Origin of the sequence: Pseudomonas sp. SJZ080, assembly GCF_007828295.1 — a bacterium.
GTDB classification, from domain to species: domain Bacteria; phylum Pseudomonadota; class Gammaproteobacteria; order Pseudomonadales; family Pseudomonadaceae; genus Aquipseudomonas; species Aquipseudomonas migulae_A.
Window position 1 is genome coordinate 109,184 of the sequence record NZ_VIUK01000005.1, and the last position, 57,671, is coordinate 166,854.

Sequence of the window (57,671 nt, forward strand, 5' to 3'; positions counted from 1 at the left end):
CTTCAGGTCATCGGTGGCGACGTAGGCCTGGGTGCCTTCGAACTTCATCTGCTAATCCTCGAACGGTAAACGCCGACCTGACGGGCAGGGCGGGGCGCAATAGTTGTAGTACCCGACTATAACGCGCTGCCCGGTCGACTGTGAACGCAGACGGCTTATTCAGTCTCTGAATGGGGCGTCACATCTTGACTCGGTTTCGGGGCTGACCAGTCTTAACCGGCCTCCGGCTTGGGCCGCTCATACCGGGCATTGAATGCCTGGACAAAACCATTACGCAAAATCTGCAAAAACGCCTGGAACGCGCTGATATCTTGCCGATGTACGTTGCCGCTCAGTTCCACCCGAGTCGCAAACTGGTTCTTGCCCTGGTTTTTCAGCACGGTTTCGGAGCCGCCGACAATGGCCTCCCAAATCGACCGGAACAGCCCTTTGTCCTTGTTCTCTACGTCCTGCTGCCAGTTGAAAACGTCGACATCCTTCAGGAGCGGTTTGATGTAGCCGGTCAATTGGGCTTTTTTCGCTTGCGCTTCAATGACCACATCACCGTGCCCGGCATTGAAATCGAACTTGCCATAGGCCGAGGCGAAGTCGTTCATGCGTTTGAGTTCAATGTCCCTGGCGCGCAGGCGGAACTGGAAATCCTCGAAATTACTCAGCGGATCGAAGGTCGCGGTGGTTTCCAGTGGGGCGTGCCCCAGTAGCAGCGCTTTGCCATCGAAGCGTGCGTCGCGCTTGCCTTCCTTGTCGACGACGTTGGTCAGGTTATAAATGCTGGCGTTGACCTGGGTCGCATTCATGTTGACGGGCGGCTTGGAATTGAAATTTCTGAAACTGATCTTGCCATCGAAGATTCTTACTTCGTCCAGGGTGATCGGTGCCAGTTTGCTCAATTGCGCACGCCAGTCGGTGCCCTGGCCGGTCTGCGAGTTTTGCTTGTTGGCGCCGCCATCGACGAAGTTCACTTCGGGGTTGAAGAACTGCACCTTGGCCACCACCGCGTGGTCGTACAAGAGCGAATGCCAGCTGACAGAAAGGTCGATCAACGGCGCAGTGACGAACGGCACCGGGACCTTGCCATCGACCTTGACGATTTTCAGCCCGTTGATTTTGTAGGCGCCTCGCCACAGAGCCAGGTCTACGTCGGTGATCTGTCCGCGGTAGTCGCCCATGTCGGCGAGCTTGTCGTTCAGGTAGTCACGCACCATGTAGGGCAGGGCAACATGCAACGTAATCAGTAGCACAACGAGGCCGACGAGGATCCACAGGGGCCAGCTGTATCGACGTTTCATGATGGCAAATCTCCAGCGATGTAAAACCATTGACTGCGGTGGTCAGCGGACGTTCGACCTGACTGGACGACCACGGGCAACAGGCATACCGTGAAGGGCTAATTCAACGCTGCATAAGGACCCAGCCATGAGCCGTATTTTTGCTGACAACGCCCATTCCATCGGCAATACACCGCTGGTGCAGATCAATCGCATCGCTCCGCGTGGCGTGACCATCCTGGCCAAGATCGAGGGGCGCAATCCCGGTTATTCGGTCAAGTGCCGGATCGGAGCGAACATGATCTGGGACGCCGAAAGCACCGGCAAACTCAAGCCAGGCATGACCATCGTCGAGCCCACTTCCGGCAATACCGGCATTGGTCTGGCGTTCGTCGCCGCTGCACGAGGCTACAAGCTGATGCTGACCATGCCAGCGTCCATGAGCATTGAGCGTCGCAAAGTGCTCAAGGCGCTGGGCGCCGAACTGGTGCTGACCGAGCCGGCCAAAGGCATGAAGGGCGCGATCGAAAAGGCCGCGGAGATCGTCGCCAGCGACCCGTCCCTCTACTTCATGCCGGCGCAGTTCGAGAACCCCGCCAACCCTGCCATCCACGAGAAAACCACTGGTCCGGAAATCTGGAATGACACCGATGGCGCAGTCGATGTGCTGGTGGCGGGCGTTGGAACGGGCGGAACCATTACCGGTGTTTCGCGGTATATAAAGAATACCCAGGGTAAACCGATTCTTTCCGTGGCGGTTGAACCGGTGGTTTCGCCGGTGATTACACAGAAACTGGCCGGTGAAGAGATCAAACCGAGTCCGCACAAGATCCAGGGAATCGGCGCCGGTTTTGTACCGAAGAACCTGGACCTGTCGATGGTGGACCGTGTCGAACTGGTGACCGACGATGAATCCAAGGCCATGGCCCTGCGCCTGATGCAGGAAGAGGGGATTTTGTGCGGTATCTCGTGTGGTGCTGCCATGGCCGTGGCCGTACGCCTGGCGGAAACCCCGGAAATGCAGGGCAAGACGATCGTGGTGATCCTGCCTGATTCTGGCGAACGCTACCTGTCGAGCATGCTGTTCAGTGACTTGTTTACCGAGCAGGAGAATCAGCAGTAGGAGCGGCCGCAAGCTGCGATCTTTTGACCTTGCGGTAGGGGTTGATTCAGGTCAGCCCCCGTTCAGGAGACTTATGATAAGAAGTGCTTTATTGCACAATCCTTAACAGTGAATGTTGAGTCAGGCGGGTTTTTCCCGAGGCCGGTAGTGTTTATCATGGCCAACTGCAACGTCGGGTAAATGGCGTTGTGCAGAGTTGTTTTTTCTCAAGGAGTTGTTGATGACCTTTTCCTTTGCCGCAAAGGCGTCGCTGTTGCTGCTGTTCTTGGGCAGTACGCTTTATGTGCATTTGCGCGGCAAGGCGCGTTTGCCGGCCCTGCGTCAGTTCGTCAACCACTCCGCGCTGTTCGCGCCTTATAACGCCTTGATGTACCTGTTCTCCAGCGTGCCCTCCAGGCCTTACCTGGACCGCAGCAAATTCCCCGAACTGGACGTGCTGAAGGACAATTGGGAAGTCATTCGCGACGAAGCGATGCACCTGTTCGACGAGGGTTACATTCGCGCCGCCGAGAAAAACAACGACGCCGGATTTGGCTCGTTCTTCAAGAAAGGCTGGAAGCGCTTCTACCTCAAGTGGTACGACAAACCCCTGCCATCCGCCGAAGCGCTGTGCCCGAAAACCGTGGCCCTCGTCAGCAGCATCCCCAACGTCAAAGGCGCCATGTTTGCGCTGTTGCCCGGCGGCAGTCATCTCAACCCGCACCGCGATCCATTTGCCGGTTCCTTGCGCTATCACTTGGGGCTGTCGACCCCGAATTCCGACGATTGCCGCATTTTCGTCGACGGTCAGGTGTACGCCTGGCGTGACGGTGAGGATGTGATGTTCGACGAGACGTATGTGCACTGGGTCAAGAACGAAACCGAGAAGACTCGGGTCATTTTGTTTTGCGACGTCGAACGTCCATTGAGCAACCGCATCATGACCCGGATCAACCGCTCGATCAGCGGCCTGCTCGGTCGCGCCACGGCACCGCAAAACCTCGACGATGAGCGGGTTGGCGGGATCAACAAGGCTTATGCCTGGAGCAAGAGTTCCAGTGACAAGGTCAGTGGTGTGGTCAAGCGGTGGAAGCGTCGCAATCCCAAGGCGTATCGCGTGTTGCGGCCGGTGCTGGCGGTGCTGGTGTTGACGTTGTTGGGGTATTGGTTGTTTGGGTGATTCGATTTTCAAATGAAAAAATCGCTCCTTTCGAGCGGTTTTTTTTGCCCCGAATTTCATCGGCGCCCGGCGAGCACGTCAGGTTCTTCGCCTTCGATCCCCTTCGCAAGTATTTCCAGAAGGCGTCGCTGACTGTCTCTGAGCACCTTTGGCCAAGTCATTGCAATCCATGTCACCCACTGGTTATAGTCGGCGCTCGGTGATTTCCAACTCACCGTCCACCCCATCAGAAAAGATCAGCCCATGCCTGCATCCCACATCAACGCGGTAGTCGATTCAGCGGTCAACGCTGGCGTCGTGCCGTGCGGGAATCAGCAGCCTGCGCAGATCAGTCATTACCCCCCACCTGTCCGTAGCACGCCGGTGTACGCAGTCGTATCACCGCCGGGCGTTGGCGTTTCGGGCTGATCAGCTTCTTTTTGCTGTGCCCCGAGCCTGCCTGAAAAAACTACTGGATTTCAGCCTCGGCTGAGTTGGCTTTTTGCCTGACTACAGGTGGTCTTCATGTTTGTCCTTTCGAAAAAATCCGCGCTCGCGGCGGCGTCCACGAGCCTGTTCGTCCTGCTGTGGAGCAGCGGGGCGATCTTCTCCAAATGGGGGCTGGCCCACGCGTCACCCTTCGCGTTTCTGCTGATTCGCTTTGCCATCGCGCTGTGTGGGTTGGTGCTGCTGGTGCCGTTGCTCAAGCTGAAACTGCCCAAGCGTGGCAAACCGATGCTGTATGCAATGGCCACGGGTGTGGTGTTGTTGGGGGCTTATCAGATTTTCTATCTGCTGGCCCTGGACCTGAAAGTTACGCCGGGGGTAATGGCCACGATCATGGGCGTGCAGCCGATTCTCACGGTAGTGATCATGGAGCGGCAGCGCTCAGCCAGCCGGATGTTCGGTCTGACGCTGGGATTGGCGGGCTTGATCATGGTGGTGTATCAGGGCATCGGTCTGGCGGGCATGTCGCTGGCGGGGATGTTCTTCGGTTTGCTGGCGTTGGCGAGCATGACGTTAGGTTCGATCATGCAAAAGCGCATCACTGATAATCCTCTTGGCACATTGCCTGTGCAGTACCTTGCGGGATTGTTGCTGTGCGGGGTCTTCGTGCCGTTCCAGCCCTTTCACTTCGAGCACAGCAGTGGCTTTGTCGTGCCGGTGTTGTGGATGGGGTTGGTGGTGTCGGTGCTGGCGACGCTGTTGCTTTATCGGCTGATTGCACGGGGTAATCTGGTGAATGTCACCAGTCTGTTCTATTTGGTGCCGGCAGTGACGGCGGTGATGGATTACCTGTTTTTCGGCAATCGGCTGGCGCTGTTGAGCATGCTTGGGATGGTGTTGATCATTGTTGGTCTGGTGTTTGTTTTTCGTAAGACCGGGTGAAGGGGGGGACATATCCATTTTTGGGGGGATGGCGGCTCCGCTCTTAGAGCGGCCCGCCGCCATCGCGAGCCTGCTCGCGATGGCGGCATTTGCATCACCGCACAACTACCGGACTGCCACCTCAACCTTCTTCATCACTGAAGGTTTCAACACCAACCACAACGCCAGCGCAATCAACACCCCGCCATAAACGTGCGCCATCGACAGCGGCTCATCCAGCAACAACGCCCCCCACAACACCCCGAACGGTGGAATCAAGAACGTCGTTGTCATCGATTTCAAAGGCCCGATCGAGCTGAGCAAGCGGAAGTAAACGATGTACGCCAACGCCGTGCAGCCCAGCCCCAACCCCAGCAACGACAACCACACGTCCCAACCGCCCCAGCTCGCCGGTGGCTGGCTGATCACGCTGTAACCGAACAGCGGCAACAGAAACAAGGTCGCCCCAAGCATGCTGCCCAGTGCCGAAAGACGGCTGTCGAGACCACCGGCCTGATCGAGCCAGCGGCGAGCAAGGAAGCCGGCGAAGCCATAACAGGTGGTGGCGAGCAGGCAAGCGAGGGCGCCCATCAGCAGTTGCAGGTCGAACGCCACCGGGCCGGCACGGGTCAGGATGCCCACGCCGAACAGGCCGAGGAATACCCCGCCCAGCTTGGCGGCAGTGAGCCTTTCACTGAAGAACAGCCCGCCGATCAACACGCCCATCAATGGCGTGGTGGCGTTGAAGATTGCCGAATAACCGGCCGGCAGCACCTGGGCCGCCACGGAATAGAGGGTCGCCGGAATCCCGGAGTTGATCACCCCGAGCAGCATCACGGTTTTCAGTTTGCCTTTGAAATCCCAGCTGATGCGCATCAGCCCAAGAATCACCAGCAACCCCACCGCCGCAATCGAGACGCGGAAAAACGCCGTGGGGATGCTGCCAATCACCGGGGCGATGATGCGCATGAACAGAAAGCTCGCACCCCAGATGGCCGCCAGCGACAGTAAACGAATGGTATCGACAGGGCTCACGGCGCACTCCTTCCTTGATGGGGACGAGAGTGTTGCCGAGAGCCTTGCCTATGGCAACCGAAAAACCGGCATCAAATTATGAAGCGCGTTACCAGGCCGTTGAGGTCGACCGCCAGCCGCGACAGTTCCTGGCTGGCGGCGGAAGTCTGAGTGGCACCGGCGGCCGTCTGGGTCGAGAGATCGCGAATGTTGACCAGGTTCTGATCGACTTCGCGTGCCACCAGCGCTTGCTGTTCGGCGGCGCTGGCGATGACCAGGTTGCGTTCGTTGATCTGCGAGATCGATGCGGTGATTTTCTCCAGGGCGCTGCCGGCACTGTTGGCCCGGCGCAAGGTCTGGCCGGCGTGTTCGGCACTGCTTTGCAACGCGCTGACCGTGGCCCCGGTGCCGTGCTGGATGTTGTTGATCATCAGCTCGATTTCTTCGGTGGAGTTCTGGGTGCGTTGCGCCAGCGAGCGCACTTCATCGGCGACCACGGCAAAGCCGCGTCCGGCCTCGCCGGCGCGGGCGGCTTCGATGGCGGCGTTGAGCGCCAGCAGGTTGGTTTGCCCGGCGATCCCGCGAATGACCTCCAGCACCTTGCTGATGTCCTGTGCTTGAGCCGCAAGGCCCTTGGCCTGTTCCGACGCGCCAAGCACTTCGCTGACCAGGCCCTGGATCGAGGTGATGGTTTCGCTGACCTGAACGTGGCCGTGCTTGCTGTCTTCGTTCGACGCCTGGGAGGCTTCGGCGCTGGACACGGCATTCGCGGCGACTTCGTCCACCGCAGTGCTCATTTCGGTGACGGCGGTGGCGGCCATCTCGATCTGATCGTTCTGCTGTTGCAGGCCGCGGGTGCTTTCCTCCATCACCGAACTCATCTCTTCTGCAGCAGACGCCAGTTGCCGCGCCGAGTCGCTGATGCCGCGAATGGTGGTGCGCAGGTTGTCCTGCATGTCGGCCAGAGCCCCGAGTAATTGCGCGGCTTCGTCCTTGCCCTCACTGACAATCTTCCCGCTGAGGTCGCCCGAGGCAATCCGGCGCGCGACGTTCAGCGCTTGATTGATCGGCGCGGTGATGCTGTGCGTCAGCAACCAGGCCAGTAGCAATGTAGCGATCAGCGCCGTCACGATGATGCTGCCGACGATCCATTGCGCACGCTGATACATCAATGCAGCCGCGTCGGCGGCGGCATCGGCGCCTTGCTGATTGAAACTGATCATCGACTCCAGGACTTTATCCAGCACGATGCCCTGCAGACTCAGTTCATGGTTGATTTGATCGTAAGCCTGGCCACTATGGCCGGCGTCGATGTGGGCAAAAATCTGGTCGACGAGCGACAGGTACTTGGCAGCGGCGGCCTTCAGGCTGTCCAGCATGACCCGTTCCTGATCGCTTGACAGCAGGGAAGAGTGATCGTTGAGACGCTTGAGCAACTCCTGGCGTTGAGCGTTGATGATGCCTCTACTCTTTTCCTGTACGGCGCTCTGGCTGCTGGTCCTCAGCCGCAACGATTCCAGGCGGATGGTGGCGATGTTGGACGCGCTGTCATGGATGCTCTCGATGCTCGGCATCCACGATTCCTCGATGACCGATGCACTTTCGCGCAGGGTCGCCATCTGACCCAGGCCGAACAGCCCGACTAGCACCAACAGGCTGGCAAGCACAGCAAAACTCAAGCTCGCGCGCAAACCTATGCGCATGTTCCTTATAGGCATCTTATGTGCTCCTTGGGCATTTTTAGAGGTAGTCCTCGTGGACCGAGGATCTTGTTTTTAGGCGGGTGAACGCGGGCTATATATCAAAATGCCATTACCTTGATAAGACCAGTTCGAGAGCACTTTTCAGGCGGGCAGGTTTTCAGGAAAAAGCAGAAAGCCAGGTGACTGACATCTGCCTGACCGTGGATTGGATCCGTACGCCTGATAATCAGAGGGCTGTAGATGAATCGATTAAGTGGTGGAGGGTGACTTGTGAGATTGCTTGCTGACCGAACGGTCAATTAAAAAAACTTTGAAAAAAACTGCGCCCATGAGCGATTCATTCGTTATCGGACCGAAATTAGACTTCTCCTGCACCCGGTTCACTGGCTAAGCTCAGGCCTTCCGAATTCCCGCAGAGGTCTCACCATGCCGCAGCAATGGCCAGCCGCCGACATCGCCCGAATGATCCTCGATGGCTTTGACGATTACCGCGAGCATTTCCGGCAAATCACCGACGGCGCCCGGGCGCGCTTCGAGCAGGCCAAGTGGCAGGAGGCGCAAGTCGCCTCGGCGGCGCGGATCAACCTCTACGAAGAAAAGGTCAGCGAAACGGTCGACCGGCTGCGCATCGCGTTCGACGCCGATACCCTGGATGTCAGCTGCTGGCCGTTGGTCAAAAGTGCCTACATCAGCCTGATCGACCTGCGCTTCGACGATGAACTGTCCGAGACCTGGTACAACTCGATCTTCTGCGGGCTGTTCAGCCATGACCTGATCAGCGACGGCTGCATGTTCATCCACACCACCCGGCCGAGCCTGCGTCGGGCACGCGCCGCACAGACCCGTACGTACAAGCCTCAGGGCAAGCTGTCCGACATGCTGGCAAGCATTTTTGCCGACTACCGTTTCAGCGAGGATTACGCCGACCTGGCGGGCGATCTTCGCCGTCTCGAAGCTCAACTGCGCGAGAACCTGCCGGATTGGGTCTGCAAAGACCCGGAACTGAACGTCGAGCTGTTTTCCTCGGTGCTCTATCGCAACAAAGGCGCGTACCTGGTGGGCCGAATTTTCACCCGGGAGGAGCAGTGGCCGCTGGTGATTCCGCTGCTGCACCGCGAAGGGCGGGGGATTCAGATCGATGCGTTGATCACCGATGAAGCCGATGTGTCGATCATCTTCTCGTTCACCCGTTCGTACTTCATGGTCGACGTGCCGGTGCCGGCGGAGTTCATCGGGTTCCTGCGGCGCATTCTGCCGGGCAAGCACATCGCCGAGTTGTACACCTCGATCGGTTTCTACAAACACGGTAAATCCGAGTTCTACCGGGCGCTGATCAACCACCTGGCCAACACCGACGACCAGTTCATCATGGCCCCCGGTGTGCGCGGCATGGTCATGAGCGTGTTCACCCTGCCGGGGTTCAACACCGTATTCAAAATCATCAAGGACCGTTTCTCGCCGTCGAAAAACGTCGACCGCGCGACGGTGATCGAAAAGTACCGTCTGGTGAAAAGTGTCGACCGGGTCGGGCGCATGGCCGATACCCAGGAGTTCGCCGACTTCCGTTTCCCGCTGAGCAAGTTCGACCCGGCGTGCCTGGAAGAATTGCTGGAGGTGGCCGCGTCCACGGTTTCGGTGGAGGGCGACACCGTGTTGATCCGACACTGCTGGACCGAGCGGCGGATGACGCCGTTGAACCTGTACCTGGAAAACGCCAACGAGGCGCAGGTGCGCGAGGCGCTGGAAGATTACGGCCTGGCGATCAAGCAACTGGCGGCGGCGAACATCTTTCCGGGCGACATGCTGCTGAAAAACTTCGGCGTCACCCGTCACGGTCGTGTGGTGTTTTATGACTACGACGAGATCTGCTTCCTGACCGAAGCCAACTTCCGCCACATCCCGCAACCGCGCACGCCGGAAGACGAGATGGCGTCCGAACCGTGGTATTCGATCGGGCCGCTGGATGTGTTCCCCGAGGAGTTTCCGCCGTTCCTGTTCGCCGATGCCGGTCAGCGACGCTTGTTCGATCAGCTGCATGGCGAGTTGTACAACGCCGATTACTGGAAAAGCCTTCAGGAAGCCATTCGCGGCGGCAAGGTGATCGATGTGTTCCCTTATCGACGCAAGGGCCTTGATAACGAATAACCCCACACCCCTTGTAGGAGCCGGCTTGCTGGCGATGGCGTCCTGACAGGCGCTCACGATGTGGCTGTCACACTGCCATCGCCAGCAAGCCGGCTCCTACAAGGGATCTCGTTCGTCCCTTAAATCTGCGACAATCCGCCCCCTGCGCCACTAGACGACTTATTGCGTACCTGATGACTGACGAATCGCCTTCCATCGACAAACTGCTGAAAAACCTCGATCACGCCATGCTCGCCGACCGCCACCGGCTGCGGCGGCAGTTGCTTGAGCTGCGCAAGAAACCCGACGAGGCCAAGCTCGCCCAGTGGGTGACGCGCATGCAGGCGTCCTGTGATCAGGTGCTGGCGCGGCGTGCCAGCCTGCCGGTGATTCGTTACGACGACAGCCTGCCGATCGCCGCCAAGCGCGACGAAATCAAGGAAGCGCTGCTCAAGCATCAGGTGCTGATCATCGCTGGCGAAACCGGCTCGGGTAAAACCACCCAGTTGCCGAAAATCTGCCTGGAAATCGGTCGCGGCCAGCATGGCCTGATCGGCCACACCCAACCGCGTCGAATCGCGGCGCGCAGCGTCGCGAGCCGGGTTGCCGAAGAACTGGCGACGCCGCTGGGCGCGCTGGTCGGCTATCAGGTGCGGTTCGAGGATCAGAGCGATTCCAATACCCTGATCAAACTGATGACCGACGGCATCCTGCTGGCGGAAACCCAGAACGACCGCTACCTCGAACGCTACGACACGATCATCGTCGACGAAGCCCACGAACGCAGCCTGAACATCGACTTCCTGCTCGGCTACCTGAAAACCCTGCTGCCACGTCGCCCGGACCTGAAAGTCATCATCACCTCGGCGACCATCGACCTGGAGCGCTTTTCCAAGCACTTCGACGATGCGCCGATCGTTGAGGTCTCCGGCCGCACCTTCCCGGTGGAAACCTGGTATCGCCCGTTGACCCTGGAGCAGGACGAAGAGGGCAACCGTGTCGAGGATGACCTGACCGTAGACCAGGCGATCCTGGCCACGCTCGACGAAATCGCTGCGTTCGAACGCAGCGAACGCAAGAGCCCCGGCGATGTGCTGGTGTTCCTGCCCGGCGAGCGCGAGATTCGCGACGCTGCCGACATGTTGCGCAAGGCCCAGCTCAAACACACCGAAATCCTGCCGCTGTATGCGCGACTATCGCCAGCCGAACAGCAGCGGATTTTCCAGTCGCACCCGGGGCGTCGCGTGGTGCTGGCGACCAACGTCGCGGAAACCTCGTTGACCGTGCCAGGCATTCGTTACGTGATCGACAGCGGTACCGCGCGCATCAGCCGCTACAGCTATCGGGCCAAGGTCCAACGCTTGCCCATCGAGGCCATTTCCCAGGCCAGCGCCAACCAGCGTAAAGGTCGTTGCGGACGGGTCGAACCGGGCATCTGCGTGCGGCTGTTCAGCGAAGAGGATTTCCTCGGTCGCCCGGAATTTACCGATCCGGAGATCCTGCGGACCAACCTCGCGGCGGTAATTTTGCAGATGCTGCATCTGCGCCTTGGCGAGATCACCGATTTCCCGTTTATCGAGCCGCCGGATGGCAAGGCCATCAGCGACGGTTTCAACCTGCTGCAAGAACTCTCCGCGGTGGACCGCAACAGCCAGCTGACCCCGCTCGGTCGCCAATTGGCGCGCCTGCCGGTGGATCCGCGCATGGGCCGCATGCTGCTGGAGGCGGCGAAACTGGGCAGCTTGCAGGAAGTGCTGATCGTCGCCAGCGCCATGTCGATTCAAGACCCGCGTGAACGGCCGCCGGAGCGCCAACAAGCGGCGGATCAGGCCCACGCCCAATGGAAGGACGTGGACTCGGACTTCGCCGGGCTGGTCAATCTGTGGCGTGGTTTTGAAGAACAGCGCCAGGCGCTGACAGCGAGCCCGCTGCGTAACTGGTGCCGCAAGAATTTCCTGAATTACCTGCGTCTGCGCGAGTGGCGCGACTCTCATCGCCAGTTGAGCCTGATCTGCCGCGACATGCAGTTGAGCCTCAACAAAGATCCGGCGGACTACCCGAAACTGCACAAAGCCGTGTTGTCCGGATTATTGAGCCAGATCGGCCAGAAAACCGAAGACGGCGATTACCTCGGCGCCCGTCAGCGGCGGTTCTGGATTCATCCTTCATCGGGCCTCGGCAAGAAGCGTCCGCAATGGTTGATGACCGCCGAACTGGTGGAAACCACCAAGCTCTACGCGCGCATGGTCGCCAAGATAGATGCCGACTGGATCGAGCCGCTCGCCGGGCACCTGATCAAGAAAAACCACTTCGAACCCCATTGGGAGAAGAAGCGCGGACAGGTCGTGGCGTTCGAGCAGATCACCTTGTTCGGGCTGATCGTGGTCGGCCGCCGGCCGGTACATTACGGGCCGGTCGATCCGGTGGTCTCCCGCGAGCTGTTCATTCGTGAAGCGCTGGTGCGTGGCGAGATTCAGTCAAAGGCCAAATGCCTGACAGCCAACAAGCAACTGCTGGAGCAACTCGACGAACTGGAAGCCAAGGCCCGTCGCCGCGACATTCTGGCCGATGAAGAAACGCTGTTCGCCTTCTACGATGCGCGACTGCCGGCGGAGATTCACCAGACCGCGACCTTCGACAGCTGGTACCGGGTCAACAGCCAGAAAGATCCGCAGTTGCTGATCATGCGCGAAGAAGACGTATTGGCCCGTGAGGCCAGTGAAGTCACCGCCGCACATTACCCGGACACCTTGCACATCGGTGATCTGGAACTGGCGCTCAGTTACCACTTCGAACCGAATCATCCGCGCGACGGCGTGACCCTGCGCGTGCCGGCGCCGTTGCTGCCGATGCTGCCACCGGAGCGACTGGAATGGCTGGTGCCGGGCCTCATCGAGGCCAAGTGCATCGCGCTGGTGCGCAACCTGCCCAAGGCGTTGCGCAAGAATTTCGTGCCGGTGCCGGACTTCGTCAAAGCGGCGTTGCAGCGCATGACTTTTGCCGAGGGCTCTTTGCCTCAGGCGCTGGGCCGTGAACTGCTGCGCATGACCGGCGCCCGCGTCAGCGACGAAGCCTGGGCTGAAGCGGCGCAGCAGGTTGAAAGCCATTTGCGGATGAACCTGGAAATCGTCGACGGCCAGGGCAAGTTCCTGGGCGAAGGACGTGATCTGGCGGAACTGACCGCTCGATTTGCTGAAGCGAGCCAGGCTGCTTTGGCGGTGCCGCAGACCGCGAAAAGTCAGCAGCCGGTCGAGGCGAAAGTCTTCGCCGCCGTGGCGGAAAAGACTCAACAGAAGATTGCCGGGCTGTCGATGACGGTCTATCCGGCGCTGGTGGAAGAGGCCGGCACGGTCAAGGAAGGGCGGTTCTCGACGCCGGCTGAAGCCGAGTTCCAGCATCGCCGCGCGTTGCAGCGCTTGCTGATGCAACAACTGGCGGAACCGGCGAAGTTCCTGCGCGGCAAGTTGCCGGGGCTGACCGAACTGGGCCTGATGTACCGCGACATGGGCCGTGTCGACAGTCTGGTGGAAGACATTCTGCTGGCCAGTCTCGACAGCTGCATCCTCGACGGCGAAGACCCGTTGCCGCGTGATGGCGCTGGATTGGCGGCGCTGGCCGAACGCAAGCGCGGCAGCTGGACCGAGCATTCCGAGCGGCTGGCGAAGCTGACCCTGGAAATTCTCAAGCTCTGGCACGGCCTGCAAAAACGCTTCAAGGGCAAGATCGATCTGGCGCAGGCCGTGGCGTTGAATGACATCAAGCAGCAGCTCAGTCATCTGGTGTATCCGGGGTTTGTCCGCGAAACGCCGATGCAGTGGCTCAAGGAGCTGCCGCGATACCTCAAAGCCATCGAACAGCGCTTCGAGAAACTCGGGGCGCAGGTGCAGAAGGATCGGGTCTGGAGCGGTGAGTTGTCCGGTCTCTGGACCCAATACCAGACCCGCGCTGGCAAGCACGCCCAGGAAGGCAAGCGTGATCCGCAGCTTGAGTTGTATCGCTGGTGGCTGGAGGAATACCGGGTTTCGCTGTTCGCCCAGCAACTGGGGACCAAAGTGCCGATTTCCGACAAGCGCCTGAACAAACAATGGACCCAGGTCGAACCATAGGCCTGTAGGAGCCGGCTTGCTGGCGATGGGATCGACGCGGTGTCTCAGATTGACCGCGTTATCGTTCATCGCCAGCAAGCCGGCTCCTACAGGTTTGTCATCTCGCAAGTAGGGCCAAAACCCAACGTTTATGGCAAACTTCGCGCCTATAAACGCCGGTCCCGCGGTTTTGAGCCTTCACTGGCACAAGCGGTTCGGAATAAAGCGATGTCAGGTATGCGTCCCATGACGGGAGCAGACCCTTTATGTGTTGGTACGTCGGTGCCAACGCTTTCTGCCTGAACAGATTAGAGAAACGACCATGCATAACGTCGTCATCAGCGGCACCGGCCTGTACACCCCGGCCAACAGCATTTCCAATGAAGAGCTGGTGCAGTCTTTCAACGCTTACGTCGCGCAGTTCAACGCCGACAACGCCGACGCCATCGCCCGTGGCGAAGTCGAGGCATTGACCGAATCCAGCGCCGCGTTTATCGAAAAAGCCTCCGGCATCAAAAGCCGTTTTGTCATGGACAAGGACGGCATTCTCGACCCGCAACGCATGGCGCCACGCCTGCCGGAGCGCTCGAACGACGAATGGTCGGTCCTGTGCCAGATGGCCATCGGCGCGGCCGAACAAGCCTTGCAGCGCGCCGGCAAAACCGCCGCCGACATCGACGGCGTGATCGTTGCCTGCTCCAACCTGCAACGTGCCTACCCGGCCATCGCCATCGAAGTCCAGGAAGCGCTGGGCATCCAGGGTTTCGGTTTCGACATGAACGTCGCCTGCTCCTCGGCGACTTTCGGTATCCAGGCGGCCGCCAACAGCGTGCAACTGGGCCAGGCCCGGGCAGTGCTGATGGTCAACCCGGAAGTCTGCACCGGTCACCTGAACTTTCGTGACCGCGACAGCCACTTCATCTTCGGCGACGCGGCCACCGCGGTGATCATCGAACGCGCCGACCTGGCGACGTCCAAGTATCAATTCGACGTGGTCAGCACCAAGCTGTTGACCAAGTTCTCCAACAACATCCGCAACAACTTCGGCTTCCTCAACCGCGCGGCGGAAGAGGGCATCGGCACCAAGGACAAACTGTTCGTGCAGGAAGGCCGCAAGGTGTTCAAGGAAGTCTGCCCGATGGTTGCCGAGCTGATCGGTGTGCACCTGGAAGAGAACCAGCTCAATGTCGGCGACGTGAAGCGCTTCTGGCTGCACCAGGCCAACCTCAGCATGAACCACTTGATCGTGAAGAAACTGCTGGGCCGCGAAGCCACCGAAGAAGAAGCGCCGGTGATTCTCGATACGTACGCCAATACCAGCTCTGCAGGTTCGGTGATTGCGTTCCATAAGAATCAGGATGATCTGGCTGCCGGTTCGCTGGCGGTGCTCAGCTCGTTCGGCGCCGGTTACTCGATTGGTAGCGTGATTCTGCGCAAGCGCTGAGTTCGATGTAAAAGATCGCAGCCTGCGGCAGCTCCTACAGGGTTACGTAATCCCAGGTAGGCGCTGCCGCAGGCTGCGATCTTTTTTTTGCACAAAAAAACTCGCGTGGCGATATCGGACGGATGATGGGGACCGATACAGCCACGCGAGTTTGTAAAAGCAGTCCGGGCTTCCTTGCCCGGGCCGTGTCGCAGGGATTAGAACTTGGCTTCGGCATCCAGTTGCAGGGTGTTGATTTTCGAGTCCCGCAGGGTGGCGTTGGTGTAGTCGGAATCAGCCATGAAGTAGGTCGCGCCGAGGGCGAAGTTCTTGTCGATCTCGTAGCTCACTTTCAACTTGCTGCCGCGCGAACCGGTGAAACCGTTGGCGAAGTCGGAGTCGGTGAAGGCGCCGACCACTGCGTTACGCTGTACGTCGCGATAGTTGTAGTCCACGCCGAAGCCGAAGACGTTGGTCTTGACACCGGCCAGCCAGCCCATGTCCTGATCGTTGCTGGCATCGTCGTTGTTGACGACTTGACCGTAGATCGACAACGGCATTGGCAGGCCGCCGATGTCGAGCTGACCAAAGCCTTCGTACAGTTTGAATTGTTCGTTCGCCGTGTTGCCGTTAATGGCCAGTCGGCAGGTGTTCGCGGCACACGTATTGTTGATGTCGTTGTCGTTGTCGTAAGCGTAGAGACTGCCGCCCAGGGTCATTTTCAGGTTGTCGGTGATTGCGAAGCGCGCGCCCAACTGGCCTGCGTACAGACGCAGGTCGTGACGGAACTGCTTGCCTTCGCCGTCGACGTTGTCCTTGAGGGTGTAGTGGCCGGCGCTACCGAACAGCTCGGTGCTGCCGCCCAGCGGGTATTTGTAAGTCAGTGCCAGACCTTCCGGGCTGATGTCGCTATCCCAGATGATGTCGCCCATGCTCACCCATTGCTGTGGCATCTTGCCGCCAACGAGGTGCAGGTTCTTGATGGCATCAGGGTGGTAGTCGACGTAACCCTGGTCCAGCCAGATATCCTTCTTGGTGAAGTTGCCATCCAGGCTCTGGTTGGTGGAACGAGAGTCGTTGTCGCTGCCGGTGGCAATACGGATGCCGGTGTCCACTTGCGGGTTGATTGCGGTGTAGGCACCCAGGCGGACACGAATACGTTGACGATCCTGGTCACCGGTGTTCGATACGCCATCGTTCTTGACCGTTTCCTGACGGAAACGCACGTCACCCTTGAACTGGGTCTTGGCGGCCCACGCCAGCTTCTGGTCGAAGGTGCTCAGTGCTTCGGTTTTCTTTGCGGTAGCCGCGATCTGCTCGTTGGTCTCTTGTTGAGCCTGACGGGCGATTTGCTGTTCTTTCTGATCCCGGGCCAGTTCGGCTTGCAGTTCGCTGTACTGCGCGTTGGTAATGGAACCGTTAGCCTTCAGCATGTCGAGCAGTTTGGCGTCGACTGCGGCGCTGGCTGGAACACTCATGGCCAGCAGCAGGCCACCACACAGGGCCGCCGCAGTTTTCGTGGAAGCAAGACGCATATCAATCTCCGAAGATGAGAGGGGATGACTGAGCCATCCGGGGGCACAACCGGCCGCAAAGGGACGGAAAACAGTGGCCGAGTGCTATAACCCGGCGCTCTAAAAACAGGCGCCAGTATCGCGATGGTTTATGACAATGCAGTGGCAATGTGATGGCGTCTCGATGACGATACAAAACTTGAGTGAACTTTCTATTCCGGGCCCTGTCAGCGGATCGCGGGTGTGGATTGCGCCTCTATAGGCGATACTCGCGAGGCTTTACGCCAAGAAGTGGAGAGGGAAGTGATGCCGTTGCAACGTCTGGAAAGTCTGTCCGAAATCGCGCCGCACACCTGGGATGCCCTGGTGCCGGAAACCCAGCCGTTTCTGCGCCATGCTTTTCTCAGCGCACTGGAAGACAGTGGCAGCGTCGGCCCGCATTCCGGGTGGCAGCCCGAGCATTTACTGCATAGGGAAGGTGATCGGTTGATCGCCGCGCTGCCCAGTTACCGCAAATGGCACTCCTACGGCGAGTACGTGTTCGATCACGCCTGGGCAGATGCGTGCGAGCGTGCCGGCATCGACTATTACCCCAAATTGCTGACTGCCGTGCCCTTCAGCCCGGTCAGCGGACCGCGTTTGCTGGCGGCCACGGTTGAGGACGGTTTCGAACTGCTGAAGAGTCTGCCTGGCTACCTCGAGATCGAAGCACTCTCCAGCGCTCACATCAACTTTACGGACCCGTTCACCGACGCGGCATTGGCCGAACACCCCGGCTGGCTGCAGCGCATCGGTTGTCAGTACCACTGGCAAAATCGCGAGTATCGGGATTTCCAGGACTTCCTCGACGCCCTCAGTTCACGCAAACGCAAGCAGATGCGCAAAGAGCGCGAGCAGGTGGCGGGGCAGGGCTTCGAATTCGAATGGCTGGAAGGCCGGCAGCTGGATCAGGCGCAGTGGGATTTCGTTTACGCCTGTTACGCCAACACCTATGCCGTGCGTCGGCAACGGCCTTATCTGACGCGGGAGTTTTTCTGCCTGTTGGCCGAACGCATGCCGGAATCGATTCGCGTGGTGCTGGCCAAACAAGGCTCACGGCCGGTGGCCATGGCCTTCAGCCTCGTCGGTGGCGACAGTTTTTATGGCCGTTACTGGGGCTGTCTGGCGGAGTTCGATCGGCTGCACTTCGAGACGTGTTTCTATCAAGGCATGGACTACGCGATTGCCAACGGCTTTCAGCGTTTTGACGCCGGTGCCCAGGGTGAGCACAAGCTGATTCGCGGGTTTGAACCGGTGATCACCCATTCCTGGCACTACTTGCGTCATCCCGGGCTGAAAGCGGCGGTAAAAGATTTCCTTCAGCAGGAACGTCTCGGCGTGTTGGCGTATGCCGAGGAAGCGAGGACAGCCTTGCCGTATCGGCAAGACTGATCCCTCGCCCGCAGCAGGTTCAAGTGCCTTCTTTGCCCAGCCATCGATAGGTCACGCCACCGATCACCGCGCCGAGCAGCGGTGCGACCCAGAACATCCACAATTGCGCGATGGCCCAGCCGCCGACCATCAATGCCGGACCGGTGCTGCGGGCCGGGTTGACGGAGGTGTTGGTGACGGGAATCGAGATCAGGTGGATCAGCGTCAGGGCCAGGCCGATGGCGATCGGTGCCAGCCCGGCGGGCGCACGTTTATCGGTGGCGCCGAGGATGATCAGTACGAACATCGCTGTCATCACCAGCTCACAGACGAAGCCTGCGGCCATCGAGTATTTACCGGGGGAGTGTTCGCCGTAGCCGTTGGAAGCGAGGCCGGCGGAGAGGTCGAAACCTTCCTTGCCACTGGCGATGTAGTAGATCAAGCCGGCGGCGATGATTGCGCCGATGACCTGGGCAATGATGTAGGCGGGCAGTTCTTTGGCGGGGAATCGGCCACCGACTGACAAACCGACCGAGACGGCGGGGTTGAGATGGCAACCGGAGATGTGGCCGATGGCGAAGGCCATGGTCAGTACCGTGAGACCAAACGCGATGGCCACACCGAGCACTCCGATCCCAAGCGGAGACGACGCGGCCAGCACCGCACTGCCGCAACCTCCCAACACCAGCCAGAATGTACCTAGCAACTCAGTGATTGAACGTTTGAACAAAGACATGAGATCTTCCTTGATAGGCGAGCTATCGGGACTGAATCAAGTTTTGCATCCTGCGGGTTTACGACAGGTTCATCTTCAGGACCTTGGGTGAGTACAGCAGGGTTTTTCTGGAATTCCAGTGGGTTTGAAACTGCCAGAGCCTTTGGGGGATGGGGTTTGGTGGGTTTTTTGGGGGGGGGCATATCCGTTGCTGCGGTCACGGCTGCCAATGGTTTCGCCCTTACGGCGAGTCACTTGGAAGAGCGCCAAGTAACCAAGCGCTCTTGCCCCTTTCGTTCGGTGCCTCGCTAATGCTCGGCATGCCCTCGCTCCGGTCCTGCTCCGTGGGCCCGCCGCCATCGGCCATCCATGGCCGGGGGCGGCTAACCCGGCATCCATGCCGGGTTGCCCACTGCGCAGAACCTGCGCTCAGCCTCTCGAGGGTGCGACTACCGCCACAGCCGCCGAGGCGGCCTGAAAGCCGACCTGGCTCTTCAGCTGTCCGCGTTCTCCTTCACTGCTGCGAACACTCATTCGGGAGATGTACACCGTTCTCTTGTAGGAGCCGGCTTGCTGGCGATAGCGTCCGTTCAGTTAATAAACAGGTGACTGACCCACCGCTATCGCCAGCAAGCCGGCTCCTACAGTTGATCGTGTACATTCCGAACACATACGTATTACCCGTAGGAGCCAGCTTGCGGGCGCCGAGCCTGGGCGAGGCACCGAATGAAAGGGGCAAGAGCCTTTGGTTGTTTGGGGCTCTTCCAAGTGACTCGCGTAAGGGCGAAACCATTGGCAGCCGTGACCGCAGCAATGGATACGCCCCCAATCCCCAATCAATCGATCCCGACAAACCCTCCAGTCTGATGCTGCCACAACCGCGCATACAACCCGCCATGTGCCAGCAGCTCAGCATGGGTCCCCGTCTCGGCAATCTTGCCTTTCTCAAGCACCACAAGCCGGTCCATCCGGGCGATGGTGGAGAGCCGGTGAGCAATGGCAATCACGGTTTTACCCTGCATCAGGGTTTCCAGGCTTTCCTGAATCGCCGCTTCGACTTCCGAATCCAGCGCCGAAGTCGCTTCGTCCATGATCAGGATCGGCGCGTCCTTGAGCAGCACCCGTGCAATGGCGATCCGCTGACGCTGGCCGCCGGAGAGTTTCACCCCGCGTTCACCCACATGCGCATCAAACCCGGTGCGCCCTTCGGCGTCCGACAGCAACGGAATGAACTCATCGGCACGGGCCTTGTGCACCGCTTCCCAGAGTTCGGCGTCGGTGGCATCGGGTTTGCCGTAAAGCAGGTTGTCGCGGATCGAGCGATGCAGCAGCGACGTGTCCTGGGTGATCATGCCGATGCACTCGCGCAGGCTTTCCTGACCGACGTCAGCGATGTTCTGGCCGTCGATCAGGATTTTCCCGCCCTGCACGTCATAGAGGCGCAACAGCAGGTTGACCAGGGTCGATTTGCCGGCGCCGGACGGGCCGATCAAGCCGATTTTCTCACCGGGTTTGATCGTCAGGTTGAGGTCGCCGATGATCCCGCTCTTCTTGCCGTAGTGAAAATCCACGTGCTCGAAGCGTACTTCACCACGGGCAACGGCCAGCGGTTTCGCTGCTTCACGGTCGGTGACGCTGACTGGTTGCGAGATGGTCTGCAAACCGTCCTGAACCATGCCGATGTTTTCGAAAATGCCGGTGACTACCCACATGATCCAGCCGGACATGTTGACGATCCGGATCACCAGGCCAGTGGCCAGGGCGATGGCACCGACGGTGATCAGCGACTGCGTCCACAGCCACAACGCCAGACCCGTCGTGGTGACGATCAGCACGCCGTTCATGCTGGTGATGACCACGTCCATGCTGGTGACCACGCGGCCAGCCAGTTGGGCTTTTACGGTCTGCTCTTCGATGGCTTCCTTGGCGTATTGCTGTTCGAAATTGGTGTGGGCGAACAGCTTCAGCGTGGTGATGTTGGTGTAGCCGTCAACGATCCGCCCCATGAGTTTGGAACGCGCATCCGAAGACACGACCGAGCGTTCTTTCACCCGTGGCACGAAGTAGCAGAGGGCGCCGATGTAGGCGGCGATCCAGGTCAGCAACGGGATCATCAGGCGCCAGTCGGCTTCGGCGAACAGCACCAGTGAACTGATCGCGTAGATCAGCACATGCCACAGCGCGTCCACCGCTTGCACGGCGGAATCGCGCAGTGAGTTGCCGGTCTGCATGATGCGTTGGGCGATGCGCCCGGCGAAGTCGTTCTGGAAGAAATTCAGGCTCTGCTTGAGCACGTAGCTGTGGTTCTGCCAGCGGATCATGCTGGTCATGCTGGGGCTGAGTGTCTGGTGCACCAGGATGTCATGCAAGGCGAGAAACAGCGGTCGCAGGATCAGCGCAACCACGGCCATCCAGGCCAGTTCCACGCCGTGGATCTTGAAGAAGTCGACGTTGGGTGTGCCTTGAGTCAAATCGATGATGCGACTCAGGTAGCTGAACAGCGCCACTTCGATCAGAGCACCGAACAGGCCGACGATCAGCAACACCGCAAACATCGGCCAGACTTGCTTCAGGTAATAGGTATAGAAGGGGAAAACACGATCGGGCGGAGCCGCCGTCGGAGCGTCACGGAAGATGTCGATCAGTTTTTCAAAACGGCGATAAAGCATTTGTTCTCCGCCCGCGTACGGGCTCTCCTTTAAACGATATGAGCGGCGCCGGAGACCGGCGGCCGCTCAACACTCCCTGTGCATTTTGTTTCAGTCGATGCGCTTGGCCGACTTGATGAACACAGGATCGGCAGGCACATCTTTCATGCCGCCGCGGGTAGTCGTTTGCGAGTTGACGATGACGTCCACGACATCCATGCCTTTCACGACTTTACCGAAGACCGCATAGCCATCGCCCTGGTCCAGGAAGTCGTTGTCCTTGACGTTGATAAAGAACTGGCTGGTGGCCGAATCCGGCACGGAAGTGCGGGCCATGGAGAGCGTGCCACGGACGTTATGCAGGCCGTTTTTGGACTCGTTCTTGATCGGTGCCTTGGTATCTTTCTGCTGCATTTGTTGGGTGAAACCACCGCCCTGGACCATGAATCCAGGAATCACGCGGTGAAAAATCGTGTTGTTGTAGAAGCCGCTGTCGACGTACTCAAGGAAGTTCTTGGTACTGATCGGCGCCTTGACCGGGTCCAGTTCGATTTCGATCTGACCGTTGGTGGTTTCCAGCAGCACGTGCGGCGCCTTGGCGGGCGTGGCGGCCATCAGGTTGGCGGCAAACAGAACGGAGCCAGCGACGAGGGCGATTTTTTTCAGCATGGGTCAGTGATCCTGAGTGTAGTGGTGTCGACTGCGGTGAGAAACTCGAGCAGGGTTTGGTTGAAGCGTTCGGGTTGATCCAGCGGGGTGGCGTGGCGTGAATCGGCGATCACCACCAGCCGCGCATCGGGCAGCAGTTTTACGTAAGTCTCCTTCAGCGCCACCGGTGTGTAGTCACGGTCGGCGCTGACGATGAGGGTTGGACAGGACACTCTGGAAAGTCGTTCCTGAACACCCCAGCCAACGATCGCGTCGAAGCTGGCGAGATAAGCATGTTTGTCGTTTTTTGCCCAGCGCTCGGCCATTTTTTGACGCAATTCGGCCTGTTCCGGTTTCGGGAACAGTTTGGCGCCCAATGCTTTGCCGATGGTGCCCAGACTGAGCGCGCGCATCAGGCTCCAGCGCTTGAACCACTGCCAATAGTCGTCGCGGCTGCGCAGTTTGACCTCGGGCGCGCTGTTGACGATGCACAGGCTTTTGAGCAGTTGCGGCTGATCCACCGCCAGTTGAAAGCCGATCATGCCGCCCATCGAAAGTCCCACATAATGTGTCGGGCCGAGGTTCAAATGCTCGATCAGGGCGACCAGGTCGGCGCTGAACCCGGCGATGCTGTAGCGCTCGCGAGGCTTGTCCGAGCGACCGTGGCCGCGCACATCCGGCACGATTACCCGGTAGCGTGCGGACAGCGCCGGGATCTGCTTTTCCCAGTCCAGCGTGCTGGAACCCAGCCCGTGGACCAGCAGCAACGGCGTGCCGTGGCCATATTCCTCGTAGTGCAGGTTGCAACCTTCGTGTTCGAAATAGGCCATGGGTTACTCCGTGTCAGGCTTGTTCAGGGGCGGCGAAGGGCGCATCCAGCGGCGCGGTATCGAAAGTGCGCAGCAGTTCAATGAGGATTTGCGTCGCCGGGCCCAGCGGTTTGTCCTTGTTCGAATACAGGTAAAAGCTCGGGTTACGGCTGCCGCCCTGGTCCAACGGTAGCAGCTTAAGGGTTCCTTCCTTCAGTTCGCGTTCGATCATGTGCCGGGGCAACCACGCAAAACCCAGCCCGCTGCCGACAAATGTCGCGGCGGTGGCGAGGCTGCCGACGGTCCAGCGCTGCTCGGCGCCGAGCCAGCCGACATCCCGTGGCTGCTGGCGGCCGGAGTCGCGGATCACCACTTGCATCTGGCTTTCCAGGTCCTGGAAATTCAGTTCGCGGTTCAGACGGTGCAGGGCGTGTTCAGGGTGGGCGACGGCGACGAATTCGACGTCGCTCAACTCCGCGCCCAGATAGCCAGGAATACTGAAGCCGGTGATCGCCAGGTCAGCCACGCCTTCGAGCAAGACTTCTTCGACCCCCGACAATACTTCTTCGCGCAGTCGCACCCGGCAGCCGCGGCTTTGCGGCATGAACGCGGTCAAGGCGCGGACGAGGCGGGCGCTTGGGTACGCGGCGTCGACCACCAGCCGCACTTCCGCTTCCCAGCCTTGCTCCATGTGATGCGCCAGATCTTCCAGTTGGCTGGCCTGCTTCACCAGTTGCCGCGAGCGGCGCAGCAACACGCCGCCGGCTTCGGTCAGCACGGCTTTGCGGCCGTCGATGCGCAGCAGGGGCACGCCGAGCTGGTCCTGCATGCGTGCCACGGTGTAGCTGACTGACGATTGCGAGCGGTGCAGCGCTTCGGCGGCCTGGGCGAAACCGCCGTGGTCGACCACGGCCTGCAGCGTTCGCCATTGATCAAGGGTCACGCGGGGCGCTTTCATGTTGAGCTCCTCTTGTCCTAAGCTGGCAGTCCTTATTGGAGACTGTCGAATGAAAAAATTCTGTTGTTTGGTGTTGGCGATGCTGCCGCTGACTGCCTTTGCTTACCCCATCGACGTACAAAAACAGTTGAACGGCTTGAGCATCGACTACAACGCGTATGACACGGATACCGACATCGCCTCCATTCAGGTCAACAACTACGGCAGCACCGATGCCGTCTGTAAGGTGGTTTTCAATAACGGTCCGGAAGCACCGCGCACCCGCAATATCGAAGTGGCTGCCGGCAAGCACAAAAGTGCTACCGCCAAGTTCAACCGGACCATCATCAAGATGCGCATCAACCTGACCTGCACCCCCAAATAGCATCGCGACCCTGTGGGAGCGGCGGCGCGACGATTCGACTTGCTCGTGAAAGCCCGCTCCCACAGGAAGTATGCTCAGCTTATAAACGAATTTATTGATGGGTTATAGCAGTTATTTGCGCTTTTTCATCGATATGACTCTGTTTAACCTTCACTCCATCGACTTACAACATTCTCAGATGGAGCCTACATCCCATGTCCCGCGTTCTGATCATCGAAAGCAGCGCCCGTCAGCAAGACTCGGTTTCCCGTCAACTGACCCAGACCTTCATCAGCCAGTGGAAAGCCGCCCACCCCAACGATCAGATCACCGTGCGTGACCTGGCCGTCAACCCGGTGCCGCACCTGGACATCAACCTGTTGGGCGGCTGGATGAAACCTGCCGAGCAGCGCAGCGAAATCGAACAGGTTTCCCTGGAGCGCTCCAACCAGTTGACCGATGAATTGCTGGCCGCCGACGTGCTGGTCATGGCTGCGCCGATGTACAACTTCGCGATCCCCAGCACGCTGAAAGCCTGGCTCGATCACGTGCTGCGTGCCGGCGTGACCTTCAAGTACACCGACACCGGCCCGCAAGGCCTGCTCAGCGGCAAGCGTGCTTACGTGCTGACCGCTCGCGGCGGGATCTATGCCGGTAGCACCGCGGATCATCAGGAACCTTACCTGCGTCAGGTCATGGGCTTCATCGGCATCCACGACGTGACCTTCATCCATGCCGAAGGCATGAACCTGGGCGGCGACTTCCAGGAGAAGGGCCTGAACCAGGCCAACGCCAGGCTCGCCCAAGTGGCTTGAGGCTTTAATCGCCAGATAATCGCTGGATGGTCTAGTGACCTGGCGCAACCCTTCAAGCCTGTACGCGCATCGACCTCCCTTTGCACTTGTTGCTCCTGAGTGCTGTAGCCCGATTGAACGCTTTAGCGAGATCGGGCTTTTTTTTGCCTGCGATTTTTTGGGGGGGCACGCATCCCTTTTTTTGCCTGCGATTTGGGGGGCACGCATACCTTTGTAGGAGCCGGCTTGCTAGCGATGGCGATGTCACATTCAACATTGATGTTTGCTGATACACCGCCATCGCCAGCAAGCCGGCTCCTACAGGGATCTGCTTGTCTCGCGGTATCAGACAAAACCCGCTATCGTCGCCGCCATTCAAAACGAGGCGAGCATGGGCTATCTACTTTTTGTCACGCTGATCCAGGCGTTTTCCTTCAGTCTGATCGGCGAATACCTGGCCGGTCATGTCGACAGTTACTTCGCCGTGCTGGTGCGGGTGTTGCTGGCGGGGTTGGTGTTTATTCCGCTGACGCGCTGGCGCTCGGTGGAACCGGCGTTCATGCGCGGCATGCTGCTGATCGGCGCATTGCAGTTTGGCGTGACCTACGTCTGCCTGTACCTGAGCTTCCGGGTGCTGACGGTGCCGGAAGTGTTGCTGTTCACCATCCTTACGCCGTTGCATGTGACGCTGATTGAAGATGCGCTGAACCGGCGCTTCAATCCATGGGCGCTGGTCGCCGCGTTGGTGGCGGTGCTCGGCGCGGCGGTGATTCGATTTGACCGGATCAACCCGGATTTCTTCATGGGGTTCCTGCTGCTGCAACTGGCCAACTTCACCTACGCCGCCGGGCAGGTGCTTTATAAGCATCTGGTGGCGCGTCATCCGAGCGATCTGCCGCATTACCGGCGCTTCGGTTACTTCTACCTGGGCGCATTGGCAGTGGCGTTGCCGGCCTTTCTGCTGTTCGGCAAACAGAATTTCCTGCCCGAAGCACCGCTGCAATGGGGCGTGCTGGTGTTCCTCGGCCTGGTCTCGACTGCGCTGGGGTTGTACTGGTGGAACAAGGGTGCGTGCCTGGTGAATGGCGGGACGCTGGCGGTGATGAACAACCTGCATGTGCCGGTGGGGCTGCTGATCAATTTGCTGATCTGGAATCAGCATGAAGAGCTGGGGCGGTTGTTCCTTGGCGGATCGGTGATTCTGATGGCGGTGTGGATCAGCCGGCTGGGTGTGCGAAAGTCGCTGGCTATCACCTGACTCCTGTAGGAGCCGGCTTGCTGGCGATTCTCTCCGACACACCGCGTCGAGGCGATCGCCAGCAAGCCGGCTCCTGCAAAGGGGCGCGTTATTTCTCTGCCAACTGCACCACCAGAAACTCGATGAACGTCCGGGTCTTTTGCGGCACCCGGCGTGCCGATGGGTACACCGCGTTGATCGTGATCGCGGGCGCCTGCCATTCACACATGACCGGCACCAGCCGGCCAGCCGCCAACCCATCCTCGACGATGAAGTTGGGCAATAGCGCGATGCCCATGCCGGCCTCGGCCGCCTGAGCGAGCAGGTCTCCATTGTTGGCATGCAACGGGCCCGTGACGTTGACCCGTTGGGTTTCCTTGCCATTACACAACTGCAAGCTCACGCCGCTTTGCAAATAGCCGTAGTTCAAGCACTGATGGTTGCGCAGATCCTGTGGTGTCTGCGGCGTGCCGGCGCGTTCGAGATACGCCGGCGAGGCGACGATGATTCGCGGGGCCGGCGCCAGTTGCCGGGCAATCATCGTCGAGTCCGGCATGCTGGCGATGCGGATGGTCACGTCGAAACCACCACGCACCGGGTCAACCTGCTGGTCGCTGAGGACCAGTTGCAGCTCTATGTTCGGGTGTTGTTCATGAAACAGCGGAATCAGCGGCCCCAATCGGCGCAATCCGAAGGACATCGGTGCATTGACCCGCAGCACCCCGCGTAACTCGCCAATGCCGTTACGTGCGCGCTGCTCCGCCTCGTCCAGCGAGGCCAGTACTTCCCGCGCCGCGTCGAAGTACTCCGCGCCAGCCTCGGTCAGGTGCAAGCTGCGCGTGGTGCGCTGCAGCAATTGCACGCCGATGGCTTCCTCCAGCGCCTGAATCTGTTTGCTGACTTTTGATCGCGGCACATCCATTGCCCGTGCAGCGGCGGCGAAACCGTTCTCGCCGACTGTGACGACGAAAGCGCGCATGCATTCGATGCGATCCATGATTGTCCCTTTTTTTGAATCAATGATTCTCGATTTTAGGTAATTGTCCCTTTCTTCGCTAGCCCCTAAAGTGACATCCAAGCCGACGACAAAGCTTCTGGAAGCCGCGTCGACTCACCCATTACTGATTTGAATGATCGACATCAAAAGGAACGCGCCATGTCTAACCGTGAATTGCTCAACCCAACCAACTCCGCCCTGATCCTGATCGACCACCAGCCGCAAATGGCGTTCGGCGTGCAGTCGATTGACCGTCAGACCCTGAAGAACAACACCGTGGGCCTGGCCAAGGCCGCCAGGATTTTCAACGTGCCGACGATCTACACCTCGGTCGAAACTGAAAGCTTCAGCGGCTTCATCTGGCCGGAGTTGCTGGCTGTTCACCCAGAGCAGAAGCCTATCGAGCGCACCTCGATGAACTCCTGGGAAGACAAGGCGCTGGTCGATGCGGTGAAAGCTACCGGTCGCAAGAAACTGATCATCGCTGCGCTGTGGACCGAGGTCTGCCTGACCTTCCCGGCACTGGAAGCATTGGCTGAAGGTTACGAGGTTTACATCGTGACTGACGCGTCCGGCGGCACCACCAAAGAAGCCCACGACATGTCGGTGCAACGGATGATTCAGGCCGGTGCGGTGCCGGTGACCTGGCAACAAGTGCTGCTGGAATACCAGCGTGACTGGGCGCACAAAGAGACCTACGAAGCCGTGATGGAATTGGTGCTGGAACACAGCGGCGCGTATGGCATGGGCGTGGATTACGCTTACACCATGGTGCACAAGGCACCGCAGCGGCAGGTCAAATAACCTCAAACGCAATGACTGTGGGAGTGGGCTTGCTCGCGAAAGCGGAATGTCAGTCGACATCAATGTCGAATGACCTGACGGCTTCGCGAGCAAGCCCGCTCCCACAGTTTTTTGTGGTTTACATGATGTGTTTTTCCGGTTCGGGGATGTGGCTCGCGCCTAGCATGGCCGGGAGCAACCCGGCCCGTAAATCTCCGCCACTCGGCTGCTGATACAGACTCAATCCGAACTCCGGCAGCACCGCCAGCAAGTAATCGAAAATATCCCCCTGAATCCGCTCGTAATCCGCCCACGCCGTGGTGCGGGTGAAGCAATAGATTTCCAGTGGGATCCCCTGTGCCGTGGTCTGCATCTGCCGAACCATGCAGGTCATGTTCGGCTGGATCTCCGGATGACTCTTCAAATACGCCAGCGCATAGGCGCGGAAGGTCCCGATGTTGGTCATCCGCCGGCGGTTGGCCGACATCGCTGCCACATTGCCCTGGGCTTCGTTCCACGCCTTGAGTTCTGCCTGTTTGCGGCTGATGTAATCAGTCAGCAGATGTACCTGCGACAGCTTCTGCTCTTCGTCATCACGGATGAAGCGCACACCACTGGCATCGATGAACAGGCTGCGCTTGATCCGTCGCCCGCCAGACTGCTGCATACCGCGCCAGTTCTTGAACGACTCGGACATCAGGCGCCAGGTCGGAATCGAAACGATGGTCTTGTCGAAGTTCTGCACCTTGACCGTGTGCAGCGTGATGTCCACCACATCGCCATCGGCGCCGACTTGCGGCATCTCGATCCAGTCGCCGACCCGCAGCATGTCGTTGCTGGTCAGCTGCACGCTGGCGACGAACGACAACAGGGTGTCCTTGTAGACCAACAGAATCACCGCCGACATGGCGCCCAGACCCGACAGCAGCAACAGTGGCGAGCGGTCGATCAATGTGGCGACGATGATGATCGCGCCAAACACGTACAACACCATTTTCGTCAGTTGCACGTAGCCTTTGATCGAGCGGGTACGGGCGTGTTCGGTGCGGGCGTAGATGTCCAGCAATGCACTGAGCAGGGCACTGACCGCCAGCAGCAGGAACAGGATGGTGAATGCCAGCGCGACATTGCCGAGGAAATTCAGGCTGGTCTTGCTCAACTCCGGCACCAGATGCAGGCCGAACTGGATCACCAGAGAGGGTGTCATCTGCGCCAGGCGATGAAACACTTTGTTGTGTCGAAAATCGTTGACCCAGTGCAACGCCGGCTGGCGACCGAGCATTTTGGTCGCATGCAGAATGAGGTAACGCGCCACTCGTCCGAGGACCAGCGCAATCACCAGCAGCAGGATCAGCGCCAGGCTGGAATGCAGGAGCGGATGCTGGTCGAGAGCACCCCAAAGGTCTTGGACGTTGAGCCAGAGCTGTTTGATATCCATGGGTAAAACCGTTCTTCTATAGGACGCGTAGGGGCGATTAGAGCATTTAAGACGCTTTGGATGACGTTTGAGGACAAAAGAGGCAACAAAAAAGCCACTGTTTACGGTCGTTTGCATAAAGAAACTCGGCCTTCGCGCTCGAAACCGTTACCCTATGCAGCTGTTTTTTTGTATTTCTTCGAGGTAGCACCCGTGTTTTCCCAATTCGCCCTGCACGAACGCCTGCTCAAAGCCGTGGCCGAGCTTAAATTTGTCGAGCCAACGCCTGTGCAAGCAGCGGCTATTCCGCTGGCGCTCCAAGGGCGTGACCTGCGGGTGACAGCGCAAACCGGTAGCGGCAAAACCGCCGCTTTCGTCTTGCCGATCCTCAACCGTCTGATCGGCCCGGCGAAAATCCGCGTCAGCATCAAGACCCTGATCCTGCTGCCGACTCGCGAGCTGGCCCAGCAGACCATCAAGGAAGTCGAGCGTTTCGCTCAGTTCACGTTCATCAAGTCCGGTCTGATCACCGGCGGTGAAGACTTCAAGGTTCAGGCCGCCATGCTGCGCAAGGTGCCGGACATCCTGATCGGTACACCGGGCCGGATGATCGAGCAACTGAACGCCGGTAACCTCGACTTGAAAGAAGTTGAAGTGCTGGTGCTCGACGAAGCCGACCGCATGCTCGACATGGGCTTTGCCGAAGACGTGCAGCGTCTGGTGGAAGAGTGCACCAATCGCCAGCAGACCATGCTGTTCTCCGCCACCACGGGCGGTTCGGGCCTGCGCGAGATGGTCGCCAAGGTCCTGAACAACCCGGAACACCTGCAGCTGAACAACGTCAGCGATCTGAATGCGACCACCCGTCAGCAGATCATCACCGCTGACCACAACCAGCACAAAGAGCAGATCGTGAACTGGCTGCTGGCCAACGAGACCTATCAGAAGGCCATCGTGTTCACCAACACCCGGGCCATGGCCGACCGCATCTACGGCCGCCTGGTGGCGCAGGAATACAAAGCGTTCGTCCTGCACGGTGACAAGGACCAGAAAGACCGCAAGCTGGCGATCGATCGCCTGAAGCAGGGCGGTGTGAAAATCCTGGTTGCCACCGACGTTGCCGCACGTGGCCTCGACGTTGACGGCCTCGACCTGGTGATCAACTTCGACATGCCACGCAGTGGCGACGAGTACGTTCACCGCATCGGTCGCACCGGCCGCGCCGGCAACGATGGCCTGGCCATCTCGCTGATCTGCCACGGCGACTGGAACCTGATGTCGAGCATCGAGCGTTACCTCAAGCAGAGCTTCGAGCGCCGCACCATCAAGGAAGTCAAAGGCACCTACGGCGGGCCGAAAAAGGTCAAGGCTTCGGGCAAAGCCGTTGGCGTGAAGAAGAAAAAGGTCGACGCCAAGGGAGAGAAGAAGAAAACCGGCGCCAAGGCACCGACCAAACGCAAGATCGCCAACCGCCCGAAGACCGACGCCCTGTCGCTGGTCAGCAAGGACGGCATGGCTCCTCTGAAGCGCCGCAAGCCGGAAGCGCCGGCTGCTGAATAAGGCGCCGTAGCGATCCCATAAAAAAACCGGACCCAGGTCCGGTTTTTTTACGCCCCGGAATTGGAACGCGATCCATTGTAGGAGCCGGCTTGATCTGGCGATCCTGGTGAACGCGGTTATATCGGGTTAACCGAATCGCCAGCAAGCCGGCTCCTACAGATCAACTTTCGGCTTTTTTCTCCGCCGATCCCAACTCCTTCAAACGCTGATCGATCAACTGGCACTTGTCCGGCAGATCGGCGCTGGCCGTGCCCAGATCCATCTTCTGCAACTCATCGTTGATCTCTTTGGCTTTCTTCGGATTCTGCTGCGTGAGCTTGGTGACTTCCTTGGCCAGCTGTTCACGTTTGGCGGTGGCTTCCTCGGGCGTGCAGGCCCAGGCGGGGAGGGCGCAAGCGAGGGTGGCGGCGAGGGTGAGTTTGAGCAGGGTTTTCATGGAGTGGGCCTCGGTTCCGGTTAAGGCGGGTTATCCGGTTGAGGGTTGAGGTCAGGAGAAAGTTCAGCGCGCAGGCATCTTTTGTTCACGCAACGGGTTGATAGCGAATCCGTCAATTGACCGTGAAAGGACGCCAATCCAGTAGGGTGGTATCGTTTTGCTATTACTCGAAAATCAAGGATCGACCATGCTGTTCAGAGCCGTCACGGCAAGCCTTCTACTGGCATTGACCGGTTGCACCAACGTCAACGTCGAGCCAGTCGCTCCTCAATACAAAATCTCTCAGCTCTGTATCGAAGAGAACCCGAAAGTGGTGGTGGGCGATTTCGTCGATGGTCTGCAAGCGCTTTTGCGCAAGCACAACATCGAAAGTCGCTTGTACGCCGCCCCTCTCCCGAGCAGTTGCGAATACCGTCTGACTTACACCGCCATCCGTTCCTGGGATTTCTCCCCGTACTTGTCCGATGCCAGTGTCCGGCTCTTCAAGGGCGCTCAACAAATCGGCTTTGGTCAATACCATCTGACCGGTGAGGGGGGCTTCGATCCGTCGAAAGTGGCGCCGGTCGAGGAGAAGATGGGGCCGGTGATCAACCAGTTACTGGGGCAAAACAAATGAGCGCAGTCATGAAAAGTTTCCCGGTTCTGTTGCTCATGCTGTTGTTGACCGGATGCGGTCACACCCGCTCCAGCCAGCCGTATTTCGAGCCTCCGGCGCCACCGCAGGGCAAGGCGCTGGTTTACATGATGCGGACCCAGGTCATTCAAGGCAGTTTTTATGACAGCGTGTTCAGCATCAATGACAGCGCAGTAGTAGGGCTCAATGACAAAACCTATTCCTGGGTTCTGGTGAGCCCGGGCCTGCATAAGGTCTCAGCCGGGCCGCGCCCGCATCCGCGAAACGTGTTCTTGAACCTGCAGGTCGAGCCGGGCAAGGAATACTTCGTTGAATACACGCAGGAGTACGCGGCCGAGATGGTCCGGGTGCGGGATGCCAATGAAGGGAAAGCCATGGTGAAGGGGTATTCGTATATTCCGGTGAAGTAGCTGTGCCGTTGTAATCGACAGCACAAGCTAAAACGGGCGACCTTGAGGTCGCCCGTTTTCATTTCACCGCCCAGCCTGCTGCGCTCGCAAGCGTCTACCAATGATATCTCTCTTGCTCGCGATGCGATCTATCCCCCATGGCAGCAGCTCGAAGAGGCCTTGTCTTCATACCGATCGTGATGCCTTACCCAATCCATTATTTCCTCTTCGTTACGGCCCTTGGGCATGAGGTCCAGGTAGTTATAGGCGCCGACCAGCATGTCCAGGCCGCGGGCATAGGTGGAGTAGGTGTGAAAAATATCGCCAGCTTCGTTGCGATAAAACACGCTAAGGCCTGGGAGTTCTTCCTCGGCACCGTCGGATTTTTCGTAGTTGTAGGTCGCTTTGCCGGCGGCAACATCTTCTGCTCGGGCCGAGACACCAAAGTCGTAGTTGAAATCACAGCCCTGCGAAGACACCCAGTCGAATTTCCAGCCCATGCGCCGTTTGAACGCCTGGAATTCGGCGAACGGTGCGTGGGAAACCGCCACTACGGCCACGTCATGATGTGCCAGGTGCTGGTTGGCGCCGTCGATGTGGTCGGACAGGAACGAGCAACCGGGGCAGCCTTCATCCCAGCCTTTGGCGAACATGAAGTGGTAGATGACCAACTGACTGCGGCCGCCGAACAGGTCGGCCAGTTTCAGCTCGCCGTCGGGGCCCTGGAAGCGATAGTCCTTGTCGATTTTCACCCACGGGAGTGCGCGACGTTCGGCGCTGAGTTTGTCCCGTTCCTTGGTAAAGGCTTTTTCGTGGGCCAGGTGTTGTTTGCGTGCGGCGAGCCATTCTTCTCGCGACACGATTGGATGGTTCTGAACGTTCATCGGGTTTTCTCCTGCGCAATGCGGGGAGGTGACTGACACTACCTTGTCGTTTGACCGGTGCCGAATTCGACATACCGCCGGTCAGCGCCGTTCAAAACCTGCGCTGAACGGCTGCGCGCATCGCCGGTCACAGCCTTTGAAGGCCATCACACTCACAGGCTTTGGAGGTTGAATCAGGATGACAACTTACAACTGGGATTTGATTGAACGCTTGCTGCACGAAGTGCAAAACGCAGCCCCCAGCTTCACGCCACGGCCCTATGCCGAGCAGTATGCGGCGGAGAAAGCCACGGAGGGCGAGCAGACTGAAAACCTGGATCACCTGAAAGCGGTGGCCGGCGAGTATGAAAAGTTACTGCTGGCGCGCGGTTATATTGAATCCAGGCCAGAAGAGCTGGGCGGCACCGGTCCGAACTACATGCTGACGTCGCGGGGCTCGAGTTTGTTGAGCCTGATCGACAGCAGCATTCCGGGCGATGCTCATCCGCGGCAGGTGCTGGATGAGCAGGAAGATGCGCTGGATGTAGTGACGTTCGATGAGGTGGCGTCCAAGGCGCAGATAGCCTGAAGATCGCCGATTACCAATGTGGGAGCGGGCTTGCTCGCGAATGCGGTGTGTCGGGCAACAACGATGTCAACCGACACTCCGTCTTCGCGAGCAAGCCGGCTCCCACATTGTATTTGTGTTGATCCTTAACTCTGTTGCGCGGCTTTAAGGCACTTCAAATCATTGAAGTCCTTGCGCACCCCTTCAATCTTTTTCAACAACCGCTCTCGCTGGGTCGGTGTGCTCCCGGCCATCAAATCCACAAACAGGCTTCGCGCCTGTGCTTCGGTATTGGCGTAGGCCTTACGGTAATCGGCGGTCCATAAACTCTCGCGATTCACCAAAAGTGTCTCGATTCGCTGTGGGAATTCCGGACTCTGGCGTTGCGCAACCGCTGCACTGAACTGCTTCTGCCAGTGGGCTCGGTTGGCGATCCACTGCGTGTTCTGGTCACCCAAGGCATTGGACCAGGCGACGACACGTTGTTGCTGGGTCGGACTGAGAGGGCCGAGCCAGTCATTCAAGCGTTTTTCCATGCGCTCGCTGCGCTCCTTGATCTGCTGGTCGAGGGACGGTTTCAGGTAATTCTGCTGGCGTTTGCGCTGGTCCTTGGCAAAGGCGTCGTTCATCTCTGCGACTTGCTTGTCATCCAACCCCTGCAACAACTCGATGGCCGACGGGGTGATTTCCCGCGCGGTCTGGGCGATGGCTTGTTTGGCTTCCTGGGTGCGGGTTTGCAGTGCGGTGTCGGTTACCTGATTGGTCTCGACCATCGCTTGCAAACGGTCGAGCCAGCCGAGGTAACCCGGCAGTTGCGTAGTGCAGTGCCAGCTCAGGTGTTCTCTGAGGCGCTCGTTGAACCAGCCTTTCTGATCGCCGTTCATGTCCAGGTAATCGCTGAGCGTCCACGGGATGATCACGTCGAGGTTTCGATAGGCCAGGCCTACGCGACTGCACGCGCCGAGGGCGAGACTGAGGGTGAGGACGACGGCGAGACACTTCAACCAGCGCGACATGGGCGAGTCCTTGCGAAAGCGTAGGTTCTCATGTGAACGCAGGATGAGCCTGCCAGTTCAGCCGATCAATAGAACGCGTGTTCGGCCTTGAGGGTGACCAGTCCGTCGCACTGACTGTTACGCCCGGAATAGGCGGAGCAGTCGCTGCCGCTGAGGCTTGAGCCGCTGTAGATCAGGTCCAGGTCTATGCCCATGAACGGCCGGGACAGTGTCAACGACCAGTCAGTGAAACTGCCTACATACCCACCGTCCACCGACACCGGGGTGTTGAGCTGGTGAGTGGTGTATTTCATGCTGATCCCGACGCCGAACGGTTGATTGCCACCGAGATCGGCGAACACGGTGCTGTTCTGTTTGTCCGGGTCGTTGCTGAAGGCTGCGCCGAAACGGCTGCCCAGCAGGGTGAGGCCGCCGAAGAGTTCCTGGCTGTCGAGGGTGTCCACTTTTGGGTAGCTGTAGCGGATCATTCCGACTTCGTAGCCGAGGGTTTGATCGAAGGGCTGTTTAAAACCCACGTAGGAATCGACTTCCAGGTTGTTCCCCGGACTCAATCCCATGCTAGGTGACCATTGGCCGAAGTAGAAGCCGCTGTCGTGGCTCAGGTCGAGGCCGCCGTGAAAGGAACCGGTGGTCGAGGGTTTGACCAGCCCCTGGGCCATGCTGCGACTGGGAGTGGTGCCGAGCTTGAGATCGAAGTCCCCCAGTTCACGTTGGAAGATTTGCGCGTTGGCGACCGAACAGGACAGCAGGCCGACGAATAAAAACAGAAAGGGTTTGAGCATGCGTCACTCCATGACAGCGAGGAGCAGAAACGAAAAACTGCTGAAACGCTTAATCTAGACGTGTGCAAGCATACCGGCGAATGCTCGGCATCGAGGGCCGTTCGTCGATTTTTGAAATATTGATGTGTTTATCGGGGTGTTGCGGGAGGGTTCCAGTCCAAGCGCTTCGAAGCTCAAAGCGCTTACGGACCAGGTGATGCGAGGGGTCTTGTAACGGTGTTACTTTTTGCCGAGCGTGATCTGCTTGGACGGGCCGAACGTCTGGCCGCTGACGCCTTTGGCAATTTGCTGGATCTCGCCACCGGACTTGAGGAACGCAGCAATCTGGTTGTTGATCGATTCGCTGGTTTCAACGGCTGGAGCTGGCTTTGCTTTGCTGTTGGATGCTTTTACACGCATGGCGGCCATTAACCTGTAGAAAATTAACTTGGCCACGCATCGTACAGGAAATACTTGACAATTGCTTGGTAAATATCCCCCTGAAATACACATCACAAAAGCAGGATTCATCGCAAGTTATTATTCGAAATCTTCCCGTAACCCGCTGTTTTAAATAAGAACATTGGTGCAGATAAATGGATTTCTGCCTGACTTGCGGGGGCAAAAATCAGCAGTCTGGCCTGACGAGTGGCCGGATGCGTCCGACAAAACCCAGGAAAATTAAGACCTTCACAGGATTTTTCCAGGGCCGCCTGGCCGGGCGTCGAACGCAGCGTGCAAAAACGGGTAGAATGCCGCCCACGCAATGAGGGTATTGGAAATGGCTTTAGTCGGGCGTTACAACAGTTTGCAAGTGGTTAAACACACTAACTTCGGTTTATATCTGGATGGTGGCGCGGATGGCGAAATTCTTCTGCCTAACCGTTATATTCCCAAAGATATTCCCAGCGAAGATGAAGACTGGCTCAACGTTTTTATTTATCTGGACAGCGATGACAAACTTATCGCAACTACCGAAAAGCCGAAAGTTCAAGTCGGTGAATTCGCCAGTTTGAAAGTCGTTGAAGTCAACAGCATCGGTGTTTTCCTGGATTGGGGTTTGCCGAAGGATCTGTTGCTGCCGTATTCCGAAGAGAAGCGTCAGATGACGGCTGGCGAGTACGTCGTGGTGCACGCCTACCTCGACAAGCACACCCGCCGCATCACCGCGACGGCGCGTCTGGACCGTTATCTGGACAAGACCCCGGCCAACTACACCCCTGGCCAGGAAGTTGATCTGCTGGTTGCCGAAGCCACCGACATGGGCTTCAAGGCAATCATCAACAACAAGCACTGGGGCCTGATCCACAAGAACGAAATCTTCAAGTTCATGCGCGCCGGCAAGGAAGAGAAGGGCTTCATCAAAGAAGTCCGGGCCGACGGCAAGATCAGCCTGAGCCTGCAACCGGTGGGCGAAGAAGCGGCCACCAGCCTCAACTCGAAGATCCTCGCCAAGTTGCGCGAAAACAACGGCACGCTGCCGGTGAGCGACAAGAGCGACCCGACGGTGATCACCAGCATGTTTGGCGTCAGCAAGGGCAACTTCAAGAAGGCCATTGGTGCGCTGTACAAGAATGGTCAGATTGTTATTCATGCCGATCGCATTGAACTGAGCTGATTGCACGCCAGCCTTTGCTTTAACTGTCGAGTCATTGCCATGGATTGTGTTGACGAGGTGTTCCGGTGAGCGCCACTCGGCGTAGCGCCGATGCTTTTGCCCTGCAAGTGATGATGGGGTTGTGCCTGATCTGGGGCGTGCAGCAGGTGATGATCAAATGGGCGGCGCCTGACATTGCGCCGGTCATGCAGGCTGCGGGTCGGTCGGGCATTTCTGCGTTGCTTGTAGGATTGCTGATTTGCTGGAAGGGCGGCTGGGATCAGGTCGGCAAGACGTGGCGCGGTGGACTGCTGGCGGGCGCGCTGTTTGGACTGGAGTTCTTCTTCATTTCCGAAGGCTTGCAATTGACCACGGCCGCGCACATGTCGGTGTTCCTTTACACGGCACCGATCTTCACTGCGCTGGGCGTGCACTGGCTGCTGCCGAGTGAACGTTTGAGGCCCGTCCAGTGGCTGGGCATTTTTCTCGCGTTCATTGGGATTGCCATCGCATTTGCCGGCGGCGTGTCGTGGGACAACCTCGACCGACGCATGTTGATGGGCGATGCGCTTGGCGTGTTGGCCGGCGCCGCTTGGGGCGCGACCACCGTGGTGGTGCGCGCTTCGCGCCTTTCGGAAGCACCGGTGACGCTCACGTTGTTCTACCAGCTGATGGTCGGTTTCGTCGGTTTGCTGCTGATCGCGATGCTCAGTGGCCAGATTACCCACGTCAGCCTGACCACTGTGGCGGTGGCCAGTGTGCTGTTCCAGGGACTGGTGGTGTCGTTCTTCAGTTACCTGACCTGGTTCTGGTTGCTGCGTCGCTATCTGGCGGCGAACCTGGCGGTGTTTTCTTTCATGACGCCGTTGTTCGGCGTCACGTTCGGCGTGGTCTTGCTGGGCGAAGCGCTGAGCCTCAACTTTGTCATCGGTGCCGTGCTGGTGCTGCTCGGCATCACGTTTGTCAGCGCTGAACAGTGGGTGCGCCGTCGTTTGCGCAAAGCCCTCGGCCAGCAATGACCGGACGGAGCAACAGCCCACCCGCGATGAGCAAACCGCTGCCCGCCACGATCAGCGCCGGCTGCAAGCCACCGCTGAAATGACTGCTCAACGCGGCCAGCAACGGTCCGGCGAGCTGACCCACGGCGAAGCATGCGGTCAGCAGTCCGGCATTGCGTTGGGTGGCGTGGGGCGCCAGTTCCCGAGAGCGTTGCATCACCAGCTGCATGCAGGCCAGAAACGGCGTGCCACACAGCATCACCCCCAGCGCCAGGCCTGACCCGCTGCCCAACAGGCAGGCAAACACACCGGCCGCTTGCAGCCACAACGTTGCCATCAGCCAATGACGGGTGGCGTTCGGGTTGTGACGACGAAGACTCACCAGCACCACGCCGATGGCCGATGCCAGACCAAAGAACGGCCAGAACAGATCGGCTTGCCATTGGCCATGGAACTGCGCGTTGGCCATTTGCGAGAGGAACGTGGCCGGGATGATGTAGCCCAGACCGTACAAGCAGTAGATCACCCCCAAACGGCCGATCTCCTGGTTGCCCGAACCGGCAGCGCTGGAGGCGACTGCCACGGTGGCGGACGGTTGCGGCAGGAATGGCAAAATCCCCAGCAGCATCACCAGTGCAACGCCGGCATAGACCAGCCACAAGGTTGCGGAGGTCTGACCCAACAGGTTCGAGCCCAGGGCCAACAATCCCGTCAGAAAAATCCCCAGGCCCGGTCCGGCAAATACCACTGCGCCAAGCCGAGGTCGACCGGCTGCAGCGGCCAGTGGCTGGCTCAATGCAGTGATCATCACCAGCACCCAGGCGCTGGCCACGCCCGTGCCGAAACGCAGCAGTAAATGCGCCCAGAACCCATTGGCCCAGAACGATGCGAGGGTGAGTAATACACACAGCCACAAACCGCCCAGCAGCCGCTGCCGGACTTGCTCGGGTTTGCGGGAGAACATCGCGTCCACGGCGCCAACGAAATACCCAAGGTAGTTGGCTGCGGCAATCAGACCGGCGGCCGTGAGGTCGATCTGACCTTCGCTGAGCAGGTGTGGCAATTGCGGGGTGAGGGCGAACCGTCCGATGCCCATGGCCATCATGAGCGCGATAAAACTGGCGAGTAAGCGAATCAGCGGGGACATAGTCTGAGTTCCGGCAGAGGATCAATGACCGTCAGGCTAGGACTGATTGACTTTCTTTAAAAATGAATAATAGTGAGTAACTTGTTCTGATTTGGAGAATGTCGTGGAGTTCAGCCAATTGCGGATCTTCCATGCCGTGGCGGAAGAGGGCTCGATCACCCGTGCGGCCGAACGTTTGCATCGGGTGCCGTCGAATCTGTCGACACGCCTTAAACAGCTTGAGGAGCAACTGGGCGTAGAACTCTTCCTGCGCGAGCGTCAGCGTTTGCAGTTGTCTCCTGCGGGAAAAGTCCTGCTGGACTACACCGCGAAGCTGTTCAACCTGCGCAACGAAGCGCAAGCGGCCGTGCAGGGTGGGCAACCGGCGGGCGATTTCGTGCTGGGTACGATGTACAGCACCGCGGCCATTTACCTTCCACAACTGTTGGCCCGCTATCACCGCACCTACCCGGCGGTGAACCTGCAGGTGCAGTCCGGGCCCAGTGGTGAGCTGCTGGAAGGCTTGCTCACCGGTCGCCTCGATGCGGCGCTGGTGGATGGCCCGCTGGAGTTGGCCGGGCTCGATGGCGTGCCTTTTCGCGAGGAACGCCTGGTGCTGATCAGCGAAGCCGATCATCCGCCGGTGCGCAGCGCGCTGGATGTGGAGGGGCGCTCGGTGTTCACCTTTCGACACGGTTGTTCTTACCGGACGCGTCTGGAAGCCTGGTTCGCCCACGATCACGCGGCCATGGGGCGGGCGATGGAAATCGAGTCCTATCCCGGAATGCTCGCGTGCGTGATTGCCGGTTCGGGTGTGGCGCTGATGTCGGAGTCGATGCTGGCCAGTCTGCCGGGCCGCGAAAGTGTGGCGGTGCACCCGTTGGCCGAGCCGTTCGCCACCGCGACGACCTGGCTGATGTGGCGCAAGGGCATGGTCGGGGCCAATCTGAATGCGTGGATAGAGCAGCAACAGACGGTCTTTCCATCGGAAGCGATCCCGGCGCAGGCAATAGCCTGAACGAATGGTCAGGTATTTGGATCAATTCAGTAACAGATCATTGCGGATTTTGCCGAGCATTGCGTAGGACTTCGGACTATTATCAGTGCGAAGGGGCTACAGAATTTCAGCCGCTCGGCACTACCCTGAAGGGGGCACCATGAAAGAGAAAATCCAAAACTGGCTGCATGACCTGGGTGTTGCACTCGGTTTGATCGAACCGCCTCTGCAACCTGTGCCTATTCGCACTGACGATGAGCAGCGTCGACGCCAGCAGCGCCGTCGGTAATACGCGTCAAGGTCCAAAAGATCGCAGCTTTCGGCAGCTCCTGCAGGGAGTCGCGCCAATGCTGCGATTTGTTCGCGTACCTGTAGGAGCTGCCGAAGGCTGCGATCTTTGACATTTCCATGATGCTCAATACCGCCCAATCTCCATCAAAAACCGACTCAAGTCATTCGCCGTCCTGGCGGTCTTGATCATCCAGTCTTCCTCCGCCGTAAATGCCGTCAACCCCAACTCATCTTCCAGATGGAAGATCAGGTCTTCGATGTCCGCTTTATCCAACCCTAACTCCGTCAGGCTGGCGTTATCGTCGAAGTCTTGCTCCAGCAGTCGGCTGATGAAACGATGCACAGCGGCATCTATGTCGGCTCTTTCCATGAGAGTTCTTCAAAGGCGTCGGTATTGTTGTTCCCTGCGCTTGAGTACAGCAGGCTTCACGCATGTGAGCGCTGCCACTCGTCAATCATGCTGCGCAAATGTTCCCCGGAAAAACTCCCGAAATGTCCGCCATGCACGGTGCGGATCGGCAACTCACGCAAGCGTTGCAGGCTGCGCGCGTAGTCATCAAGGTTGGAGTGGTAGGCGTCTTCGATCAGCGGCCCGTCGTAGATGATGTCGCCGCTGAACAACGTCTCGGTCGCGGCCTCATACAGGCTGATGCCGCCCGGTGAATGCCCGGGTGTGTGCAGCACTTGCAACACGCGATTGCCCAGATCCAGCACGTCACCTTCTTCAATCAACCCCGTGGCGGGTGCGGCTTTGACCCGGTATTCGGCGTAACACAGCGGGCAGTCGGGGTGAGCCTCGAACATGTCGTCGCCGACGAATGCCCGGCTTAAATCGTTTTCGCCGTCAGGTGCCGCCAGGATGCCGGCCTCGGCGGGATGCACCAGGCGTTCAGCAAATTCGTGATGGCCGGCGATGTGATCGAAATGGCAGTGACTGGCCACGGCCACCAGCGGCCGTTCGGTGATCCACGGCAATTGCTCGCGCAGACTGACCAGCCCGGAGCCGCTGTCCAGCAGCAGGTCCTTGTCGCGGCCCTGAATGTGCCAGAGGTTGCAGCGGTAGAAGGGGCGGATGTAGGGCTCGTGGATCAGGCGGATGCCGTCGCTGAGCTGTTTGACCTCGAACCACTGATCGCGGCTGACGATCTTCATAAACGATTTCTCCAGACGAAAAAAAACGGGTGTGGCAACCGACGCCACACCCGTCGAAGAAAGCATCAAGTCGTTATGTTCAGCTTAGGCGGCGCTGGCCACCAGTGCAGGGCGACGGGACAGCAAGCTGACCACCACGAAACTCACCAGACCTACGCCGAGGCTGTAGTAGATCGGGGTGTTGGCGTCCATGCCGTCCTTGATCATGAACAGCAGCGCGGTGGCGAAGCCCATGCCCATGCTGGCGATAGCGCCGGCGGTCGTTGCGCGTTTCCAGAAGATTGCACCGATCAGCGGGATCAGCATGCCGCCCACCAACAGGTTGTAGGCCAGGGTCAAGGCACTGATCACGTCGTTTACCACCAGAGCGATACCCAGCACCACGAAACCGGTCAGCAGGGTGAACAGGCGGTTGATGCCCAGGCTCGACGCTTTACCGCCGCGCAGTTTCGGCAACAGGTCTTCGGTCAGGGTGGTGGCCGCGGCGAGCAGGCCGGCGCTGGCGGTGGACATCATGGCTGCCAGGGCTGCGGCGATCACCAGGCCACGGATACCGTCCGGCAGGGACAGTTTGACGATGGCTGCGAAGGCGTTGTTGACGTTGTCCAGGTCTGGGATCAGCACATGAGCGGCCATCCCGATCAGGGCGCAGGCCAGTCCGTAAAGGATGCAGTAGAAGCCAGCGAATGTGCCGGCGACCTGAGCCACTTTGGCGCTCTTGACGGTGAACACACGCTGCCAGATGTCCTGGCCGATCAGGATCCCGAAGAAGTAGATCATGAAGTAGGTGATGATGGTGTCCCAGCCAATCGTGGTGAAGCTGAAGGCGGTTGCCGGCAGTTTCAACACCAACTCATCCCAACCACCGACGCGGTACAGGCAGATGGGCAACAGGATGAACATCAGGCCAACGGTCTTGATGATGAACTGGACGATGTCGGTCAGGGTCAGGGACCACATGCCGCCAATTGCCGAATAAATCACCACCACGCCACCGCCGACCAAGACCGACAGCCAGAACGGCAGGTCGAACAGCACTTGCAGCACGGTGCCAATGGCCAGGATCGAAACCACGCCGATCATCAGCGCGTACGCCAGCATGATTACCGCACTCGCGGTGCGGGCCATCGGGTTGTAGCGTTTCTCCAGCACCTGGGTAACGGTGTAGATTTTCAGTTTCAGCAGCGGTTTGGCGAGAAACAGGTTCAGCGCCACGATCCCGCAACCGAGGGCCGCGCAGAGCCAGAAACCGGAAATGCCATGGACGTAGCCCAGGCGCACGGTGCCGACGGTAGAGGCGCCGCCCAGAACGGTAGCGGCCATGGTACCCATGTACAGGCTCGGGCCGAGGTTACGACCGGCGACCAAAAAGTCTTCGTTGGTCTTGGCCTTGCGCATGCCGTAGTAGCCGAGTAGCAGCATCGCGGCGGCGTAGATGAGTACGACGAATAAATCCAATGCCATGTTGGCGTGTCTCCGATTGTCTTTTTTATGGTGAGGCTGAAAAGCAATGTGGCAATCAGGCCGCTCTTTTGTGGCGAGGGAGTTTGCTGTGGCGAGGGGGCTTGCCCCCGTTGGGTCGCGAAGCGGCCCCAAACCTGTAACCGCAGTTCTTTTAGTCAGAACTCGTTACTGCATTGCGACTGCTGTGCAGTCGAACGGGGGCAAGCCCCCTCGCCACAAAGTTCCCTCGCCACAGAGGTTCCGTTAACCACCGTTTGTGTCGAATCAGGCGGCTTGTCGCAACGCCGGTTTACCGAGCGAATCCTTGCCCTTGCTGCGTGGATCATTCGGCCCGAACACCGCAGCCGGTTCAGGGAACAGGCTCAGTAGCGCCAGGTACACCAGCGAGGCCAGGCCGAGGGTCACCGGCAGGCTGATGTCGATGCCATCCGCCAGGTTCCCGAGCACACCCACGAACTGCCCCGGCAGGTTCACAAAGCACAGGCCGACCAAGGCACTCGGGATCCAGGCACCCAGCCCACGCCAGTTCCAGCCATGGGTGAACCAGTAACGACCGCCTTTCTCGCCGCGGGTGAACACTTGCAGGTCATCCGGGCAATAGAAGCCGCGGCGCACCAGCAGACCGATGATCATGATCACCATCCACGGGGTGGTGCAGGTGATGATCAACACGGCGAAGGTCGACACGCTCTGCACCAGGTTCGCCGCGAAGCGTCCGATGAAGATGAAGGCAATCGACATTACACCGATCAACAGGGTGGCCTTGACCCGCGACAGTACACGCGGGAACACGCTGGACATGTCCAGCCCGGTGCCATACAGCGAGGTGGTGCCGGTGGACATGCCGCCGATCACCGCAATCAGGCACACCGGCAGGAAGAACCAGCTCGGCGAAACGGCCAGCAGGCCACCGACGTAGTTGTTCGCCGCGATGTAGTCCGGCGCCTTGATCGCGACGATGGTCGCGGTGGCGAGGCCGAACAGGAACGGGATGAACGTTGCGATCTGCGAGATCACCACGGCCGCCATGATCCGGCGCTTGGAGGTGTCACGCGGGATGTAACGCGACCAGTCGCCGAGGAACGCGCCGAAGGAAATCGGGTTGCTCATCGCCACCAGCGCGGCGCCGATAAAGGCTGCCCAGAAACCCGGCTGACCCATGTTCACGGTACCGGCGTAGTTCACATCGAAAGGACCGGCGAACGCGAAGATGCCCAGCAGGAACAACAGGCTGGCGCTCCACACCGCGATCTTGTTGACCCACAGCAGGAAGCGGAAACCGTAGATGCAAACCGTCAGCACCAGAATCGCGAACAGACCATAGGCCAGGCCCAGGGTCAGGTCGGTTTCCGGCAGGCCGATCAGGCGTTTCGCACCACCGATCAACGCGTCACCCGAGCTCCACACCGAGAGCGAGAAGAAGGCGATGGCGGTCAGCAACGATAGAAACGAACCGACGATCCGCCCGTGCACACCGAAGTGAGCACCGGAAGACACGGCATTGTTGGTGCCGTTGATCGGACCGAACAGGCCCATGGGCGCGAGGATCAGTGAGCCCAGCAACACGCCCAGCACAATCGCCCAGGCGCCGGCCTGGAAAGACAGGCCAAACAGAACCGGGAAACTGCCGAGCACGGCGGTGGCAAAGGTGTTGGAACCACCGAAGATCATTCGGAACAAGTCCGTCGGGCCTGCGGTGCGTTCGTTGTCCGGGATCTGTTCGACCCCGTAGGTTTCAATGTGCGTAAGGCTTTGGTCGTTGTTGTTGTTATTCATGATCAGCTCCGATCATAAAGGCGCGCTCATCGTGTGTGAGCGTCACCTGTTTGGCTAAGGGGTTGGCAGCCCTTCCGGCATCGCGGACAAATGTTCGTGGCAGGCCAGCCATAGGCCTTGTTGTTCTTGGCCAGACGCTTGTTTCTTGAAAACAATCGTCTCGCGTTCCTGGCTGAAGTGTTGCTCCCCTTGCATGCGCAGCTCGGTGGCCACGTCATGGATGAATATCGCTACATCGCCCTGCAGGCTGACGAAAGCGTTGCTCGAGGTGCACGACAGCACCTCGAAGCCATCCTCCGAGCGCCAGGTGTCCCACAACGCCTGATAGGCATCGCGCGACAGCAGGGGCTGTTCGAGGGTGTAGAACACGAAGCTCGCGTCGGTGCTGAACGCACCGAAGTAGGCTTCGCGATCATTACGGGCGAAGGCGGCTACCAGATTGGCAGCGGCCTTGAGTACCTGATCACGTTCGCTCACGGCCAATCCTCAGCGGTGGACCACGCCAGGCAGTACGCAGAGCATTTCGTACAGCAGGTTGGCGGCCAGCAGCGAGGTGTTGCCGGTGGTGTCGTAAGCGGGTGAGACTTCTACCAGATCGCAACCGACCAGGTCGAGGCCTTGGCAGCCGCGAACGATCTCGATCGCCTGAATGGTCGTCAGACCACCGATTTCCGGGGTGCCGGTGCCAGGCGCCCAGGCCGGGTCGATGCCATCGATGTCAAAACTCAGGTACACCGGACCGCCGCCGACTTTCTCGCGAACTTCGGCCATCAGCGGTGCCAGGGATTTGTGCCAGCACTCTTCGGCCTGAACCACACGGAAGCCCTGGTTACGGCTCCAGTTGAAGTCGTCAGCGGTGTAGCCCTGGGCGCGCAGGCCGATTTGCACGACACGGTCCGGGTCCAGAAGGCCTTCTTCGACGGCGCGGCGGAAGGTGGTGCCATGGGCGATCTTCTCGCCGAACATGTGATCGTTTACATCGGCGTGGGCGTCGATGTGCACCAGGCCGACCTTGCCATGCTTCTTGTGGATGGCACGCAGGATCGGCAGGGTGATGGTGTGGTCGCCGCCGAGGGTCAGGGGGATCACATCGTGTTCGAGGATTTTGTGGTAGGACTCTTCGATGATCCGTACGGCATCCAGCAGGTTGAAGGTGTTGATTGCCACGTCGCCGATGTCGGCAACCGACAGCGAGTCGAACGGCGCTGCACCGGTGGCCATGTTGTACGGACGGATCATCACGGATTCGGCGCGGATATCACGCGGTCCGAAACGGGTGCCTGGACGCAGCGAAGTACCGATGTCCAGCGGCACGCCAACGAAGGCAGCGTCCAGACCGGCAGCGGTCGGTACATGGGGGAGTCGGAGCATGGTGGCGATGCCGCCGAAGCGCGGCATTTCGTTGCCGCCCAGTGGTTGGTGAAGAATCTTGTCCACGGGTAGGGCCTCATCGTCGTTGTTTTATTTATGTCGGCTGCGCCGGTCCGGGGAGGATAGGGCACCGTTAGGGGACGATTCTGCGAAATGTAGTGTCGGGGAAGAATCGCTACGGGCAAATACTTAGTTCAGATTTTTCTAAACTAATGGTGAGCAGGGAGATAGACTTCCCGGCTTGAGAGATACGTTGTCTGGGCGGGCCGATCGCCAGCAAGCCGGCTCCTACCCGGCCCGGCGCAACAAATACCTGTAGGAGCCGGCTTGCTGGCGATCGGTTGCGCAGCAACCGCCCATCAGACAACGCGGACTCACTGAACACGCTACGGAGCCCCCTCATGGCCAACGCTTTACCCGACCTGAAACTGTTACGCATCTTCGTCAGCGTGGTCCGTCATCAGGGGTTCGCCAACGCGCAGCAAGAACTCAACCTCTCGACCTCGGCGATCAGCACCTACATGAGCCAGCTCGAAGCGGCCCTTGGCCTGGTGCTGTGCCATCGAGGTCGTGGCGGTTTCAGCCTGACCAGCAAAGGCGAATTGTTCCATCAGGAAACCCTGCGCCTGCTCGGCGAACTCGAAGGTTTCGAGCAATACGCGGCGGCCCTGAAGGGCGAGTTGCGCGGCACGCTGAACCTCGGCGTCATCGACTCCACCGTCAGCGACAAGGCCTTGCCTTTCGCCGAGGCCATCGGCGCCTACAGTCAGGAACACCCGGCGGTGCATTTGCACCTCTCGGTGATGAGCCCGTACGAACTGCAACTCGGCGTGCAGGACAACCGCCTCGACTTGGCCATCGGCGCGTTTTCCACGCGCATGAGCGGGCTGGTCTACATGCCGCTGTACCGCGAACAGCACTGGTTGTATTGCAGCAGCCGCCATCCGCTGTTCACCGAGCGGCGCATCCCCGAGCAAGTCATCACTCAGCAGCGCATGGTGGGTCGCGGTTACTGGAGCCAGGCTGAACTGGCGCGCCACGGCTTCAAACACAGTGCTGCGACCGTGGAAAGTATGGAGGCGCAACTGATCCTGGTGCTGTCCGGCGCCTACATCGGTTACCTGCCGGAGCACTACGCCCAGGCCTGGGCGGACAAGGGTGACTTGCGCGTGTTGCTGCCGGCGACTTTTGGTTATCAGGCGCCGTTCTCGATGATCGTGCGCCGGGGACGCAGCCGCGAACCGTTGATCCAGACCTTCCGCGATTTGCTCAAAGCACAACTGAATCAGGCTTGAGAACATGTCCAGAATCCAATGCCCGCGATGCCTGCGCCCGCAGACTCATTGCCTGTGCCCCCTGATCCCGAGCCTCGACAGCCGCACTCGGGTGTTGCTGCTGCAACATCCGAGCGAAGTGAACCATGCGCTGAACACTGCAAGGCTGGCGGCGTTGGGGTTGAAGAATGCCGAGTTGATTGTGGGTGAGGTGTTCGAGGATTTGCCGGCGCTGTTGAATCAGCCGGGCTATCAGGCCCGGTTGTTGTTTCCGGGCGAGGAGGCGCGGCCGCTGCAGGCGTACACGGCGAACGATCAGCCGTTGTTGCTGGTCGTCCCGGACGGCACCTGGCGCAAGGCACGCAAGATGCTGCACCTCAATCCGCTGCTGGCGGCGTTGCCCCGAGTGACCTTGGTGGATGGCGGCGTGTCGCGGTATCGCTTGCGCAAGGCGCCGGGACCGGGGGCGTTGTCGACGGTGGAGGCGATTGTGCAGGCATTGCAAACGCTGGAAGCGCCTGTCAGTTTCGAGCCGTTGTTGAAACCGTTCGAGGCGTTGATCGAGGGGCAGATTGCGGCGATGGGGGAGGAGACCTTCCAGCGCAACCATGGCCCGCAATAGTCAGTGTCAGTGAGGGCCTCTTCGCGAGCAAGCCCGCTCCCACATTCGACCGAGTTCTTCCGGAAGAAATGAGGTGGTAGCTCCCACATTCGACCGAGTTCTTCCGGAAGAAATATGGTCGAATGTGGGAGCGGGCTTGCTCGCGAAAGCGGTATAACAATCACCAAAAACTCCGGATCCAGACTACCGCTCCCGCATCGCCTCAGTCCGGGCCTTAAGCACCGGCTTCAGCAGATAATCCAGCACACTTTTCTCCCCGGTAATGATATCCACCGTCGCCACCATCCCCGGAATAATCAGCAGTGGTTTTACATCCCCACCCAAGTGATTTTTATCGGTCCGCACCTGAATCAGATAAAAACTGTTGCCCTTGTCATCCGTAGTCGTGTCCGCGCCAATCAACTCCAGCTTTGCACTCAACCCACCATAAATCGTGTAGTCGTACGCACTGAACTTGACCATCGCTTTCTGCCCCGGATGCAGGAACGCCACGTCCTGCGGCCGCACCTTGGCTTCGATCAGCAGGTTGTCCTCGATGGGCACGATTTCCACCATGTCGCTGCCCGGCTGGACCACGCCGCCGATGGTGTTGACCTTCAGCGCCTTGATGATCCCGTGCACCGGCGACACCACCGTCGTGCGGCTCACGCGGTCATCGATGGCGATGCTCGATGCGGTGATTTTCGACAGGTCGGTACGTTTCTCATTGAGCTCTTTCGCCGCGTCCGAGCGAAAGGATTGTTCCGATTCGTCGATCTTGCTTTTGATCTCGTTGATCGCCGATTCTGCGCGGGGAATTGCCAGTGTCGTGGCGTTCAGCGAGCCGCGGATCTCCACCGCGCTGCGTTTGAGTCGCAGGATTTCCACCGGCGAAACCGCTCCGGTCCCCACCAGCGGCGCGGACATGTTCATCTCTTGTTGCAGCAGCGCCAAACTGGAACTGTACTGACCCTGTTTCGAGCGAAACTCTGCCAGTTCCTGGGTTTTCTGCCGCAGTTGTTCGGTCAGCGTGCGCTGCTCGCTGGCCAGGCGACGTTGCCGTTGTTCGTACAGCGCGCGCTCATCCTCGGCCACTTGCGGGGCCTTGGCGATCACCTCCGGCGACAACTTGAACGGCCGACCCTCGGCCTCGGCGGACAGGCGTTCGACCTGCGCGGTCAACGCATAACGATCCGCCTCGCTTTCACCCTTGTTCGACAGAAACCGCGTGTCATCCAGGCGCAGCAGCGTGTCGCCCTTGTTCACCATTTGCCCTTCGCGCACGAAGATCTCGGTGACGATGCCGCCTTCCAGATTCTGGATCACCTGAACCTTGCTCGACGGAATCGCCTTGCCTTCGCCCATGGTGACTTCCTGCAACACGGCGAACTTGGCCCAGACCACGGCGCTGATGATCAACGCCGCAGCGAGCCAGACCGTGATCCGCGACCAGCGCGGAGAATCCTGCAATGACGCGCCGGCGGTTTCCGGCATGAACTCGCTTTCGGCGCTTTTGCTGAAGCTGTCGAAGTAGCCGCGTGAGCTTTGAGACGAAGACATGAGCGGACTCCTAAACAGCCGCAGAGCCGACACGGCCCTTGCGCAGTGCATCAATGACCGCTTCTTTCGGACCGTCGGCGACGATCCGCCCGTTGTCCAGCACCACCAGCCGATCCACCAGGCTGAGCATCGAGGTGCGGTGAGTCACCAGCAGCAAGGTTTTACCCTGGACCCAACCGTGAAGTTTTTGCCGCAGGACATCTTCGCTGCTGTTGTCCATGGCGCTGGTGGGTTCGTCGAGCAACATGATCGGCGGGTCGAGCAACAAGGCTCGCGCCAGCAACACCGCCTGACGCTGACCGCCGGACAACAACTGCCCGCGTTCGCCGACAGGCCGGTCAAAGCCTTGCGGATGTTGACGGGCCAACTCGGTCACGCCGGTCAGTTCAGCCACTTCCAGCATCCGCGCATCGCTGATGTAACGCGCGCCGAGGGTCAGATTGTCGCGCAGGCTGCCGGCCAGCAGCGGCAGGTCGTGGGCGACGTAACCGATCTGTTGGCGCAGGTCGGCGACGTCCAGTTGCCGCAGGTCCAGGCCATCGAGCAGCAACTGGCCTTCCTCCGGTTCGTAGAAACCCATGATCAGGCGCCCCAGGGTGCTTTTGCCTGAGCCGCTGCGCCCGATGATGCCGACCCGTTCACCGGGTTTCAGGCTGAAACTGATGTTGGCCAGCGCCGGTGCGTTCTGGCCGTTGTAGTGAAAGGTCACGCCGCTGACGTCGAGTGCGCCTTGCAGTTGCGTGCGTTCCAGCGGTCGCTGTTTCGCGTCGCGCTCTTGCGGAAGAGCCATCAGCGCATCGGTGCTTTTCATGGTCAGTTGCGCTTGCTGGTAGCGGGTGATCAGCCCGGCGATCTGCCCCAGCGGCGCGAGTACGCGACTGCCGAGCATGTAGGTCGCCACCAGCGCGCCGACGCTGAGGTTGCCGGCGATGATGCTGTAGACCCCGGCGACGATGGTCGCCATGCCGGAGAACTGCTGGATGAACAGCGTGCCGTTGGTGGCCAGCGCCGAGAGGTTGCGCGCGTGGCTGTCGAGGCGGGTGAGGGCGCCGTGGGTGCTTTCCCATGTGTGCTGGCGCTCGCTTTCGGCGCTGCAGGCCTTGAGGGTTTCCAGGCCGCCGAGGGTTTCGATCAGCAGGGCCTGGCGTTCGGCGCCGAGGGCCAGGCTTTTTTGGACGGTGTCGCGCAGGCGCACTTGAATCACCATCGCGAACAGGATGGTGAGCGGAAACGCCAGCAACGGAATCACCACCAGCCAGCCACCCAGCAGGCCGATCACCACCAGCATCAGCACGGCGAACGGCAGGTCGATCAGGCTGGTCAGCGTGACGGCAGTGAGGAATTCGCGCAGGCCCTGAAAGTCATGAATGCTCTGGGCAAAACCGCCGATGGTTGCCGGGCGTGCTTTCATCGACATGCCGGTGATGCGTTCGAACAGGGTCGCGGACAGGATCACGTCGGTTTTCCTCCCGGCGGTGTCCAGCAAGTGCGCGCGGACCACCCGCAGCGCCAGCTCGAAACCGGTGCCGATCAGCAAACCGATCGACAGCACCCACAAGGTGGACGTTGCCTGGTTCGGCACCACCCGGTCGTAAGTCTGCATCACGAACAGCGGCACCATCAGCCCCAGCAGGTTGATCAGGAAACTCGCCAGGATCGCATCGCTGTACAGCCATTTCGACAGCTTCAAGGTGTCGCGGAACCATGCCTCCACACGCGGCACCAGCGGCGAACGCAAGTCTTCGAGTTCATGCCGTGGCCGGGCGAACAAGGCCTGGCCGCTGTAGTTTTCGGAGAGTTCTTCGCGGCTGACCCACTGCTCGCCACCGTCGGCTTCACTCGGCAGGATCAGCAAGCGGCCGTCATCGCCGAAGCGACGCAGGATGGCGCTGCGGCCGTTATTGAGGATCAGCATCACGGGCAGGTTGAGCGCGGAAATGTCGTCCAGGTCACGGCGTAAAAGCCGCGCCTGCAAACTCGCCCGGGCCGCTGCACGCGGCAGCAGGTCCAGGCTCAGGCGTTGGTGTGCCATTGGCAGCCCGGCACTCAGGCTGGCGCGACTGACCGTCGCGCCATGGAGCTTGCAGAGGATCAGCAGACCGTCCAGAAGCGGGTCATCGAAGCTCAGCCGCGGATCGACACCGATGTTGCCGGGTTCCATGCTGGTCACATTGATCGCTCCCGTTGAACCGTGGATACACATCTCACTGTAGGAGCTGCCGCAGGCTGCGATCTTTTGATCTTGATCTTCAAAGGCAAAATCAAAAGATCGCAGCCTGCGGCAGCTCCTGCAGGGGGTAACTTCATTTCAGTTCAGGCAGACGGGCTTCGTTCTTCACTTCGGTCCGGGCGATCGCATCGGCGGGCAGCACCACCCGTTGTTTGCTCAGCAACTGGCCCATGTTCGCCAGCACGCGGTACATCGAATATTCCTCGGTGTAGCGCACTTCGGTGTAGCGGCGGTTGGCGTTGTAAAGTTCGTTTTCGCTGTCGAGCACGTCGAGCAGGGTCCGTTGGCCGAGGCCGAACTGGTCCTGGTACGCCGCCCGCACACGGGTGGTGGTTTCGGCGTATTCGCGGGCGGTGGGGGTCTGTTTCCGGGCATTGACCATGGCGTTCCAGGCCAGATGAATGTTCTCGTTGAGCTGGCGCAGAGCGTTGTTGCGGATGTCCATCGCCTGGTTGATCTTGTGCGCGTCGGAGGCCAGGCGTGCCTTGTCGCTGCCGCCGCGGAACAGGTTGTAGTTCATCACGACGCCGACGCGCCATTCGTTGTCGTGGCCTTCTTCACCGGCGATGTTGTTATTCGCCCCCACCGCGGCTTCAGCGTCGAAGCGAGGGTAGAACGGCGACTTGGCGACTTCGTACTGGCTCTCGGCCGATTGCACATCGGCCTGGGCCGATTTCAGGTACGGGTTGTTGTCGACCATGCTCTGCTGGGCATCCCGGATCGTGGCCGGCAATTCGCCGCGAATCGACGGCAGCGTTTCCAGTTCATCGGGCATGCGCCCGGTGACCGCGTAGAAATTCGCTTCGGCATCGGCCAGATCGACTTCGGCGGTATCGAGGTTGTTCTCCGCGAGTGCCCGACGCGCCACGGATTGATCGGCGTCGGCGTTGCTGCCGATGCCGCGCTGGGTACGCAGGCCGATCTGGTCGTTGACCCGCAAGTGCGCCTGCAGGTTGTTCTTGGCCAGGGTCACCAGTTCGCGGCGCTTGAGCACTTCGAGATAGACCTCGATGGTGCGCAATGCCAGGTCCTGCGCCGTGCCTTGGGCGTAATAGGCCCGGGAGTTGACCACGCCTTTGGTGCGCTCGACTTCGTTGGACGTGTTGAAACCATCGAAGAGCATCTGCCGCAGGCGCAGTTCCGATTGCGTGTAGTTCAGGATTTCGGTGTGGTGATTGCCGAAGGCGCGGGTGTTGGTGTTGTCGCTGTACCCGCGCCCGTACGCAGCATTCAGATCAACAGAGGGATAAAAACCGCCCTTGGCAACTTTCACGTCCTCATCTGCCGACAGGCGGCTGTCTACACGTGAGGCGAGTTCCGGGTGGGTGGCGATGGTGCTCTGGATCGCCTCGGTCAGCGACATGGCTTGAGCCTGGGAAGTGCAGGCCATGGCCAATAGAATCGCACTGCAAACGGGGGTCAATCGGCGCATGGATACTTCTCCCTGAAATCCTGATGGTGCTTATCAGTCGCCAAATATTTGACGACATTTATAGGTAGATCTGTTTCACACTTGTAACATCAGAGCTAAGAACATTCTCAAACGAACCTTAGAAGTTTTTTTCATAATTGTTATGTCGAAAAAAACTTATGCGCTCTGAAAAATCCAGCACATTGTTCACTCGGAAAGCCCTTGATTTACGAGCCTTAGGGAGCTTCTTGAGGGGTTGGAAAAGTTCAATCCACTTATCGATGTGGGGCGAAGAAGTGCTGGAGGGGAGGGACGCGCAACAGTTTTTAAAGTGACGGTTTTTTGTCGCTTGCTGGTTCAGAACTGTTACGCATTGCTTGTCGGTAAGGTTGTTTCGCGACGGAGTCTCGATGTAATTGATTGCATTGGGTTTATACCGAATCGGAACACTTGGCCCACGAGCGACTTGCTTGGCGAGAAAGTCGCCAGGGCAGCGGTTTGATCAGGCACGCCGCAGCCCGGTAGACGATCCGTCGATAACCCGCTCACGCCATGAGCACGTTCTTCGCAATCAACAGGATGCCGACAGCAGTTGGCAGCGGAGGAAATGCACATGGCAACGCTCATCGGTATCGTCAGCAAGGTCATTGGTCAGGTGTTCGCTGTAGCGAGCGACGGCACCCGACGTGCGTTGATCGAGGGGGACAGGCTGTTTGCCGGCGATCAACTGGTCACCGGTGCCGAAGGCGCGGTGGCGGTGCATTTGCAAAATGGCCAGGAACTGACCCTCGGGCGTGGCAGCAGCCTGCAAATGAATTCGCAGTTGCTCGCGCATCAGGTGCCTCATGTGGAAACGGCTGACGCGGCGACGCCGACTCAGGCGCAACTGTCCGACGTCGAGCGAGTGCAAAAAGCCATCGCGGCGGGTGATGACCCGACCCAGAAAGCGGAAGCCACGGCGGCGGGTCCGGGGACATCGGGCGCACCCGGTGCTGAGTCAGGGGGCGGTCACAGTTTTGTGCTGCTGGAAGAAGTGGCCGGGCGTGTCGATCCAACCATCGGTTTCCCGACCGCAGGCTTCAACGGTATTCCTGAATTTCCCCTGGAGCGTCTGGCCGGTGATCCGGATAACGGCGGCAATGCGGCGGCTGCGGCGCCGATTGATGCTGATACCCCGGATGTTCCGAATGATCCTGAAACGCCGGACCATCCCGTCACCCTCAACGGCCTCGACGTAGAGGGTGGCGAACTGACCGTCAACGAAAAAAACCTCACCTACGGCACCGACCCCGATGCCCCGTCCCTGACCCAGACCGGCACCTTCACCGTCAACGCGCCGGATGGCCTGCAAACCCTGACCGTGGGCGGCATCGCCGTGGTCACCGCTGGCGTGGCCGCCGGTTTTCCGCAATCGACCGGCACTTGGCACGGCAGCACGCTGACCATCACCGGTTACGACCCGGCCACCGGCGTGGTGAGCTACAGCTACACCCTGAATTACGACCGAGATCACCCGAATGCCGGCGGTGCCAACAGCATCGCCGAGAACTTCGACGTCGTCGCCACCGATACGGACGGCAGCACCGCGACCGGCCAGATCAACGTCAACATCATCGATGACACGCCGAACGCCAACCCTGACGCCACGTCGGTGACGGAGGGAGGTGTCGTCAGCGGCAACGTCTTGTGGAACGACGTTGCCGGCGCCGATGGTCCCTTGGTCGGCGGTGGCGTGGTCGGCGTGCGCGCCGGCTCGGACACGTCGACCCCGGTGAACGGCGGCCTCAACACACAGATCAACGGCACCTACGGTTACCTGACTCTGGACGCCCAGGGCAACGCCGAATACCACAGCTACCCGAACAGTGTGAACGGCCCCGGCGCGACCGACGTGTTCACCTACACCCTGCGCGATAACGATGGTGACGAAAGCACCACCACCATCACCATCGACGTCAACAACAGTTGCATCAAAGCGGTCAGCGACAACGACGTGACGGTCTACGAAAAAGCGCTGGATCTGAGCAAGGATGGCCAGGACCTGGCCGCTGGCACCGTCACCGGGAGCCAACCGGGCCACACCGGCGAAACCGCCAGCGGCACCTTGGTCGGCTCGGTCACCGGCGCCACCGGCGCAATCACCTATGCGCTGGTTGGCAGCGACCATGGGGCGTACGGCCAGATCCTGCTCAACCCCAACGGCACATACACCTACACCCTGACTTCGCCGGCCAGCACCACGCCGCACGCGGATAACGGCGCCAACACCCTGAGCGAAACCTTCACCTATCAGGCCACCGATTCCCTGGGTAACACCGTGACCAGCACGATCAAGGTCGACATCGTCGATGACGTGCCTAAAGCAGTCGATGACAGCAACGCCAGTACCGCCACGCCAACGCACCTGACGCTCGAAGGCAACGTCCTGACCAACGACGTGCAAGGCGCGGATCGCGTGCCGACCGGGCCGGATAGCGGGCCGATTACGGCGGGCACTTTCACCGGGACTTACGGCACTTTGGTGCTGAATGCCAACGGCACTTACACCTACACCCTCAACACCAGCGATGCCGATTTCAAAGCCTTGCACGGCGATGGCATCGGCACCGAGACTTTCAACTACACCCTGACTGATGCCGACGGCGACACCAGCACCGCGACGCTGGTGCTGAACATCCATAACAGCCCGGTCACCCTCAACGGCCTCGACGTAGAGGGTGGCGAACTGACCGTCTACGAAAAAAACCTCACCTACGGCACCGATCCCGATGCCCCGTCCCTGACCCAGACCGGCACCTTCACCGTCAACGCGCCGGATGGCCTGCAAACCCTGACCGTGGGCGGCATCGCCGTGGTCACCGCTGGCGTGGCCGCCGGCTTTCCGCAATCGACCGGCACCTGGCACGGCAGCACGCTGACCATCACCGGTTACGACCCGGCCACCGGCGTGGTGACCTACAGCTACACCCTGAATTACGACCGCGATCACCCGAATGCCGGCGGTGCCAACAGCATCGCCGAGAACTTCGACGTCGTCGCCACCGATACGGACGGCAGCACCGCGACCGGCCAGATCAACGTCAACATCATCGATGACACGCCGAACGCCAACCCTGACGCCACGTCGGTGACGGAGGGAGGTGTCGTCAGCGGCAACGTCTTGTGGAACGACGTTGCCGGCGCCGATGGTCCCTTGGTCGGCGGTGGCGTGGTCGGCGTGCGCGCCGGCTCGGACACGTCGACCCCGGTGAACGGCGGCCTCAACACACAGATCAACGGCACCTACGGTTACCTGACTCTGGACGCCCAGGGCAACGCCGAATACCACAGCTACCCGAACAGTGTGAACGGCCCCGGCGCGACCGACGTGTTCACTTACACCCTGCGTGATAACGACGGTGATGAAAGCACCACCACCATCACCATCGACGTCAACAACAGCTGTTTCAACAACCCGGTCACCCTCAACGGCCTCGACGTAGAGTGCGGCGAACTGACCGTCTACGAAAAAAACCTCACCTACGGCACCGACCCCGATGCCCCGTCCCTGACCCAGACCGGCACCTTCACCGTCAACGCGCCGGATGGTCTGCAAACCCTGACCGTGGGCGGCATCGCCGTGGTCACCGCTGGCGTGGCCGCCGGCTTCCCGCAGTCGACCGGCACCTGGCACGGCAGCACGCTGACCATCACCGGTTGCGACCCGGCCACCGGCGTGGTGACCTACAGCTACACCCTGAATTACGACCGCGATCACCCGAATGCCGGCGGTGCCAACAGCATCGCCGAGAACTTCGACGTCGTCGCCACCGATACGGACGGCAGCACCGCGACGGGCCAGATCAACGTCAACATCATCGATGACACGCCGAACGCCAACCCTGACGCCACGTCGGTGACGGAGGGCGGTGTCGTCAGCGGCAACGTCTTGTGGAACGACGTTGCCGGCGCCGATGGTCCCTTGGTCGGCAGTGGCGTGGTCGGCGTACGCGCCGGTTCGGACACGTCGACCCCGGTGAACGGCGGGCTCAACACCCAGATCAACGGCACTTACGGTTACCTGACCCTGGACGCCCA

49 protein-coding genes and 1 pseudogene (2 of these 50 running past the window's edge) are annotated in these 57,671 nt (G+C 59.7%); 23 read left to right on the plus strand and 27 right to left on the minus strand.

What is annotated here, in order from left to right; all coding sequences use genetic code 11:
- Both FBY04_RS09440 and FBY04_RS09445 read right to left on the minus strand, forming a co-directional pair.
- A protein-coding gene (locus tag FBY04_RS09440) for a MoxR family ATPase (RefSeq protein ID WP_007984829.1) crosses the window boundary here: on the minus strand, positions 1 to 48 show its 5' portion. The gene continues 798 nt to the left of window position 1, outside the view; 48 of the gene's 846 nt are visible here — the first part of the coding sequence; the start codon lies at positions 46 to 48; its stop codon lies beyond the left edge, outside the window.
- 164 nt (positions 49 to 212) lie between these two features.
- Positions 213 to 1,289 carry a DUF748 domain-containing protein gene (locus FBY04_RS09445; RefSeq protein WP_084323270.1) on the minus strand — a complete coding sequence of 359 codons (1,077 nt, stop codon included), beginning with the start codon at positions 1,287 to 1,289 and terminating at the stop codon, positions 213 to 215.
- A gap of 127 nt (positions 1,290 to 1,416) precedes the next feature.
- Here FBY04_RS09445 and cysK point away from each other — a divergent pair, with 127 nt between their 5' ends.
- The 4 genes from cysK to FBY04_RS09460 all read left to right on the plus strand — a co-directional run bounded on the left by cysK (position 1,417) and on the right by FBY04_RS09460 (position 4,918).
- Positions 1,417 to 2,391, plus strand: coding sequence for a cysteine synthase A (gene cysK, locus FBY04_RS09450; RefSeq protein ID WP_084323271.1), 975 nt, complete (start codon positions 1,417 to 1,419; stop codon positions 2,389 to 2,391).
- Between the two features lie 220 nt (positions 2,392 to 2,611).
- On the plus strand, positions 2,612 to 3,550 hold the full coding sequence (locus tag FBY04_RS09455) for an aspartyl/asparaginyl beta-hydroxylase domain-containing protein (RefSeq protein ID WP_145315072.1): 939 nt from the start codon (positions 2,612 to 2,614) through the stop codon (positions 3,548 to 3,550).
- Positions 3,551 to 3,793: 243 nt separating this feature from the next.
- On the plus strand, positions 3,794 to 3,958 hold the full coding sequence (locus FBY04_RS32325) for a hypothetical protein (RefSeq protein WP_167362920.1): 165 nt from the start codon (positions 3,794 to 3,796) through the stop codon (positions 3,956 to 3,958).
- 96 nt (positions 3,959 to 4,054) lie between these two features.
- On the plus strand, positions 4,055 to 4,918 hold the full coding sequence (locus FBY04_RS09460; RefSeq protein ID WP_084323273.1) for a DMT family transporter: 864 nt from the start codon (positions 4,055 to 4,057) through the stop codon (positions 4,916 to 4,918).
- 105 nt (positions 4,919 to 5,023) lie between these two features.
- On the opposite strand, the gene FBY04_RS09465 is transcribed toward FBY04_RS09460, so the two are convergent.
- On the minus strand, positions 5,024 to 5,932 hold the full coding sequence (locus FBY04_RS09465) for a DMT family transporter (protein ID WP_145315073.1): 909 nt from the start codon (positions 5,930 to 5,932) through the stop codon (positions 5,024 to 5,026).
- Between the two features lie 71 nt (positions 5,933 to 6,003).
- Positions 6,004 to 7,629 (minus strand): methyl-accepting chemotaxis protein, encoded by a 1,626-nt coding sequence (locus tag FBY04_RS09470; protein WP_145315074.1) that lies wholly within the window; start codon positions 7,627 to 7,629, stop codon positions 6,004 to 6,006.
- Positions 7,630 to 8,040: 411 nt separating this feature from the next.
- Here FBY04_RS09470 and aceK point away from each other — a divergent pair, with 411 nt between their 5' ends.
- The 3 genes from aceK (at position 8,041) to FBY04_RS09485 (ending at position 15,267) form a co-directional block, all read left to right on the plus strand.
- On the plus strand, positions 8,041 to 9,759 hold the full coding sequence (aceK, locus tag FBY04_RS09475; protein WP_084323276.1) for a bifunctional isocitrate dehydrogenase kinase/phosphatase: 1,719 nt from the start codon (positions 8,041 to 8,043) through the stop codon (positions 9,757 to 9,759).
- A 173-nt stretch (positions 9,760 to 9,932) separates the two neighbouring features.
- Entirely contained in the window at positions 9,933 to 13,844 is a 3,912-nt protein-coding gene (gene hrpA, locus FBY04_RS09480) for an ATP-dependent RNA helicase HrpA (RefSeq protein ID WP_145315075.1), read from the plus strand.
- A gap of 301 nt (positions 13,845 to 14,145) precedes the next feature.
- Entirely contained in the window at positions 14,146 to 15,267 is a 1,122-nt protein-coding gene (locus tag FBY04_RS09485) for a beta-ketoacyl-ACP synthase III (protein WP_145315076.1), read from the plus strand.
- 197 nt (positions 15,268 to 15,464) lie between these two features.
- On the opposite strand, the gene FBY04_RS09490 is transcribed toward FBY04_RS09485, so the two are convergent.
- Complete coding sequence (locus FBY04_RS09490; protein ID WP_084323279.1) at positions 15,465 to 16,781, minus strand: putative porin; 1,317 nt, start codon at positions 16,779 to 16,781, stop codon at positions 15,465 to 15,467.
- 285 nt (positions 16,782 to 17,066) lie between these two features.
- Between FBY04_RS09490 and FBY04_RS09495 the strand changes: the two genes are divergently transcribed.
- Entirely contained in the window at positions 17,067 to 18,191 is a 1,125-nt protein-coding gene (locus FBY04_RS09495; RefSeq protein ID WP_145315077.1) for a GNAT family N-acetyltransferase, read from the plus strand.
- Between the two features lie 19 nt (positions 18,192 to 18,210).
- On the opposite strand, the gene aqpZ is transcribed toward FBY04_RS09495, so the two are convergent.
- The 5 genes and pseudogenes from aqpZ to FBY04_RS09520 all read right to left on the minus strand — a co-directional run bounded on the left by aqpZ (position 18,211) and on the right by FBY04_RS09520 (position 23,948).
- Positions 18,211 to 18,906 (minus strand): aquaporin Z, encoded by a 696-nt coding sequence (gene aqpZ / locus FBY04_RS09500; RefSeq protein ID WP_084323281.1) that lies wholly within the window; start codon positions 18,904 to 18,906, stop codon positions 18,211 to 18,213.
- An 815-nt stretch (positions 18,907 to 19,721) separates the two neighbouring features.
- Positions 19,722 to 21,554, minus strand: coding sequence for an ABC transporter ATP-binding protein (locus tag FBY04_RS09505; protein ID WP_084323595.1), 1,833 nt, complete (start codon positions 21,552 to 21,554; stop codon positions 19,722 to 19,724).
- 90 nt (positions 21,555 to 21,644) lie between these two features.
- On the minus strand, positions 21,645 to 22,202 hold the full coding sequence (locus FBY04_RS09510; protein WP_084323597.1) for a peptidylprolyl isomerase: 558 nt from the start codon (positions 22,200 to 22,202) through the stop codon (positions 21,645 to 21,647).
- A gap of 3 nt (positions 22,203 to 22,205) precedes the next feature.
- Positions 22,206 to 23,011: pseudogene (locus FBY04_RS09515) on the minus strand (alpha/beta fold hydrolase).
- A gap of 13 nt (positions 23,012 to 23,024) precedes the next feature.
- Positions 23,025 to 23,948 carry a LysR family transcriptional regulator gene (locus FBY04_RS09520; RefSeq protein WP_017337034.1) on the minus strand — a complete coding sequence of 308 codons (924 nt, stop codon included), beginning with the start codon at positions 23,946 to 23,948 and terminating at the stop codon, positions 23,025 to 23,027.
- Between the two features lie 49 nt (positions 23,949 to 23,997).
- Here FBY04_RS09520 and FBY04_RS09525 point away from each other — a divergent pair, with 49 nt between their 5' ends.
- The 3 genes from FBY04_RS09525 to FBY04_RS09535 all read left to right on the plus strand — a co-directional run bounded on the left by FBY04_RS09525 (position 23,998) and on the right by FBY04_RS09535 (position 26,343).
- Entirely contained in the window at positions 23,998 to 24,312 is a 315-nt protein-coding gene (locus tag FBY04_RS09525; protein ID WP_084323601.1) for a 3-phosphoglycerate kinase, read from the plus strand.
- Positions 24,313 to 24,506: 194 nt separating this feature from the next.
- A complete protein-coding gene (locus FBY04_RS09530; RefSeq protein ID WP_145315079.1) occupies positions 24,507 to 25,106 on the plus strand; it encodes an FMN-dependent NADH-azoreductase in 600 nt (199 codons plus the stop codon).
- 370 nt (positions 25,107 to 25,476) lie between these two features.
- A complete protein-coding gene (locus FBY04_RS09535; protein WP_084323605.1) occupies positions 25,477 to 26,343 on the plus strand; it encodes a carboxylate/amino acid/amine transporter in 867 nt (288 codons plus the stop codon).
- Between the two features lie 88 nt (positions 26,344 to 26,431).
- On the opposite strand, the gene FBY04_RS09540 is transcribed toward FBY04_RS09535, so the two are convergent.
- Complete coding sequence (locus FBY04_RS09540; protein ID WP_145315080.1) at positions 26,432 to 27,319, minus strand: LysR family transcriptional regulator; 888 nt, start codon at positions 27,317 to 27,319, stop codon at positions 26,432 to 26,434.
- A gap of 159 nt (positions 27,320 to 27,478) precedes the next feature.
- Here FBY04_RS09540 and FBY04_RS09545 point away from each other — a divergent pair, with 159 nt between their 5' ends.
- The gene (locus tag FBY04_RS09545) at positions 27,479 to 28,123 is read left to right on the plus strand and encodes a hydrolase (protein ID WP_084323609.1); all 645 of its coding nucleotides are present in this window, start codon (positions 27,479 to 27,481) and stop codon (positions 28,121 to 28,123) included.
- Positions 28,124 to 28,241: 118 nt separating this feature from the next.
- Here the strand turns inward: FBY04_RS09545 and FBY04_RS09555 are convergent, their stop codons facing one another.
- Positions 28,242 to 29,540, minus strand: coding sequence for a mechanosensitive ion channel family protein (locus FBY04_RS09555; RefSeq protein ID WP_145315081.1), 1,299 nt, complete (start codon positions 29,538 to 29,540; stop codon positions 28,242 to 28,244).
- A gap of 192 nt (positions 29,541 to 29,732) precedes the next feature.
- On the opposite strand from FBY04_RS09555, the gene FBY04_RS09560 reads away from it, so the two are divergent.
- Positions 29,733 to 31,079, plus strand: a complete 1,347-nt coding sequence (locus tag FBY04_RS09560) for a DEAD/DEAH box helicase (protein WP_084323398.1) — start codon at positions 29,733 to 29,735, stop codon at positions 31,077 to 31,079.
- Between the two features lie 160 nt (positions 31,080 to 31,239).
- Here the strand turns inward: FBY04_RS09560 and FBY04_RS09565 are convergent, their stop codons facing one another.
- Positions 31,240 to 31,515 carry a hypothetical protein gene (locus FBY04_RS09565; RefSeq protein WP_084323376.1) on the minus strand — a complete coding sequence of 92 codons (276 nt, stop codon included), beginning with the start codon at positions 31,513 to 31,515 and terminating at the stop codon, positions 31,240 to 31,242.
- Between the two features lie 187 nt (positions 31,516 to 31,702).
- On the opposite strand from FBY04_RS09565, the gene FBY04_RS09570 reads away from it, so the two are divergent.
- Both FBY04_RS09570 and FBY04_RS09575 read left to right on the plus strand, forming a co-directional pair.
- Positions 31,703 to 32,131 carry an Sbal_3080 family lipoprotein gene (locus FBY04_RS09570; RefSeq protein ID WP_145315082.1) on the plus strand — a complete coding sequence of 143 codons (429 nt, stop codon included), beginning with the start codon at positions 31,703 to 31,705 and terminating at the stop codon, positions 32,129 to 32,131.
- Positions 32,132 to 32,139: 8 nt separating this feature from the next.
- Positions 32,140 to 32,559 (plus strand): DUF2846 domain-containing protein, encoded by a 420-nt coding sequence (locus FBY04_RS09575; protein ID WP_145315083.1) that lies wholly within the window; start codon positions 32,140 to 32,142, stop codon positions 32,557 to 32,559.
- Positions 32,560 to 32,687: 128 nt separating this feature from the next.
- Here FBY04_RS09575 and FBY04_RS09580 read toward each other — a convergent pair whose 3' ends face one another.
- The gene (locus tag FBY04_RS09580) at positions 32,688 to 33,422 is read right to left on the minus strand and encodes a thioredoxin family protein (protein ID WP_145315084.1); all 735 of its coding nucleotides are present in this window, start codon (positions 33,420 to 33,422) and stop codon (positions 32,688 to 32,690) included.
- A gap of 178 nt (positions 33,423 to 33,600) precedes the next feature.
- Here FBY04_RS09580 and FBY04_RS09585 point away from each other — a divergent pair, with 178 nt between their 5' ends.
- Positions 33,601 to 33,990, plus strand: a complete 390-nt coding sequence (locus FBY04_RS09585; RefSeq protein ID WP_145315085.1) for a transcriptional regulator — start codon at positions 33,601 to 33,603, stop codon at positions 33,988 to 33,990.
- A 125-nt stretch (positions 33,991 to 34,115) separates the two neighbouring features.
- Here FBY04_RS09585 and FBY04_RS09595 read toward each other — a convergent pair whose 3' ends face one another.
- From FBY04_RS09595 to FBY04_RS09605, 3 genes are all read right to left on the minus strand, one after another.
- Positions 34,116 to 34,985: a DUF6279 family lipoprotein gene (locus tag FBY04_RS09595; RefSeq protein ID WP_145315086.1), complete on the minus strand. Its 870-nt coding sequence runs from the start codon at positions 34,983 to 34,985 to the stop codon at positions 34,116 to 34,118.
- A gap of 65 nt (positions 34,986 to 35,050) precedes the next feature.
- On the minus strand, positions 35,051 to 35,767 hold the full coding sequence (locus tag FBY04_RS09600) for a TorF family putative porin (RefSeq protein ID WP_084323382.1): 717 nt from the start codon (positions 35,765 to 35,767) through the stop codon (positions 35,051 to 35,053).
- Positions 35,768 to 35,986: 219 nt separating this feature from the next.
- Positions 35,987 to 36,175 carry a hypothetical protein gene (locus FBY04_RS09605; protein WP_017337097.1) on the minus strand — a complete coding sequence of 63 codons (189 nt, stop codon included), beginning with the start codon at positions 36,173 to 36,175 and terminating at the stop codon, positions 35,987 to 35,989.
- Positions 36,176 to 36,527: 352 nt separating this feature from the next.
- On the opposite strand from FBY04_RS09605, the gene FBY04_RS09610 reads away from it, so the two are divergent.
- Complete coding sequence (locus tag FBY04_RS09610) at positions 36,528 to 37,364, plus strand: S1 RNA-binding domain-containing protein (protein ID WP_145315087.1); 837 nt, start codon at positions 36,528 to 36,530, stop codon at positions 37,362 to 37,364.
- A gap of 65 nt (positions 37,365 to 37,429) precedes the next feature.
- The gene (locus FBY04_RS09615) at positions 37,430 to 38,362 is read left to right on the plus strand and encodes a DMT family transporter (protein ID WP_084323384.1); all 933 of its coding nucleotides are present in this window, start codon (positions 37,430 to 37,432) and stop codon (positions 38,360 to 38,362) included.
- Here FBY04_RS09615 and FBY04_RS09620 read toward each other — a convergent pair.
- On the minus strand, positions 38,307 to 39,488 hold the full coding sequence (locus FBY04_RS09620; protein WP_084323385.1) for an MFS transporter: 1,182 nt from the start codon (positions 39,486 to 39,488) through the stop codon (positions 38,307 to 38,309). The two genes, FBY04_RS09615 and FBY04_RS09620, sit on opposite strands and share 56 nt — an antisense overlap.
- A 103-nt stretch (positions 39,489 to 39,591) precedes the next feature.
- Here FBY04_RS09620 and FBY04_RS09625 point away from each other — a divergent pair, with 103 nt between their 5' ends.
- A complete protein-coding gene (locus FBY04_RS09625; protein ID WP_145315088.1) occupies positions 39,592 to 40,485 on the plus strand; it encodes a LysR family transcriptional regulator in 894 nt (297 codons plus the stop codon).
- Positions 40,486 to 40,624: 139 nt separating this feature from the next.
- A complete protein-coding gene (locus FBY04_RS32650) occupies positions 40,625 to 40,753 on the plus strand; it encodes a PA1414 family protein (RefSeq protein ID WP_007914492.1) in 129 nt (42 codons plus the stop codon).
- Positions 40,754 to 40,879: 126 nt separating this feature from the next.
- On the opposite strand, the gene FBY04_RS09630 is transcribed toward FBY04_RS32650, so the two are convergent.
- From FBY04_RS09630 to speB, 6 genes are all read right to left on the minus strand, one after another.
- Complete coding sequence (locus tag FBY04_RS09630) at positions 40,880 to 41,125, minus strand: acyl carrier protein (RefSeq protein ID WP_145315089.1); 246 nt, start codon at positions 41,123 to 41,125, stop codon at positions 40,880 to 40,882.
- 56 nt (positions 41,126 to 41,181) lie between these two features.
- The gene (locus FBY04_RS09635) at positions 41,182 to 41,907 is read right to left on the minus strand and encodes an MBL fold metallo-hydrolase (protein WP_084323388.1); all 726 of its coding nucleotides are present in this window, start codon (positions 41,905 to 41,907) and stop codon (positions 41,182 to 41,184) included.
- A gap of 84 nt (positions 41,908 to 41,991) precedes the next feature.
- A complete protein-coding gene (locus tag FBY04_RS09640; RefSeq protein WP_084323389.1) occupies positions 41,992 to 43,371 on the minus strand; it encodes a sodium:solute symporter in 1,380 nt (459 codons plus the stop codon).
- A 264-nt stretch (positions 43,372 to 43,635) separates the two neighbouring features.
- Complete coding sequence (locus FBY04_RS09645) at positions 43,636 to 45,147, minus strand: cytosine permease (protein WP_145315090.1); 1,512 nt, start codon at positions 45,145 to 45,147, stop codon at positions 43,636 to 43,638.
- Between the two features lie 54 nt (positions 45,148 to 45,201).
- Positions 45,202 to 45,624, minus strand: a complete 423-nt coding sequence (locus FBY04_RS09650) for a nuclear transport factor 2 family protein (protein WP_084323391.1) — start codon at positions 45,622 to 45,624, stop codon at positions 45,202 to 45,204.
- A 9-nt stretch (positions 45,625 to 45,633) separates the two neighbouring features.
- A complete protein-coding gene (gene speB / locus FBY04_RS09655) occupies positions 45,634 to 46,584 on the minus strand; it encodes an agmatinase (protein ID WP_017337107.1) in 951 nt (316 codons plus the stop codon).
- A 335-nt stretch (positions 46,585 to 46,919) separates the two neighbouring features.
- On the opposite strand from speB, the gene FBY04_RS09660 reads away from it, so the two are divergent.
- Together FBY04_RS09660 and FBY04_RS09665 are read left to right on the plus strand one after the other, a co-directional pair.
- Positions 46,920 to 47,813: a LysR family transcriptional regulator gene (locus FBY04_RS09660; RefSeq protein ID WP_007945995.1), complete on the plus strand. Its 894-nt coding sequence runs from the start codon at positions 46,920 to 46,922 to the stop codon at positions 47,811 to 47,813.
- Positions 47,814 to 47,817: 4 nt separating this feature from the next.
- Positions 47,818 to 48,414, plus strand: a complete 597-nt coding sequence (locus FBY04_RS09665) for a tRNA-uridine aminocarboxypropyltransferase (protein WP_145315091.1) — start codon at positions 47,818 to 47,820, stop codon at positions 48,412 to 48,414.
- Between the two features lie 183 nt (positions 48,415 to 48,597).
- Here the strand turns inward: FBY04_RS09665 and FBY04_RS09670 are convergent, their stop codons facing one another.
- The 3 genes from FBY04_RS09670 to FBY04_RS09680 all read right to left on the minus strand — a co-directional run bounded on the left by FBY04_RS09670 (position 48,598) and on the right by FBY04_RS09680 (position 53,615).
- Positions 48,598 to 49,953 carry an HlyD family type I secretion periplasmic adaptor subunit gene (locus FBY04_RS09670; RefSeq protein ID WP_145315092.1) on the minus strand — a complete coding sequence of 452 codons (1,356 nt, stop codon included), beginning with the start codon at positions 49,951 to 49,953 and terminating at the stop codon, positions 48,598 to 48,600.
- Positions 49,954 to 49,963: 10 nt separating this feature from the next.
- Entirely contained in the window at positions 49,964 to 52,123 is a 2,160-nt protein-coding gene (locus FBY04_RS09675; RefSeq protein WP_145315093.1) for a type I secretion system permease/ATPase, read from the minus strand.
- Positions 52,124 to 52,256: 133 nt separating this feature from the next.
- Positions 52,257 to 53,615: a TolC family outer membrane protein gene (locus FBY04_RS09680; RefSeq protein WP_084323396.1), complete on the minus strand. Its 1,359-nt coding sequence runs from the start codon at positions 53,613 to 53,615 to the stop codon at positions 52,257 to 52,259.
- Positions 53,616 to 54,207: 592 nt separating this feature from the next.
- Here FBY04_RS09680 and FBY04_RS09685 point away from each other — a divergent pair.
- On the plus strand, positions 54,208 to 57,671 hold the 5' portion of the coding sequence (locus tag FBY04_RS09685) for a retention module-containing protein (RefSeq protein WP_145315094.1). 2,398 nt of this gene lie beyond the right edge of the window; the window shows 3,464 of its 5,862 coding nt (coding positions 1-3,464); its start codon is at positions 54,208 to 54,210; its stop codon lies off the right edge, out of view.

Bases quoted from the DNA above. Each gene is read 5' to 3' on its own strand.
- FBY04_RS09595 (WP_145315086.1), bottom strand. From the start codon at position 34,985: ATGTCGCGCTGGTTGAAGTGTCTCGCCGTCGTCCTCACCCTCAGTCTC.
- FBY04_RS09520 (WP_017337034.1), bottom strand. From the start codon at position 23,948: ATGAAAGCGCCCCGCGTGACCCTTGATCAATGGCGAACGCTGCAGGCC.
- FBY04_RS09555 (WP_145315081.1), bottom strand. From the start codon at position 29,540: ATGGATATCAAACAGCTCTGGCTCAACGTCCAAGACCTTTGGGGTGCT.
- FBY04_RS09640 (WP_084323389.1), bottom strand. From the start codon at position 43,371: ATGGCATTGGATTTATTCGTCGTACTCATCTACGCCGCCGCGATGCTG.
- FBY04_RS09525 (WP_084323601.1), top strand. From the start codon at position 23,998: ATGAAAAAATTCTGTTGTTTGGTGTTGGCGATGCTGCCGCTGACTGCC.
- FBY04_RS09460 (WP_084323273.1), top strand. From the start codon at position 4,055: ATGTTTGTCCTTTCGAAAAAATCCGCGCTCGCGGCGGCGTCCACGAGC.
- FBY04_RS09470 (WP_145315074.1), bottom strand. From the start codon at position 7,629: ATGCCTATAAGGAACATGCGCATAGGTTTGCGCGCGAGCTTGAGTTTT.
- FBY04_RS09575 (WP_145315083.1), top strand. From the start codon at position 32,140: ATGAAAAGTTTCCCGGTTCTGTTGCTCATGCTGTTGTTGACCGGATGC.
- FBY04_RS09645 (WP_145315090.1), bottom strand. From the start codon at position 45,147: ATGAATAACAACAACAACGACCAAAGCCTTACGCACATTGAAACCTAC.
- FBY04_RS09510 (WP_084323597.1), bottom strand. From the start codon at position 22,202: ATGCTGAAAAAAATCGCCCTCGTCGCTGGCTCCGTTCTGTTTGCCGCC.
- FBY04_RS09565 (WP_084323376.1), bottom strand. From the start codon at position 31,515: ATGAAAACCCTGCTCAAACTCACCCTCGCCGCCACCCTCGCTTGCGCC.
- aqpZ (WP_084323281.1), bottom strand. From the start codon at position 18,906: ATGTCTTTGTTCAAACGTTCAATCACTGAGTTGCTAGGTACATTCTGG.
- FBY04_RS09530 (WP_145315079.1), top strand. From the start codon at position 24,507: ATGTCCCGCGTTCTGATCATCGAAAGCAGCGCCCGTCAGCAAGACTCG.
- FBY04_RS09670 (WP_145315092.1), bottom strand. From the start codon at position 49,953: ATGTCTTCGTCTCAAAGCTCACGCGGCTACTTCGACAGCTTCAGCAAA.
- FBY04_RS09620 (WP_084323385.1), bottom strand. From the start codon at position 39,488: ATGTCCCCGCTGATTCGCTTACTCGCCAGTTTTATCGCGCTCATGATG.
- FBY04_RS32650 (WP_007914492.1), top strand. From the start codon at position 40,625: ATGAAAGAGAAAATCCAAAACTGGCTGCATGACCTGGGTGTTGCACTC.
- FBY04_RS09600 (WP_084323382.1), bottom strand. From the start codon at position 35,767: ATGCTCAAACCCTTTCTGTTTTTATTCGTCGGCCTGCTGTCCTGTTCG.
- FBY04_RS09485 (WP_145315076.1), top strand. From the start codon at position 14,146: ATGCATAACGTCGTCATCAGCGGCACCGGCCTGTACACCCCGGCCAAC.
- FBY04_RS09665 (WP_145315091.1), top strand. From the start codon at position 47,818: ATGTCCAGAATCCAATGCCCGCGATGCCTGCGCCCGCAGACTCATTGC.
- FBY04_RS09490 (WP_084323279.1), bottom strand. From the start codon at position 16,781: ATGCGTCTTGCTTCCACGAAAACTGCGGCGGCCCTGTGTGGTGGCCTG.
- FBY04_RS09455 (WP_145315072.1), top strand. From the start codon at position 2,612: ATGACCTTTTCCTTTGCCGCAAAGGCGTCGCTGTTGCTGCTGTTCTTG.
- FBY04_RS09585 (WP_145315085.1), top strand. From the start codon at position 33,601: ATGACAACTTACAACTGGGATTTGATTGAACGCTTGCTGCACGAAGTG.
- FBY04_RS09605 (WP_017337097.1), bottom strand. From the start codon at position 36,175: ATGGCCGCCATGCGTGTAAAAGCATCCAACAGCAAAGCAAAGCCAGCT.
- FBY04_RS09630 (WP_145315089.1), bottom strand. From the start codon at position 41,125: ATGGAAAGAGCCGACATAGATGCCGCTGTGCATCGTTTCATCAGCCGA.
- FBY04_RS09545 (WP_084323609.1), top strand. From the start codon at position 27,479: ATGTCTAACCGTGAATTGCTCAACCCAACCAACTCCGCCCTGATCCTG.
- FBY04_RS09635 (WP_084323388.1), bottom strand. From the start codon at position 41,907: ATGAAGATCGTCAGCCGCGATCAGTGGTTCGAGGTCAAACAGCTCAGC.
- FBY04_RS09570 (WP_145315082.1), top strand. From the start codon at position 31,703: ATGCTGTTCAGAGCCGTCACGGCAAGCCTTCTACTGGCATTGACCGGT.
- FBY04_RS32325 (WP_167362920.1), top strand. From the start codon at position 3,794: ATGCCTGCATCCCACATCAACGCGGTAGTCGATTCAGCGGTCAACGCT.
- FBY04_RS09680 (WP_084323396.1), bottom strand. From the start codon at position 53,615: ATGCGCCGATTGACCCCCGTTTGCAGTGCGATTCTATTGGCCATGGCC.
- aceK (WP_084323276.1), top strand. From the start codon at position 8,041: ATGCCGCAGCAATGGCCAGCCGCCGACATCGCCCGAATGATCCTCGAT.
- FBY04_RS09445 (WP_084323270.1), bottom strand. From the start codon at position 1,289: ATGAAACGTCGATACAGCTGGCCCCTGTGGATCCTCGTCGGCCTCGTT.
- FBY04_RS09580 (WP_145315084.1), bottom strand. From the start codon at position 33,422: ATGAACGTTCAGAACCATCCAATCGTGTCGCGAGAAGAATGGCTCGCC.
- hrpA (WP_145315075.1), top strand. From the start codon at position 9,933: ATGACTGACGAATCGCCTTCCATCGACAAACTGCTGAAAAACCTCGAT.
- FBY04_RS09540 (WP_145315080.1), bottom strand. From the start codon at position 27,319: ATGGATCGCATCGAATGCATGCGCGCTTTCGTCGTCACAGTCGGCGAG.
- FBY04_RS09535 (WP_084323605.1), top strand. From the start codon at position 25,477: ATGGGCTATCTACTTTTTGTCACGCTGATCCAGGCGTTTTCCTTCAGT.
- FBY04_RS09660 (WP_007945995.1), top strand. From the start codon at position 46,920: ATGGCCAACGCTTTACCCGACCTGAAACTGTTACGCATCTTCGTCAGC.
- cysK (WP_084323271.1), top strand. From the start codon at position 1,417: ATGAGCCGTATTTTTGCTGACAACGCCCATTCCATCGGCAATACACCG.
- FBY04_RS09495 (WP_145315077.1), top strand. From the start codon at position 17,067: ATGCCGTTGCAACGTCTGGAAAGTCTGTCCGAAATCGCGCCGCACACC.
- FBY04_RS09610 (WP_145315087.1), top strand. From the start codon at position 36,528: ATGGCTTTAGTCGGGCGTTACAACAGTTTGCAAGTGGTTAAACACACT.
- FBY04_RS09505 (WP_084323595.1), bottom strand. From the start codon at position 21,554: ATGCTTTATCGCCGTTTTGAAAAACTGATCGACATCTTCCGTGACGCT.